The sequence below is a fragment of the Thalassobacillus sp. C254 genome, assembly GCF_001310615.1.
The window spans coordinates 57,672-115,342 of record NZ_BAXQ01000011.1 but is presented as its reverse complement, the minus strand read 5'-3'; the positions used below and the strand labels follow the sequence as shown (position 1 = coordinate 115,342).

General features: G+C 42.0%; 45 protein-coding genes, 1 tRNA gene and 20 pseudogenes (2 of these 66 cut by a window edge). 57 read left to right on the top strand and 9 right to left on the bottom strand.

Features of this window, described 5'->3' with window-relative positions; all coding sequences use genetic code 11:
- Positions 1-823 (top strand): annotated as a pseudogene (gene gcvPA / locus JCM19033_RS12060) (aminomethyl-transferring glycine dehydrogenase subunit GcvPA) (it extends 529 nt beyond the left edge of the window).
- Positions 820-2,279 (top strand): annotated as a pseudogene (gene gcvPB, locus JCM19033_RS12055) (aminomethyl-transferring glycine dehydrogenase subunit GcvPB). Before gcvPA ends, gcvPB begins: the two co-directional pseudogenes overlap by 4 nt.
- A gap of 137 nt (positions 2,280-2,416) precedes the next feature.
- Here gcvPB and JCM19033_RS12050 read toward each other — a convergent pair.
- The gene (locus JCM19033_RS12050) at positions 2,417-2,800 is read right to left on the bottom strand and encodes a rhodanese-like domain-containing protein (protein ID WP_054636479.1); all 384 of its coding nucleotides are present in this window, start codon (positions 2,798-2,800) and stop codon (positions 2,417-2,419) included.
- Between the two features lie 170 nt (positions 2,801-2,970).
- Here JCM19033_RS12050 and JCM19033_RS12045 point away from each other — a divergent pair, with 170 nt between their 5' ends.
- On the top strand, positions 2,971-3,804 hold the full coding sequence (locus tag JCM19033_RS12045; RefSeq protein WP_054636478.1) for a biotin/lipoate A/B protein ligase family protein: 834 nt from the start codon (positions 2,971-2,973) through the stop codon (positions 3,802-3,804).
- Positions 3,805-3,848: 44 nt separating this feature from the next.
- On the opposite strand, the gene JCM19033_RS12040 is transcribed toward JCM19033_RS12045, so the two are convergent.
- Both JCM19033_RS12040 and JCM19033_RS27495 read right to left on the bottom strand, forming a co-directional pair.
- Entirely contained in the window at positions 3,849-4,502 is a 654-nt protein-coding gene (locus JCM19033_RS12040) for an aminotransferase class IV (RefSeq protein ID WP_306301333.1), read from the bottom strand.
- Positions 4,503-4,546: 44 nt separating this feature from the next.
- A complete protein-coding gene (locus tag JCM19033_RS27495; protein ID WP_306301332.1) occupies positions 4,547-4,681 on the bottom strand; it encodes a hypothetical protein in 135 nt (44 codons plus the stop codon).
- A 482-nt stretch (positions 4,682-5,163) separates the two neighbouring features.
- Here JCM19033_RS27495 and JCM19033_RS12035 point away from each other — a divergent pair, with 482 nt between their 5' ends.
- The 3 genes from JCM19033_RS12035 to JCM19033_RS12025 all read left to right on the top strand — a co-directional run bounded on the left by JCM19033_RS12035 (position 5,164) and on the right by JCM19033_RS12025 (position 9,399).
- On the top strand, positions 5,164-7,722 hold the full coding sequence (locus JCM19033_RS12035) for a vitamin B12-dependent ribonucleotide reductase (protein ID WP_054636477.1): 2,559 nt from the start codon (positions 5,164-5,166) through the stop codon (positions 7,720-7,722).
- A 177-nt stretch (positions 7,723-7,899) separates the two neighbouring features.
- Positions 7,900-8,334 (top strand): transcriptional regulator MntR, encoded by a 435-nt coding sequence (mntR, locus tag JCM19033_RS12030; RefSeq protein ID WP_054636476.1) that lies wholly within the window; start codon positions 7,900-7,902, stop codon positions 8,332-8,334.
- A 177-nt stretch (positions 8,335-8,511) separates the two neighbouring features.
- The gene (locus JCM19033_RS12025; protein WP_054636475.1) at positions 8,512-9,399 is read left to right on the top strand and encodes a patatin-like phospholipase family protein; all 888 of its coding nucleotides are present in this window, start codon (positions 8,512-8,514) and stop codon (positions 9,397-9,399) included.
- A 70-nt stretch (positions 9,400-9,469) separates the two neighbouring features.
- Here the strand turns inward: JCM19033_RS12025 and JCM19033_RS12020 are convergent, their stop codons facing one another.
- On the bottom strand, positions 9,470-10,288 hold the full coding sequence (locus JCM19033_RS12020) for a phosphatase PAP2 family protein (protein ID WP_054636474.1): 819 nt from the start codon (positions 10,286-10,288) through the stop codon (positions 9,470-9,472).
- 113 nt (positions 10,289-10,401) lie between these two features.
- Positions 10,402-10,797, bottom strand: coding sequence for an SA1362 family protein (locus tag JCM19033_RS12015; protein WP_054636473.1), 396 nt, complete (start codon positions 10,795-10,797; stop codon positions 10,402-10,404).
- Positions 10,798-11,292: 495 nt separating this feature from the next.
- Here JCM19033_RS12015 and JCM19033_RS12010 point away from each other — a divergent pair, with 495 nt between their 5' ends.
- The 27 genes and pseudogenes from JCM19033_RS12010 (at position 11,293) to JCM19033_RS11880 (ending at position 35,518) form a co-directional block, all read left to right on the top strand.
- A complete protein-coding gene (locus JCM19033_RS12010) occupies positions 11,293-11,781 on the top strand; it encodes a YqhR family membrane protein (protein WP_054636472.1) in 489 nt (162 codons plus the stop codon).
- A 226-nt stretch (positions 11,782-12,007) separates the two neighbouring features.
- Positions 12,008-13,075 (top strand): Xaa-Pro peptidase family protein, encoded by a 1,068-nt coding sequence (locus tag JCM19033_RS12005; protein ID WP_054636471.1) that lies wholly within the window; start codon positions 12,008-12,010, stop codon positions 13,073-13,075.
- Positions 13,076-13,134: 59 nt separating this feature from the next.
- A complete protein-coding gene (gene efp / locus JCM19033_RS12000) occupies positions 13,135-13,692 on the top strand; it encodes an elongation factor P (RefSeq protein ID WP_054636470.1) in 558 nt (185 codons plus the stop codon).
- Between the two features lie 331 nt (positions 13,693-14,023).
- Complete coding sequence (locus tag JCM19033_RS28210; RefSeq protein WP_374701237.1) at positions 14,024-14,167, top strand: DUF2619 domain-containing protein; 144 nt, start codon at positions 14,024-14,026, stop codon at positions 14,165-14,167.
- Between the two features lie 26 nt (positions 14,168-14,193).
- Positions 14,194-15,119 (top strand): annotated as a pseudogene (spoIIIAA, locus tag JCM19033_RS11995) (stage III sporulation protein AA).
- Positions 15,116-15,627 (top strand): annotated as a pseudogene (gene spoIIIAB / locus JCM19033_RS11990) (stage III sporulation protein SpoIIIAB). The pseudogenes spoIIIAA and spoIIIAB overlap by 4 nt, the downstream one beginning before the upstream one ends.
- A gap of 19 nt (positions 15,628-15,646) precedes the next feature.
- On the top strand, positions 15,647-15,853 hold the full coding sequence (spoIIIAC, locus tag JCM19033_RS11985) for a stage III sporulation protein AC (RefSeq protein ID WP_054636469.1): 207 nt from the start codon (positions 15,647-15,649) through the stop codon (positions 15,851-15,853).
- Between the two features lie 16 nt (positions 15,854-15,869).
- A complete protein-coding gene (spoIIIAD, locus tag JCM19033_RS11980) occupies positions 15,870-16,259 on the top strand; it encodes a stage III sporulation protein AD (protein ID WP_083465415.1) in 390 nt (129 codons plus the stop codon).
- Between the two features lie 43 nt (positions 16,260-16,302).
- A pseudogene (gene spoIIIAE / locus JCM19033_RS11975) lies at positions 16,303-17,462 on the top strand (stage III sporulation protein AE).
- A 13-nt stretch (positions 17,463-17,475) separates the two neighbouring features.
- A complete protein-coding gene (gene spoIIIAF / locus JCM19033_RS11970; protein ID WP_054636466.1) occupies positions 17,476-17,916 on the top strand; it encodes a stage III sporulation protein AF in 441 nt (146 codons plus the stop codon).
- 266 nt (positions 17,917-18,182) lie between these two features.
- On the top strand, positions 18,183-18,755 hold the full coding sequence (gene spoIIIAG / locus JCM19033_RS11960) for a stage III sporulation protein AG (RefSeq protein WP_083465414.1): 573 nt from the start codon (positions 18,183-18,185) through the stop codon (positions 18,753-18,755).
- A 26-nt stretch (positions 18,756-18,781) separates the two neighbouring features.
- A complete protein-coding gene (locus tag JCM19033_RS11955; protein WP_269758165.1) occupies positions 18,782-19,492 on the top strand; it encodes a SpoIIIAH-like family protein in 711 nt (236 codons plus the stop codon).
- A gap of 241 nt (positions 19,493-19,733) precedes the next feature.
- On the top strand, positions 19,734-20,078 hold the full coding sequence (locus JCM19033_RS11950; protein ID WP_054636462.1) for a hypothetical protein: 345 nt from the start codon (positions 19,734-19,736) through the stop codon (positions 20,076-20,078).
- Positions 20,079-20,134: 56 nt separating this feature from the next.
- Positions 20,135-20,538, top strand: a pseudogene (locus JCM19033_RS11945) (Asp23/Gls24 family envelope stress response protein).
- A gap of 206 nt (positions 20,539-20,744) precedes the next feature.
- Positions 20,745-21,142 (top strand): annotated as a pseudogene (gene nusB, locus JCM19033_RS11940) (transcription antitermination factor NusB).
- 15 nt (positions 21,143-21,157) lie between these two features.
- Positions 21,158-22,021: a bifunctional methylenetetrahydrofolate dehydrogenase/methenyltetrahydrofolate cyclohydrolase FolD gene (gene folD / locus JCM19033_RS11935; RefSeq protein WP_054636461.1), complete on the top strand. Its 864-nt coding sequence runs from the start codon at positions 21,158-21,160 to the stop codon at positions 22,019-22,021.
- Positions 22,021-23,417, top strand: a pseudogene (gene xseA, locus JCM19033_RS11930) (exodeoxyribonuclease VII large subunit). Before folD ends, xseA begins: the two are co-directional and overlap by 1 nt.
- Positions 23,410-23,652, top strand: a complete 243-nt coding sequence (gene xseB / locus JCM19033_RS11925) for an exodeoxyribonuclease VII small subunit (RefSeq protein ID WP_054636460.1) — start codon at positions 23,410-23,412, stop codon at positions 23,650-23,652. Before xseA ends, xseB begins: the two are co-directional and overlap by 8 nt.
- A gap of 107 nt (positions 23,653-23,759) precedes the next feature.
- Positions 23,760-24,538 (top strand): annotated as a pseudogene (locus tag JCM19033_RS11920) (polyprenyl synthetase family protein).
- Between the two features lie 720 nt (positions 24,539-25,258).
- A complete protein-coding gene (locus JCM19033_RS11915; protein WP_054636459.1) occupies positions 25,259-25,867 on the top strand; it encodes a hypothetical protein in 609 nt (202 codons plus the stop codon).
- A 32-nt stretch (positions 25,868-25,899) separates the two neighbouring features.
- Positions 25,900-27,785, top strand: a pseudogene (gene dxs / locus JCM19033_RS11910) (1-deoxy-D-xylulose-5-phosphate synthase).
- A gap of 4 nt (positions 27,786-27,789) precedes the next feature.
- Positions 27,790-28,602, top strand: coding sequence for a TlyA family RNA methyltransferase (locus tag JCM19033_RS11905; RefSeq protein ID WP_054636458.1), 813 nt, complete (start codon positions 27,790-27,792; stop codon positions 28,600-28,602).
- A gap of 366 nt (positions 28,603-28,968) precedes the next feature.
- On the top strand, positions 28,969-29,418 hold the full coding sequence (ahrC, locus tag JCM19033_RS11900) for a transcriptional regulator AhrC/ArgR (protein WP_054636457.1): 450 nt from the start codon (positions 28,969-28,971) through the stop codon (positions 29,416-29,418).
- Between the two features lie 29 nt (positions 29,419-29,447).
- A pseudogene (gene recN, locus JCM19033_RS11895) lies at positions 29,448-31,167 on the top strand (DNA repair protein RecN).
- Positions 31,168-31,288: 121 nt separating this feature from the next.
- Positions 31,289-32,569 (top strand): SpoIVB peptidase, encoded by a 1,281-nt coding sequence (spoIVB, locus tag JCM19033_RS11890; RefSeq protein ID WP_054636456.1) that lies wholly within the window; start codon positions 31,289-31,291, stop codon positions 32,567-32,569.
- 298 nt (positions 32,570-32,867) lie between these two features.
- Positions 32,868-33,651, top strand: a pseudogene (gene spo0A / locus JCM19033_RS24280) (sporulation transcription factor Spo0A).
- 121 nt (positions 33,652-33,772) lie between these two features.
- A complete protein-coding gene (locus tag JCM19033_RS11880) occupies positions 33,773-35,518 on the top strand; it encodes an ATP-binding protein (protein WP_054636455.1) in 1,746 nt (581 codons plus the stop codon).
- Between the two features lie 239 nt (positions 35,519-35,757).
- Here JCM19033_RS11880 and JCM19033_RS11875 read toward each other — a convergent pair whose 3' ends face one another.
- Positions 35,758-35,946 (bottom strand): hypothetical protein, encoded by a 189-nt coding sequence (locus tag JCM19033_RS11875; protein ID WP_054636454.1) that lies wholly within the window; start codon positions 35,944-35,946, stop codon positions 35,758-35,760.
- A gap of 113 nt (positions 35,947-36,059) precedes the next feature.
- Between JCM19033_RS11875 and JCM19033_RS11870 the strand changes: the two genes are divergently transcribed.
- The 5 genes from JCM19033_RS11870 to JCM19033_RS11850 are packed head-to-tail and all read left to right on the top strand — an operon-like array spanning position 36,060 to position 38,628.
- Positions 36,060-36,665, top strand: coding sequence for a hypothetical protein (locus JCM19033_RS11870; protein ID WP_054636453.1), 606 nt, complete (start codon positions 36,060-36,062; stop codon positions 36,663-36,665).
- Complete coding sequence (locus JCM19033_RS11865) at positions 36,635-37,180, top strand: hypothetical protein (protein ID WP_054636452.1); 546 nt, start codon at positions 36,635-36,637, stop codon at positions 37,178-37,180. Before JCM19033_RS11870 ends, JCM19033_RS11865 begins: the two co-directional genes overlap by 31 nt.
- A gap of 46 nt (positions 37,181-37,226) precedes the next feature.
- The gene (locus tag JCM19033_RS11860) at positions 37,227-37,850 is read left to right on the top strand and encodes a glycosyltransferase family 2 protein (protein WP_083465410.1); all 624 of its coding nucleotides are present in this window, start codon (positions 37,227-37,229) and stop codon (positions 37,848-37,850) included.
- The gene (locus tag JCM19033_RS11855; protein WP_054636450.1) at positions 37,826-38,032 is read left to right on the top strand and encodes a hypothetical protein; all 207 of its coding nucleotides are present in this window, start codon (positions 37,826-37,828) and stop codon (positions 38,030-38,032) included. Before JCM19033_RS11860 ends, JCM19033_RS11855 begins: the two co-directional genes overlap by 25 nt.
- A gap of 8 nt (positions 38,033-38,040) precedes the next feature.
- The gene (locus JCM19033_RS11850; RefSeq protein ID WP_157049851.1) at positions 38,041-38,628 is read left to right on the top strand and encodes a hypothetical protein; all 588 of its coding nucleotides are present in this window, start codon (positions 38,041-38,043) and stop codon (positions 38,626-38,628) included.
- Between the two features lie 7 nt (positions 38,629-38,635).
- Here JCM19033_RS11850 and JCM19033_RS22245 read toward each other — a convergent pair.
- Positions 38,636-38,891 (bottom strand): annotated as a pseudogene (locus tag JCM19033_RS22245) (DUF2627 domain-containing protein).
- 191 nt (positions 38,892-39,082) lie between these two features.
- Between JCM19033_RS22245 and JCM19033_RS11845 the strand changes: the two are divergent.
- The 14 genes and pseudogenes from JCM19033_RS11845 (at position 39,083) to JCM19033_RS11785 (ending at position 52,267) form a co-directional block, all read left to right on the top strand.
- A complete protein-coding gene (locus JCM19033_RS11845; protein ID WP_054636448.1) occupies positions 39,083-41,158 on the top strand; it encodes a sigma-54-dependent Fis family transcriptional regulator in 2,076 nt (691 codons plus the stop codon).
- Between the two features lie 131 nt (positions 41,159-41,289).
- A complete protein-coding gene (yqiS, locus tag JCM19033_RS11840; protein ID WP_054636447.1) occupies positions 41,290-42,204 on the top strand; it encodes a phosphate butyryltransferase in 915 nt (304 codons plus the stop codon).
- A gap of 12 nt (positions 42,205-42,216) precedes the next feature.
- Positions 42,217-43,313, top strand: a pseudogene (gene bcd, locus JCM19033_RS11835) (branched-chain amino acid dehydrogenase).
- 44 nt (positions 43,314-43,357) lie between these two features.
- A pseudogene (gene buk, locus JCM19033_RS11830) lies at positions 43,358-44,442 on the top strand (butyrate kinase).
- 2 nt (positions 44,443-44,444) lie between these two features.
- Positions 44,445-45,866, top strand: coding sequence for a dihydrolipoyl dehydrogenase (gene lpdA, locus JCM19033_RS11825; RefSeq protein ID WP_054636446.1), 1,422 nt, complete (start codon positions 44,445-44,447; stop codon positions 45,864-45,866).
- Positions 45,867-45,883: 17 nt separating this feature from the next.
- A complete protein-coding gene (locus JCM19033_RS11820; protein WP_054636445.1) occupies positions 45,884-46,879 on the top strand; it encodes a thiamine pyrophosphate-dependent dehydrogenase E1 component subunit alpha in 996 nt (331 codons plus the stop codon).
- A 16-nt stretch (positions 46,880-46,895) separates the two neighbouring features.
- Positions 46,896-47,878: pseudogene (locus tag JCM19033_RS11815) on the top strand (alpha-ketoacid dehydrogenase subunit beta).
- A gap of 15 nt (positions 47,879-47,893) precedes the next feature.
- A pseudogene (locus JCM19033_RS28205) lies at positions 47,894-48,332 on the top strand (biotin/lipoyl-containing protein); the annotation flags it as partial.
- Between the two features lie 179 nt (positions 48,333-48,511).
- Positions 48,512-49,160: pseudogene (locus JCM19033_RS28200) on the top strand (dihydrolipoamide acetyltransferase family protein).
- 190 nt (positions 49,161-49,350) lie between these two features.
- Positions 49,351-49,772, top strand: a pseudogene (locus JCM19033_RS11805) (BrxA/BrxB family bacilliredoxin).
- Positions 49,773-49,816: 44 nt separating this feature from the next.
- Complete coding sequence (locus JCM19033_RS11800) at positions 49,817-50,185, top strand: hypothetical protein (protein ID WP_054636444.1); 369 nt, start codon at positions 49,817-49,819, stop codon at positions 50,183-50,185.
- A gap of 101 nt (positions 50,186-50,286) precedes the next feature.
- Positions 50,287-50,361, top strand: a tRNA-Arg gene (locus JCM19033_RS11795).
- A gap of 354 nt (positions 50,362-50,715) precedes the next feature.
- Positions 50,716-51,738 carry an aromatic acid exporter family protein gene (locus tag JCM19033_RS11790; protein ID WP_054636443.1) on the top strand — a complete coding sequence of 341 codons (1,023 nt, stop codon included), beginning with the start codon at positions 50,716-50,718 and terminating at the stop codon, positions 51,736-51,738.
- Between the two features lie 12 nt (positions 51,739-51,750).
- Positions 51,751-52,267 (top strand): annotated as a pseudogene (locus JCM19033_RS11785) (L,D-transpeptidase).
- Here the strand turns inward: JCM19033_RS11785 and prli42 are convergent.
- Complete coding sequence (gene prli42 / locus JCM19033_RS28195; RefSeq protein WP_054636442.1) at positions 52,257-52,448, bottom strand: stressosome-associated protein Prli42; 192 nt, start codon at positions 52,446-52,448, stop codon at positions 52,257-52,259. The pseudogene JCM19033_RS11785 and the gene prli42 overlap by 11 nt on opposite strands.
- Positions 52,449-52,607: 159 nt before the next feature.
- On the opposite strand from prli42, the gene mce reads away from it, so the two are divergent.
- Together mce and JCM19033_RS11770 are read left to right on the top strand one after the other, a co-directional pair.
- The gene (gene mce, locus JCM19033_RS11775; protein WP_157049850.1) at positions 52,608-53,018 is read left to right on the top strand and encodes a methylmalonyl-CoA epimerase; all 411 of its coding nucleotides are present in this window, start codon (positions 52,608-52,610) and stop codon (positions 53,016-53,018) included.
- Positions 53,019-53,052: 34 nt separating this feature from the next.
- The gene (locus tag JCM19033_RS11770; protein ID WP_054636441.1) at positions 53,053-54,171 is read left to right on the top strand and encodes a M20/M25/M40 family metallo-hydrolase; all 1,119 of its coding nucleotides are present in this window, start codon (positions 53,053-53,055) and stop codon (positions 54,169-54,171) included.
- 43 nt (positions 54,172-54,214) lie between these two features.
- Here JCM19033_RS11770 and JCM19033_RS11765 read toward each other — a convergent pair whose 3' ends face one another.
- Positions 54,215-54,397 carry a hypothetical protein gene (locus JCM19033_RS11765; RefSeq protein WP_054636440.1) on the bottom strand — a complete coding sequence of 61 codons (183 nt, stop codon included), beginning with the start codon at positions 54,395-54,397 and terminating at the stop codon, positions 54,215-54,217.
- A 127-nt stretch (positions 54,398-54,524) separates the two neighbouring features.
- Between JCM19033_RS11765 and JCM19033_RS11760 the strand changes: the two genes are divergently transcribed.
- From JCM19033_RS11760 to JCM19033_RS11750, 3 genes are all read left to right on the top strand, one after another.
- A complete protein-coding gene (locus tag JCM19033_RS11760; protein ID WP_269758160.1) occupies positions 54,525-55,748 on the top strand; it encodes a DNA polymerase IV in 1,224 nt (407 codons plus the stop codon).
- Between the two features lie 172 nt (positions 55,749-55,920).
- Positions 55,921-56,979 (top strand): hypothetical protein, encoded by a 1,059-nt coding sequence (locus JCM19033_RS11755; RefSeq protein ID WP_054636439.1) that lies wholly within the window; start codon positions 55,921-55,923, stop codon positions 56,977-56,979.
- Between the two features lie 41 nt (positions 56,980-57,020).
- Positions 57,021-57,671, top strand: partial view of a hypothetical protein gene (locus JCM19033_RS11750; protein WP_054636438.1) — the 5' portion only. It continues 393 nt past the right edge of the window; 651 of the gene's 1,044 nt are visible here — the first part of the coding sequence; its start codon is at positions 57,021-57,023; its stop codon lies off the right edge, out of view.

Here is a 57,671-nt window from a genome sequence, read left to right as displayed (position 1 = left end):
ATGTCAGCGGTCCGGGTCTTGAAGTAAAAGAGATTGACCTAAAAGAAGGGCGCACGGATGGAGCTGCCTTAAAAGAAGCAGTAGATGAGGAAACAGCTTGTGTCATTGTCCAGTATCCTAACTTCTACGGGAACATAGAAGATCTTAAAGAAATAGAAAGCATCGCTCACTCAAAGAAAGCCATGTTTGTTGTTTCCAGTAATCCTCTTTCTTTAGGAGTTCTTACTCCTCCTGGGGATTTTGGCGCAGATATCGTAGTCGGGGATGCTCAGCCTTTCGGTATCCCAGCCAGATGGGTGGGCCTCATTGCGGATATTTTGCTACAACAAAGAAATTGATGAGGAAGGTGCCTGGTCGCCTTGTCGGGCAGACGGTTGATGAAGATGGAAAACGAGGATTTGTCCTGACGCTCCAGGCTCGTGAGCAGCACATTCGCCGTGATAAAGCTACGTCAAATATTTGCTCAAACCAGGCATTAAACGCTCTGGCAGCTTCTGTTGCGATGAGTGCAATTGGCAAACACGGAGTAAAGGAAATGGCCGTACAAAATCTCCGTAAAGCTCATTATGCCAAGCAGAAATTAAAAAAATCAGGTATCGAACTTATGGATGAACAGCCTGTCTTTAATGAATTTGTTATCCGAATAAATAAGCCTGTGGCAGAAATAAATAAAAAGCTTCTGCAAAAAGGATTTATCGGGGGCTATGATTTAGGTCTGGTCAGCGAGGAAAGAAAGGGACAGATGCTCCTATGTGTTACAGAGGAGAGAACGAAAGAGGAAATTGATCAATTTGTTAAAGAGTTGGAGGCGTTTGTATCATGAGACAGCCCGAACAAAAGCTAATCTTCGAACTGAGTCAGGACGGAAGAATAGGACATGCACTGCCAGAGCTTGATATCCCAGAGGTTCCTGTGGAGGATATTTTAGCTGATGAATGTATTCGTAAAGAAGAACCAGGCTTCCAGAGGTTTCTGAACTTCAGCTCATGAGACACTATACCGCATTGTCTACAAGAAATCATGGCGTGGATTCAGGGTTTTATCCCTTAGGATCATGTACGATGAAATATAACCCGAAAATTAACGAGGACGTGGCCCGTTATCCTGGCTTTGCTCACATTCATCCATATCAGCCAGTAGAACAGGTGCAGGGAGCTATGGAGCTCATGTATAACCTTCAAACATCATTAGCTGAAATTACCGGAATGGATGAAGTGACCCTGCAGCCAGCTGCCGGTGCTCACGGGGAATGGACGGGCTTAATGATGATCAGGGCTTATCATGAAGCAAAGGGAGAAGCTCATCGTAATAAAGTGATAGTGCCAGATTCAGCCCATGGAACAAACCCGGCATCAGCGACAGTAGCAGGATTTGAAGCTGTCACAGTAAAGACGGATGAAAGAGGTCTTGTTGACCTTGACCATCTTCGAGAAGTGACGGGTGAAGATACAGCTGCTCTTATGCTGACGAATCCAAACACCTGGCCTATTTGAAGAAAATATTGAAGAAATGGCAAGAGTAGTTCACGAAGCCGGCGGGAAGCTGTATTATGACGGAGCAAATTCAAATGCCATTTTGGGAATTGCCAGACCTGGAGACATGGGATTTGATGTGGTGCATTTGAATCTCCACAAGACATTTACCGGCCTCATGGCGGAGGCGGTCCTGGAAGCGGACCGGTAGGTGTAAAAGAAGACCTGGTGCCATACCTCCCTAAGCCTCTTCTCATAAAAGAAGAAGATCATTACACCTGGGAGTATAACCGACCGGATGCGATTGGAAGAGTTAAACCTTATTACGGGAATTTCGGGATCAACGTACGAGCTTATGCTTATATTCGCACGATGGGGGCAGAGGGGCTAAGGAAGGTTTCTGAATATGCGGTATTAAATGCAAACTACTTAATGAGAAAGCTTGAGCCTCATTTTGACCTTCCTTATAATCGCCACTGCATGCATGAATTTGTTTTGTCGGGAAGGTCTCAAAAAAAGCTGGGAGTGCGTACACTGGATATAGCCAAGCGTCTTCTGGATTTCGGCTATCACCCGCCGACGATTTATTTTCCAATCAATGTGGAAGAATGCATGATGATAGAACCGACGGAAACAGAAGCGAAAGAAACGTTAGATGAATTTGCAGAAGCCATGATTCAAATCGCAAATGAAGTAAAAGAGGAACCAGAAAAAGTTCAGGAAGCACCGTTTAATACTGTGGTCAACCGTTTAGATGAAACGAGGGCTGCAAGAACACCTATCCTTCGGTACGAGAAAAACATGTAGGGTTATTGAGTTATCAAATTGAAAAAGAGGCTGGTTTCATTCAACGAGTAAAGAGCCAGGCGCATGTAAAGAAACCCTATTGTCAAAGGAAGACTGACAATAGGTTTTTTACACTGACTGTATATACTCTTTATTTATTAATTTTTCTTTTTGATCTTTCCTGTCCATTTTCTGAAGCCTTTTTTCAAGTGGTAAAGGTCCTTCATGTCTCTTTGCTTGCGAATTGTCCGTGCTGCTTGTCTGCTGCGGCTTCCAGACTGACAATACAGATAAACAGGCTGGTCTGTACGAATTTCTGTAATACGGTGCTTTAACTGAGAGAGAGGTATATTTCTAGCCCCAAGAATATGGCCACCGTTATATTCTTTCGGTTCCCGCACGTCAATCAGCTGAGCTTTACGGTAACCGCTGCGGAATTCTTCCTGATCGAGCTCCGTTAAATATTTAGGGCTGACTAAGCGGCGTCCCAGCATAAAAGCAAGGATACCTAGTAAAACCCCCCATAAAATCCACGTAATCATTTTTCACCCCTTTTGCCCTAGACAAGGTTACATGATGTATTATAATAAGGATTGTTCCTTTACGCAAAACAAAATTTGCAATTTGTACCACTGATTAAACATTCTTTTGTTTTTTTGGCGCTTTTGATAGACTATGTTTTGCAGGTTAATTGAAAGGAAGAGGGTATATAATGGAAAAAGAAACATGGTACTTTATAGATTCTGGCAAGCAATCCCCTTCTTATAATATGGCTCTGGACGAAAAGCTTCTTCAATGGCACAGCAGTGGCAAGATTCCTCCGGTTGTCCGTTTTTATGAATGGGATCCTCCAACGCTATCTGTTGGCTATTTTCAAAAGGTACATAAAGAAATTAACCTGGAAGCAGTAAGACATCATAACCTGGGATTGGTTCGCCGTCCTACGGGCGGACGTGGTGTGCTTCATGATAAAGAATTAACATACAGTGTAATTGTTTCAGAGGAGCATCCTGAAATGCCTGCTACGGTAACTGAAGCCTATCGCGTGATTTCAGAAGGCATTCTTCAAGGATTTAAAAGACTTGGGCTAGAAGCTTATTTTGCAGTGCCCCGCACAAAAGCAGAAGAAGAGGAATTAAAAAGTCCTCGTTCAGCTGTTTGTTTTGACGCCCCTTCCTGGTACGAGCTGGTGGTGGAAGGAAGAAAGATTGCCGGAAGCGCCCAAACAAGGCAAAAAGGTGTCATCTTACAGCACGGCTCCATTATTCTGGACTATGATGAAGATATGCTTTTCGATGTATTCAATTATCCTAGCGAGCGTGTAAGAGAGCGGATGCAAAAGGCGTTTAAGAAAAAGGCAGTAGCAATCAACGAACTAAAAGATGAACCTGTTACCCTGGAGGAAGTTAGCAAGGCCTTTAAATATGGCTTTGAAAAAGGCTTACAAATCAACCTCGAGCCTTATAAATTAAGCAGTGAAGAGGATCAGGAAGTATTAGAGCTTGCAGAGAAATATAAATCAGATGATTGGACATTTCGTAAATAAAAAGAAATGGAGGCTTCTTTTTAAGCCTCTCTTTCTTTTCCCATTTATAAGTTTGTTGTCCGGTAAAATGCTTCTTGAAGCGTTTTGGCGACCGGGCCGACAAGGTAGGAACTTTCAATCGTTCCCTGAATTTTACTGACCGGTGTAACTTCGGCACTTGTGCTAGTGATAAATACCTCATCAGCCTGTTCGATATCATCAAGGGAAAAAGCTTCTTCAATAACATTATATTTAAGGTCTCCAGCCAGGCTGATGACAACCTGGCGTGTGATGCCATTTAAAATAAAGTTATTTGCTGGATGAGTGTAAATATTTTTGTTTTTTACCATAAAGATATTGCTCGAAGAGCCTTCAGTCACGACATCACCGCGGTGCTGCAGTGCTTCCTCACAGTTGTGATCAGCAGCTTTTCTTTTGGCCATGATATTGCCCAGGAGATTGAGGGTTTTGATATCGCAGCGCAGCCAGCGGATGTCTTCGGTTGCATATAAAGAGATGCCGTTGTGCTTGTCCCTTGGAAAGGTCATTTCTTTAGTAAAACCCGTAAGAAACGACGTCAGATCACGCTCATATAAATGGTTGCGTTCCGCTACACCTCGCGTCATTTGTATGTAGACATACCCATTGTCCAGATTGTTTTGTTCAATCAGAGAACAAGCCAGGCTTTTAATTTTATCGACAGGAGCAGCCAGGGGCATGTCGATCTTTTGAGCACTTTCTAAAAAACGTTGAAAGTGTTCATTTAACGCAAAGGGCCGGCATTATAAACAGGGATGACTTCGTAGATCCCATCGCCAAAATAGTAGCCCCGGTCGTCAAAAGAGATAGTCGCATCTTGTCGATGGACAAGTTCATCTTGTATGATTACATAGGTCATATGAAAACCTCCTTTACAACTTATAGTTTACCATTTTTTTAATAAACAAAAACAATGGATTCATTTAAAAAAAATGTGATAGAGCCGGTTTGAATGATGCATACAAGGCTTTGTAAGGACAGCGATTGAATGATGATGTCAGCTTGGCAGCAAACAGCCCGTATTTACAGGGCGAAGCTGAAAGAACAGTACTGTAATCATAAATAAAACTTAAAATAAAAAAAATGAAATTCCGCGGATTTTGACAATTTCCTCTATGATTCCTCTTTTTTGCTTTGTTTTTCTCTTTCTTCCCTAGTTGACAAAGGCTTCTTTTTTTTGTTTATTTACCATATATAGTGGGGAATAAGAAAAACTGTACACAATATATTGGAATTCGGCTGTTTGTATGGTAAAGTAGGAAAACAGAATTCAATTCCTGAACGAGAGAAAGTAATGGGGAGATTTTGTCGAATCCTTAGAAGGGAAGAGGAGGACTGCACATGGCAACAACAATGCAGGATGTAAGGAAAATTGATGTAAAGAAATTAAATGAAGACATCGAACAGTTTCCACAAGTACACAAGATAACTAATGACATGACGATGACAAAAAAGGGAGTTTCCCGCCTTGTCATGCTAGACAGATATACATTTAAAGATACAGAGAAAAAAACGCTCAAGACAGGGGACTTTGTTGTCTTAACCGTGAAAGAAGATCCTAAGTTTCCGGCCAGAGGGTTTGGATTTGTTGAAGAGCTTGATTGGGAAGCCCATAAAGCGAAGATACAGGTAGACAAAGAATTCCTTGGGGTACTGGACGGGGAAGAGGCGGAGACAGGAATAGTCAGCAGGTCTCTGGATTCTATTGAAAAGCCTTTAGAAATATTCTACGAACAAATTGCTAAACGTAATGCTACAGGCCTTGCTTCAGTAGAAACAACAGAAGAAAAGAAAAAGAAATCATTCGAAGACTTTTATAAACAGTTAGTTCATATGAATTTTATTCCGGCTGGACGGGTCCTGTATGGAGCTGGGGCAGAAACGGATGTTACTTATTTTAATTGCTATGTTATGCCATTTATGGAGGACTCTCGTGAAGGGATATCAGAGCATCGTAAGCAAGTAATGGAGATCATGAGCCGCGGCGGCGGAGTTGGAACGAATGGTTCTACCCTTCGTCCAAGAAATACACTCGCCCGGGGAGTAAATGGAAAGTCTTCCGGATCTGTATCATGGCTTGATGATATCGCTAAGCTCACTCACTTAGTAGAGCAGGGAGGATCAAGACGAGGCGCTCAGATGATCATGCTTTCAGATTGGCATCCTGATATTTTGGAATTCATTATTTCAAAAATGCAAAATCCTCGTATTTTACGTTTCTTGCTTGAACATACAGAGGATGAGCAGATACAGAGCCTGGTAAAAGAAAAGCTTAAATTTACCCCGCTTACAGAAGTTGAAGATGCGATGTACCAAAGTATTCTCAATTATAAAAGTATTCCTGGCCAAGGCGGGTTCGATAATAAGGTTATCCAGGAAGCAGAAGAAAAGCTGCATACTGGGGGAACATACAGTGTAAATAACCCAGAATTTCTTACGGGTGCAAACATTTCAGTATGCTTGACAAAGGAGTTTATGGAAGCTGTTGAAAGTGACAGCACCTATACCCTGCGCTTTCCTGACGTTGAAAACTATAACGAGGAAGAAATGGCGGCTTACAATGAGAACTGGCAAAGCATCGGTGATGTAAGAGAATGGGAAAAAATGGGTCACAACGTAAAGTCCTACCGCACCATCAAAGCCAGAGAATTATGGAAGCTGATTAACATTTGTGCGACTTACTCAGCTGAGCCGGGAATTTTCTTTATCGATAATGCAAATGAACAGACAAACGCCCAAAGCTATGGACAGAAAGTTGTGGCGACAAATCCTTGCGGAGAACAGCCCCTTGCCCCTTACTCTGTCTGTAACTTGGCAGCTGTTAATCTTGCGGAAATGGCAGATAAAGAAAACAGCAAAGTTGACTTTGCCAAGCTTAAAGAAACGGTGGAAACCGGTGTACGAATGCAGGATAACGTCATAGATGCCACACCTTACTTTCTTGAAGAGAATACCAGGCAGGCAAAGGGAGAAAGACGAATCGGGCTTGGTGTCATGGGTCTTCATGACCTCTTGATCTATGCGGAGACCGTTTATGGATCAGAAGAAGGAAACCAGCTGATTGATCAGATTTTTGAAACCATTGCTACCACCGCCTATCGTACAAGCATCGAATTAGCAAAGGAAAAAGGCAGCTTTCCTTACCTTGTTGGCGAAACAGAAGAGCAGACAAAACAATTGCGCACAGCCTTTATTAATACAGGGTACATGAAGAATATGCCTGAAGATATCAGGCAGGGCGTTCTGGAGCATGGTATACGAAACTCACACCTTCTCACTGTAGCTCCTACAGGAAGCACAGGTACGATGGTAGGAGTAAGCACAGGATTAGAGCCTTATTTCTCTTTTAAATATTACCGCAGCGGGCGTCTTGGCAAGTTTATAGAGGTGAATGCGGAGATAGTGCAAGAGTACTTGGATCGTAATCCTGATGCTGATTCAACTGACCTGCCGGATTTCTTCGTGTCAGCAATGGAGCTTGAACCTGAAGCTCATGCGGATGTTCAGTGTGTGATCCAAAGGTGGGTGGACAGTTCTCTTTCTAAAACGGTTAACGCGCCAAGAGGTTACACTGTCGAACAGGTTCAAAAAGTGTATGAAAGACTTTACAAAGGCGGAGCAAAAGGCGGCACAGTCTATGTAGACGGCAGCCGTGATGCTCAAGTTCTTTCCTTGAAAGCAGAAGAGAATACATTTGACAAAGAGAATGAAAACGAGAAAAAAGAAAATGAAGGCAAAGTCGTTCTTGTGGATACCATCAAGGACGTGCGTTCAACTACAGTGAACATCGGAAATGAAATAGGAGATACTTGTCCTGTATGCCGGGAAGGTACCGTTGAGGATGTAGGGGGATGCAACACGTGCACCAACTGTGGAGCGCAACTGAAATGTGGATTGTAAGGAAGCTGGGGTGATCCCCGGCTTCTTTTTTTGAAAAAATGTTTCCCTTAGGAAACAATAGAACTGCTTCTATTTTCAAGGCTCTGCTTGTATTGTGAAAGAAAAGTAGATGGTGTACAATAATCATAGTGCAATTTTTTTTCGCATAACGCCAGGTCGAGCATTGGAGGATATTTTATGCCTACACCAAGTATGGAAGATTACTTAGAAAGAATATACCAGCTGATCGAGGAAAAAGGATATGCCCGGGTTTCTGATATAGCCGATAACCTGGAAGTACACCCTTCTTCGGTAACGAAAATGGTACAAAAGCTTGATAAAAAAGAATATTTAATTTATGAAAAGTATAGAGGACTTGTATTAACCCCAAAAGGAAAAAAAGTAGGCAAGCGTCTGGTGTACCGTCACGAGTTATTGGAAGATTTTCTCAGGATTATAGGGGTAGAAGGGGAAAATATTTATACTGATGTAGAAGGCATTGAACATCATTTAAGCTGGGATGCTATTGACCGCATCGGTGACTTGGTTCAGTATTTTCAAGAGCAGCAGACAAGGATAGAAGCATTAAGGGAAGTCCAGCGCAAGAACGAAATAAATGAAGAAAACGAGTAATCTAAAGTGAGCAGCTATATAACCAGGCTGCTCATTTTTTTGTTCTGTCAGGGGAGGCTCTAGAGGAAAGCAGGGAATTTTAAAGAGACAAGAAAGGACAAACAGGTAAGAAAAACGATGAATTTCGTACTTCTTCCCCTTACCTTTGCATAGGATTGTTGAGAGGAGGGGGGAAGAATGAATATCGACGGTGTCTTTGCAGGCGGAGGAGCAAAAGCCTTTGCTTTTATTGGAGCGATCCAGGTTGTTGAAGAACGGGGATATTGTTTTCAGCGGCTTGCCGGCACAAGTGCAGGCGCTATTACAGCCAGCTTCATTAAAGCAGGTTATACAAGCGAAGAAATTTTACAGCTTCTAAATAGCGTGGACTTGAAGACGTTTTTGGATGAAACCTGGTTACAAAATAAGGTACCCTTATGGAAGTGGATATCAGTTTACTGGAAACTCGGCCTATATAAAGGAGACGAATTGGAGAAGTGGATTGATAGATGCTTAGAAGCAAAAGGCATAAAAACGTTTGGAGACCTGCCGGATGGCAGCTTAAAAATCATTGCCTCTGATCTGACAAAAGGACGCCTGCTGGTTCTGCCGGATGACCTCCCACTTTATGGAGTTATTCCTGAAACATTTTCAGTAGCTCGTGCAGTGAGGATGAGCTGCAGTCTCCCATACTTTTTTAAACCGGTTAAGCTTTACGGAAAGGGCAGAGAACCCAGTATAGTAGTGGACGGAGGGTTACTTAGTAATTTCCCTATCTGGATATTTATAAAAAAAGCAGGAGACAAACCCGTTCGCCCGGTAATAGGGTTTCAGCTGACACCAAGTCTGGAAGAAATTCGGGAGAAAAAAATCCGCAATGCCTTTGATATGTACCAGTCTCTTTTTGAAACAATGAGAAATGCTCACGACATGCGGTATATCACGAAAACTCATGCAAAAAATATTGTTTTCATTCCGGTTCATCAAATAAAGGCTACTGACTTTCACATTGATGAAATTATGAAAAAGAAATTAATGGAGGCAGGAAAGATGAAAACGAAATTGTTTCTCAAGGAATGGATATAGCCCCCTCATCAGTGAGGGGGCTGGCTGCGTTACTCCATTTCAGGAATCCATATAAATCTTTCCATCCTGTTCAAATAGGCGGAGACGCACAAAAAAGATACGGTGCTATTAAAGTGATCCAAAGCCCTAAAAAAGTAAAATGAAGAAAGTGGATAAGCACAGTTGGTGAGAGGAAAGTGCCAATGTACACGATTAGAAACAAACCAGTCAATCCAACTATGGCTGCTAGAAACTTCCTGGACCAGTGAGGAGAAATCAGCATTCTCACTTTAACCTGTTCAAATGAAAAACCAATGCCTGTTCCAAGCAATAGCCCCGCATAGTGAGCAGATTCAGGAAATAAAAGCAAGAGAGCACATGGCAATACAAGAGAAAAAGAAAAACGGAAAGGATCAGGCATTCCCCCAACCCAATCAAGAGACCGATAAGCGGCGTAGACAATAAAGGAACCAATCAAGACAGCACCGAGTACGTCAAAAAGCAGGTGTGCTCCCGTGTATAAGGTGACAAAAGAGATGATCCCTATCATAAGGACTGCCAGCAGAGAAAACGAGCGCCTGGCGACTTCTGGAATAAGATACCCCCAAAATGTCGTAGCAGCCTGAACCGGCCCGCTTGGAAACGTGGAAAGCCCGTTCCCTTGAATTCCAGCGGCAGGACGGTCGATTATAACAATCTGGTTAAGAAACACATGCAAGTACATGGAAAAAGAATACACGTAAAGCAGCCGAAACCCCAGGTGTTTATCAAACATCCAGAATATAAGCGGTATGATTAATACGTAAAACCATTCACTGGCCAGTAAAGATATTACAGATGTCAACCAGTCAAAGACTGGATTTTGCAATTGCTGAAACCATTCTGATACCGTTGCTTCTGCCTGTAGCATGCCGACTCCTCCTCCCCGACATAAGTACAATTCTTACTTTTTCTAAGACCGCTTTGGATATATTAACTATTTTGCAAAACCATAAACATAAGAAAAAAGAATCGGGCACTTTGTTAAAAGAGTGCCCGATTCTTTTTTCTGTTCTTTTTCCCCTCAATCACCTTTAAGTTATGGTCATTTCGCCGTTTGTTTACCGCACGGGCAGGTCGTTTTTTTTGCGATTTTTGTTTAATGGGTGTAGGGCGGTTATTAGGAGCCCCTTTGCCTTTTGCACCAGCTGCTGATTTACCGCCGTACGCGCTGGGTCGGGCTTGAGCTTGATATTGATTCATGCTCATCCGTTTAAGGATGACTCTGGTAAATAGGAAGTAGATACCCACTGCTACGGCTGCACCAACGAGGAGGTAGGTAAGTAAGCCTAAAGGATTAGTGATAAGTTGATAACCAAGACCCAGGGCAGCGAGACCAAAGATAACAATTAAGACAGGATGGGCAGTAAGTCTGGACACCTTTCATCACCTCCGGAAATATTAATACTGCTAGCGGTAATTTTTGGAAGTAGGAAACCTCTTGTATTTATATAATGGAGACAGTGTAAGGAAAATATTCACATGTTATAAAGAACATCAAAGTTTACATTTCTATTCTTAAACTGATTCTTACATTTCACTTCCCGTTTTGCCTGAAAATTAAAAGAAGAACTTATGAAAAATAGTGGGTTAAAGGAAATAAATCAACATTAAGTACATATACAACTGGAAAAAAGTTTGAAGGGAAGTTCTTATAGTTTATATTCTACATCATTAATTCTGATTCCTCTATATTAATAAGCGGCATTACCTATGTTTCTATTGCGTTGATATACAGGGAGCAAAATATAATGAACCTTACAAATTATCTTTCCCTATTCTCATGAAAATACACCATTAATTCCTTTTACATTCCTGCTCTTTTTAGAATGAAAGAATGAACTGTAAGCAATACTACAGGGAGAGGTGATAGAAATGGCTAATGCGCAGAAAACAAGAAACAATGACACAGATGAGTCTCTATCTTACATGAGTAAAGTAGCTCTTATCGGGATATGCGGTGGGATCATATGGAGCATCATAGGCTACATAGCCTTCTTTTTAAATTTCTCCCGTGTAGGCCCTGCGCTTGTTTTAATGCCATGGGCATTAGGGGATTGGAAAAATGGGTATCTTGGTCAGTGGATTGGTATTCTCGTGATCGGATTACTCTCTATACTAAGTGCTTACCTTTATAAGGTGATCTTTCAAAAATGGGATTCTCTCATACCAGGCATGATATATGGTTTTGTATTATGGCTTTTAGTTTTTTATATTTTAAATCCTCTGTTTCCTGGTCTAAAGCCGCTTCCCTTATTAGATTTTAATACGATAGCCACCAATATATGCCTGTACATTCTGTATGGAGTGTTTATCGGTTATTCAATCTCTTATGAATATACAACGATGAAGGAGAGCTCCTGACATCTATTCAAATAATAAACCCTGTGATAGAATAAAGGGTGTTCACTGAGCACTGGCAGGGCGTGAGTTCTGCCTACAAATCATACGCAGTGGATACCCTTAGCTGAATTAACGGCTTCCTAATTCTATTTATTAATTCATAAGATTTGTTTCCTTATTATAACTGCAGCTACATCATATTCTTCACGGTCGGCTGGCATGGCGGCTATAGCAGAGGAGGACAATAATGAAAAGATTGGAAAAGGTAAGAAAAGGCCTGCAGGCACAAGAAATCGATGGCTTGTTAGTAACGAGTGCTGTAAACAGACGTTATCTAACAGGATTTACAGGAACAGCCGGAGCAGTGTTGATTTCTGAAAAGGGCGCTGTCTTTATTACTGACTTCAGGTACACTGAACAGGCCCAGGCTCAAGTGAAAGGGTATGATATAGTCGAGCATAAGGCTTCCATGCCTGAAATGATCGGAGAAAAGGCAAACGAATTAGGTATTAAAAAGCTAGGTTTCGAAAAACATCAAACCACATATCAAGAATATGAGCTGTATAAAAGCAAAGTAAGCAGCACGTTAGTCCCGGTTTCAGGTATCATAGAAGAACTTCGCTTAAATAAAAACGAAGAAGAGCTGAACATTTTAGCAGAAGCAGCTAACATTGCCGATGCTGCTTTTGATCATATTACTACTTACATAAGGCCTGGAGTTACAGAGATAGAGGTAAGCAACGAATTAGAATTCTTTATGCGGAAAAAAGGGGCCGATTCCTCTTCTTTTGACATCATTGTTGCTTCAGGTGAAAGAAGTGCTCTGCCCCACGGTGTAGCAAGCGAAAAGGAAATTCAAAGTGGAGAGCTTGTTACATTAGACTTTGGTGCTTATTACAAAGGCTATTGTTCAGATATCACCAGAACAGTTGCTGTCGGTGAGCCTGATGAGGAGTTAAAGAAAATATATCAGACAGTCTATGAAGCCCAGCTGAAGGCAATGGAAGAGATCAAACCGGGCATGACAGGTGTCGAAGCCGATTCTGTTGCACGAGAGCATATAAAGAAAAATGGGTTTGGAGACAAATTTGGTCATGGGCTCGGCCATGGACTAGGGATGGAGGTTCACGAAGAGCCCAGACTATCTCCTAAAGGCAATAAGGAATTAACACCAGGTATGGTTGTCACAGTGGAGCCTGGTATATATGTGGCTGGTCTTGGGGGCACACGCATTGAAGATGATATAGTAATCACGGAGAATGGAAACCGTTCTCTTACCCATTCCCCAAAAGAACTGATTATATTAGGAGAGTAACAAAGGTTATGTAGTATATTATGCAATAAGCGAATATTTAAACATGGAGGAATTCATAGATGATTTCAGTTAATGATTTTAAAACAGGACTAACAATTGAAGTGGATAATGGAATATGGCAGGTTGTTGATTTTCAGCATGTCAAGCCTGGAAAAGGTGCGGCTTTCGTTCGTTCTAAGCTGCGTAACCTTCGCACAGGAGCGATACAGGAGAAGACGTTCAGAGCTGGTGAGAAAGTAGAAAAAGCGCACATTGAAAAAAGACGGATGCAATATTTATACGCAAGCGGGAACGTACATACTTTCATGGATAATGAAACTTTTGATCAGCTTGAATTAGATGGAAAGCAAATTGAATATGAACTTAACTTTCTTAAAGAAAACATGGAAGTTCAAATCATGACTTACGGAAGTGAAACTCTCGGTGTTGAGGTGCCGAATACAGTAGAATTGGAAGTTACCGAAACTGAACCTGGAATTAAAGGGGACACTGCTTCCGGAGGTTCGAAGCCGGCTACCCTTGAAACAGGATTAACCGTGCAAGTTCCGTTTTTCGTTAATGAAGGGGAAAGGTTAATTATTGATACTCGTAAGGGAGAGTATGTATCCCGGGCGTAATAGAAAAGTTATGAGAGAGTGTGCTAAAAGCTTAGGTGCACCTCTTTTTTTAAGGATATGTGACCTGAAAAAACCTCTTTAAATGATTTTCCCTGTTAAAATTCTACCCTCTATAAGAGATAGGTATTTTAAGAAAGAATGACCTCTGGCTGCGTGCCAGAGGTTTTTTTGCGTCAAGAACGCGGAAGCTTTTGTCCCCCTTAGTTCTAAACTTCCTGCTGGTGAATAAGGTTGTACAAACAAGTATCAATGGATGGTGCTATGAAGAAATGCTATAGCCCTGCTCATGGCAAAAGTGCAAAAGATGGGGCAAATACTTATCTAAAACGTTATTCCCTCAGTTGCAGGGCCAGTCGTGTCACTCATAACCATGAGCATTGGACTTGTTTCTATCTCTGATCGTTTATCCTTTTGTCAGCTTGTATGTCTTCTTGGCGGCATTTGCCTTATGAACTATGGCTTTAATAAGGGATAAAGCTTGAAAAAAAGGGGGACACTGCCTTGCCTGTATTTTCGATACTTCCCCAGCCCCTTCAATCAATCGTCCGATCTTTCCTTGACACAAAAAACGACCTTGAAGAAATCCGGCTGCGGGTGGGGATGCCCGTTGAATTGCTATTTCGTGCAGGACCGCTGTTTCTTACAAAAAAAACTGGAGAAGCAGTTGAATTTACGAAAGAGGATGCTCGTTACGTATTGAATCAACTAAGCCATTATTCCATTTATGCATTTGAAGAAGAACTGCGTCAAGGGTTTATCACATTAGAAGGTGGACACCGTGTCGGGGTGGGAGGCAAGGTCCTTGTAGAAAACGGAAAAGTAAGGACGATAACCGGAGTAAGCTTCTTCAACGTTCGAATAGCTTCGGCAAAACAGGGAGTAGCTCGTCCATACGTAAAGTACCTATATGACAGGCGTTGGCTTACCACCTTAATTATCGGGCCGCCACAAGCGGGCAAAACCACTTTTTTGCGTGATCTAGCTAGAATTGCAAGCTCTGGGGAACCAGAGGAAAATATACCTTCTTCCAAAGTGGGGATTATTGATGAAAGATCAGAAATTGCTGCCTGCCGGTCAGGCATTCCACGTCATGAAGTAGGAGTAAGGACAGACGTTCTTGATAGCTGCCCGAAAGCAGAGGGATGATGATGATGATTCGTTCTATGAGTCCTGAAGTTCTTGTAGTGGATGAAATTGGTCGAAAGGAAGACGCAGAAGCGATTTTTGAAGCAATTCATGCGGGGGTTACTGTGTTTGCAACTGCCCATGGAAGGAGCAAAGAAGAGGTACTGAAGAGACCGATGATTACACAGCTTGTCAGTGAGGGAATCTTCGAATGCATTTTGGAAATCAGTTCTGAAGGCAGGGGCGGTCGGAAAGGAAAAGTTAGTTACTTAACTGACCGGTTTCGGGTGAAAGAACGATGAAGTGGCTTGGGGCAATATTGATTCTTTCTGCTTGTACTTGGGCAGGTTTCGCTTTTGCCCGCCGTTTAAGTGACAGGCCCCGCCAGCTTCGAATGCTCGTTTCAGCTCTTCAGTCATTCGAGGCTGAAATGATGTATGGGCTGACTCCACTGATGGAAGCGAGCTTGAAATTAAGCAGGCAAATTCCAAAGCCATATCTTATATGTTTGCTCAATTTGCCTATTATTTACAAAAAGGGGAAGAGAGCGCAGAAAAGGCCTGGGATGCTTGTTTATCAGATACGTGGCCTCTTACCGCTCTTCAGCAAAATGAACTTGAAGTAATGAAACAATTTGGCGCTACGCTGGGACAGCATGACCGGATTCAACAGCAAAAGCAGATAAGACTGGCCCTTTCTCACCTTGCAAGAGAGGAGCAGGATGCAAAGGAAAGTCAAAAACGGTTTGAAAGCATGGCAAAATCTCTTGGGTTTTTAACAGGTATGCTTGTCATCGTGCTCATGATCTAAACGTAAAGGGGGGTGAGTAATGGGCTATGATGTTAACACGATTTTTCAAATTGCTGGTATAGGTATTATTGTCGCAATGATTCATACCGTTTTAAAACAAATGGGGAAAGAAGACTGGGCCCATTGGGTAACATTGATAGGATTTGTCGTGGTTTTATATATGGTCGCAACGATAGTGGACGACCTCTTTCAAAAAATAAGAAGCGTGTTCCTGTTTCAAGGATGAAAGGAGGCGATGAATTATCGAAATCGTCCAAATCGTCGGTTTCGGACTCATCGCCACATTTCTTGCGCTTGTGGTGAAAGAGCAGAAACCGGTCTTTGCTTTTTTACTGACATTGTTCGTAGGAGCCGTCATTTTTCTTTTTTTACTTGAACATATTCGTACAGCCATCCAGTTAATTGAAAATTTAGCCAGTCAGGCAAGTATTAATATGATATACCTGCATACTATTTTAAAAATTATCGGGATTGCTTATATTGCTGAATTTGGATCACAGATTGCAAAGGATGCCGGACAGGGAGCGATGGCTTCAAAAATAGAGCTTGCCGGAAAAGTGCTGATTGTAGTAATGGCCATTCCTATATTTAACGTGCTAGTGGAAACAGTGTTGTCCCTCATACCAGGGTGAAAAGAGGTGATGGGCTATTAAAAAAGGACAAGCCGCGGCAGCTATATGTTTGATTATCCTTGCCTTCCTCTGGGCAGCACAGCCAGTACTTGCGGAAGAAGAACCTGGATTAGAACAGCGTGAGATAGCTGAATATCAACTGGATAAATTAGGACTCGAGGATATACATCAGTTTTGGGAGGAGATTTCGCAGGACTATGGAGCGTTTTGCCGGAAAGTCAAAAAGGATCCTTGCTTGAGTTTGTAAAAGGAGAAAAAACATTTTCTCCTAAAGAATGGGGATATGCTTTTCTAAATTTTTTATTTCACGAACTCATTGCAAACGGAAAGCTCCTCGGAACTTTAATTCTCCTTTCTATTTTCAGCACGATGTTAAGAGCCTTGCAAAACGCTTTTGAACATGATGCGGTCAGCCGGGTTGCCTATAGTATTACATTTATCGTTCTTATAGTGATTGCACTTAACAGTTTTTACGTTGCGATGATCTATGTGCAGGAATCCGTCTCAAATATGGTTCATTTTATGATTGCCCTTTTTCCTTTGCTTATGGCCCTCCTTGCATCTATGGGAGCCGTTACTACCGTTGCCTTATTTCATCCGCTGATCATGTTTCTTGTAAATACGAGCGGACTGATGATTCAGTATTTTGTTCTCCCTCTTCTTTTCTTTTCAGCCCTGTTAAGCATCGTAAGTTCTCTAAGTGAGTACATCCAGGTAACGAAGCTGGCTACTCTTCTTCGCTCCATTGCGCTATGGGCACTCGGGGTATTTCTTACAATATTTTTAGGAGTGATCTCTGTTCAGGGAGCGACTGCGGCCGTAACTGATGGAGTAGCTGTAAAAACGGCAAAGTTCATTGCGGGTAACTTTGTCCCAGTTGTGGGACGAGTATTTACAGATGCAGCGGATACAGTGATGGGGGCTTCTTTACTATTAAAAAATACAGTAGGTATGGCAGGAGTGGCGGTATTGTTTATGATATGTGCTTTTCCGGCTATTAAAGTTCTCTCTATTGCTCTTATATTTCATGCAGCAGCTGCTGTCTTGCAGCCTTTAGGTGCTGGTGAACTTCTGGAGGCATTATCCACTCTTGGACGTACAGTTTTATATATGTTCGCAGCCCTGGCAATTGTAGGATTAATGTTTTTCTTAGCTATAACGATGGTAGTTGCGTCTGGAAATTTATCACTAATGGTCAGGTAAGGAGGGAGCAATTATGGAGTATTTGACCGACTGGGTTACCACATTGATTGTTTTTATCCTGGTAGCTGTTCTTATAGAGATGCTGATGCCTTCCTCAAAATTTCAGCGGTATATCCGTCTTTGTCTGTCCCTTACATTAATGGTAATTATTCTCCAGCCTTTATTCTATTTATTTCAAAGAGACATTCATTCTTTTCTCCCTGAATATTACGAAGGAGAGATTGTCTCAGCTGAATGGATGGAAGAAAAAATGATTCAAAAGAAAACAGAAATACAAGCCGGACAAGATGCATATATTTCAGAACAGATGGCTGAACAAATGGAACTGCAAGTAGCAGAGGAAGTAGAGAAGAAATGGAATATGGAATTGAGCAGAGTGGAGGTGGAATTTTGGAAGACGTTAACGCAGACACTATTGATCCTAGTCAGGCTTTTTTTGTACATGTCACATTAAATGAAAAAAAGCAGGAGGGAGCCGTAGAAGCCATCGCCCCAGTTCATATACAAACAGAGTCCGAGAATGAACAATCATCCCTCCATCGAGCCTTCGTGAAATCGAAAGGTTCTTAGCCTCTAACTGGGAGGTTGAGGAACAAAACCTCTCCATAGAATTGGAAGGGGGGCGGTTCCCATAACAGAAAATAAAAAATGAAAGCTTAAAAGAAAGCTTTAAAAAAATGGCTGCGTAAGAATGAAACAAAAGACAAGAAAAAAATCTCCATGGTGTATGTGGGAGGAGTTCTGATAGTTGGTGTTTCCCTTATGTTTTTAGGCACGGCAGGAAACGAAAAGGAGGACGCTTCTCAGCCTGCTTATAGTGAAAGTCAGCCTGCAGAGGAGGCATTTAAAGGTGAAGACAAAAAAGAACCAGGAAGCATTTCTAAGTATGAGGAACTTTACGAAAACCAGCTGCGCGAGTCTCTTGAAGCCATCACGGGGGTTTCTGACGTAACAATAATGGTCAACCTTGACGCGACAGAGAACAAGGTTATTGAAAAGAATAGAACCATTCGCCAGCAGATTACCGATGAAACTGATCGCGAGGGCGGAAAGCGAAAGGTTGAGGATGGAAGCAGTGAGGAGCAAGTGGTTATTATCCGTCAGGGAGATCAAGAAGAGCCATTAATCGTGAAAACAGAAAAGCCTGAAGTGCGAGGAGTCCTGGTAGTTGCTCAAGGAGTGGAAAATATGAAGGTTAAGGAATGGGTGGTAGAGGCTGTGACAAGAGTACTTGATGTGCCTCCACACCGTGTTTCTGTCCTTCCCAAGAAAATGAAGGAGGAAGATGAGTAGATGGTGCTGAAAAACAAACCGTTTGGCTGGTAACGATGGTAAGTTTAATAGTGGTACTTGGAGTGTACTATATGACTGCACCTCCGGCAGTGGAACAGGCCTCTCAAGAAGAAGAGGTTCCAGGTACAGAACTCACCGATGAGGAATGGGTGGAATGGCTTGAGGACGGACAAGTTGACATTTTAATTGACGAACAGGAGCCGGGCGAAGAAGTGCCGTCGGCTGAAGAGGAAACACCAGGGAAAGAAGAGGGAGAAGAAGGTGGAGAAGAAGCTGAGGAAGGGCAAGAGGGAGAGGAAGAGCAAGAGCAAGAGGAAGCCCCAGCTCCAGCTGAAATGCAGGAAACAGAAGCGGAAGAAGCTTCTACTATTGCTGCCCCTGCAGCAGCCGAAGGTATGTTCAGCGCCCTCAGGCTGGAAAGAGAAGAAACAAGAAGCCGCTTAAGAGAGGACTATACGAATACTATAGCTTCAGAAGACATGTCAGCTGCTGAAAAAAATGATGCACATGAAAAAAAGGAAAATCTTCAAAAAACAGCACAGCAAGAAAGTATGCTTGAAACATTAATTCAGTCTCAAGGGTACGAAGACGCGTTAGTCATTACAGAAGAAGACCAGGTAAAGATTATTGTCCAGGCTGAAAATTTAAGTGAGCAAGAAGTTGTAGAAATAAATAAGCTGGCAGCAGAACACTTAGGAAAGAAAGACATAGCTGTTGGTTATCATGTAGCACCTTAAAGCAAATGATTTTTCATTTGCTTTTTTTATTTTTTAGGATCGCAGAGTTTTTTGAAGCTTTATCTATATTCTTCTTTCGTTTGGTAAATGATAAGCTAGATGAAGAAAATCATGGGAAAGTTACCGTATTTATCACAGGAACATGAGATCGTAATGAAAAATAAAGGCACTCATGTATAATCAACAAGTATCTAAAGCATTTTTCGTATGCTGGAATGCACGGAATAAGGAGTTGTCATACATGGAATGGAATGATCTGACAGAAGGGGCCAAGGCGGTCCTGGAACAAACAAGAAATTTAAAAAACGACCAAATTCAAATTGTTGAATTTGAGGTTGGCTATGAACAGAGATTCGGAGATGAAGAAAGCGGCTATACGGTGTCCATTCAGGAGGAGGATTACCAAAACCTCAAGAAGTTTACACAGCACAATGAATACGGTGAACGATATCATATGGCTCGCAACAAAAACATCGTAAAGATTATCCTTCTGGAAAATGGCAAGATACCGGATAATCTTTCTGAGTTTCCTGTTTTTCGTCAATACAAAAATGATTATGTCCCTAAAGAAGAGAATGAAGGATAAGAGAAATTAACAAGGAATAGTCATAGATATGAATAGTTAACTCGGAGGTGGAGTAAATGAACGAAAACCAAGTATTAGATATTGAAGAACAAAAGAATGAATTGGGGCGTATTGAGATCTCTCCTGAAGTGATTGAAGTGATAGCGGGAATTGCCACTTCTGAGGTGGAAGGGGTAGCAATCTTCGAGGGAATTTTGCTTCAGGCGTAGGGGAATTTCTAGGAAGGAAAAACCACGGAAAAGGCGTCAAGGTGGAACTTAGTGAAGATGGGGTTACCATTGAAATTTCCATTGTTATTCTTTATGGAGCCTCAGTGATTGAAACTGCTAAACAGGTGCAGACGAATATTCAGCAGACGCTTCAGACAATGACATCGATTGATCTTGAAGCAATTAATGTCCATGTGGTAGGTATTCAATTTGAAAACATGGAAGAAGCAGAAAGAGAAGAAATAGAATAAAAGACCATGCTTGGGGTAGTCCTCAAGCATCTTTTATTTTTTATTACTAAAAGCAATAGAAACCCCCAATAATAGTTGTAAGTTACCAATAAAGAGGAAAGACTGTTTGTATCGTTTAATGTTAGCAAGAGCACGAGGATCATACTGTTTTAAGCAATTTATATATGCTATGATCAGTGATAGATTGAAACAAAGGAGAAAAGACCATGAATCGGAGACTAGCGAGACTAAGGGCAGTACAGGCTCTATACCAGGTGGATCTGACAGACGCTGGATGGAAAGAAGCGATAGAAAACACCCTGGATGAAGGGGAAGAGGCAGATGCCTTTTTAACAGAAACGGTCAAAGGGACACTTGACCACAAAGACGAGATCGATTCCCATCTAAAAACCATTTGCAAAACTGGACGTTAGAAAGGGTAGGTAATGTAGACCGTGCTATTATGCGTGAGTCTGTGTATGAAATGCTGTTCGTGGAAGAAATTCCTCTTCATGTAAGTGTGAACGAAGCTATCGAACTGGCTAAATCATTTGGCGGCCAGGAGGCCGGGAAGTTTGTCAACGGAGTATTATCAAAAGTACTGGAAGACTGTAAAAGACTGTAAAGGGGAGGATTTCATATGACAGCCAAAGTTATCAGCGGGAAGGAAGTCGCTGCGCAAATTAGAGAAGAACTCAAAGGAGAAGTGAAAAATGTAAAGGAACAAGGAATTACTCCGGGTTTAGCTGTCCTTTTAGTAGGTGATGATCCAGCATCTCACTCCTATGTACGTGGAAAGGAAAAAGCATGTAATGAGACGGGCATCTTTTCCAGTGTTACAAGGCTCACAAGCGAAGTATCGGAAAGGGAACTTCTTCAAAGAATCGAGAATTTGAATAACGATCCGACCATTCATGGTATCCTTGTTCAGCTTCCTCTCCCTGACCATATATCAGAGACAAAAGTGATTGAAACCATCTCACCAGAAAAAGATGTAGATGGCTTCCATCCGGTAAACATTGGACGAATGATGACCGGCCAGAAAGCCTTTCTTCCATGTACGCCCCATGGAATTATCAAAATGATTCAATCCCAGGGAATATCTCTATCAGGCAAACATGCTGTCATTGTAGGAAGAAGCAATATTGTCGGGAAGCCGGTAGGGCAGCTTTTACTTAATGAAAATGCGACAGTTACATATTGCCATTCCAAAACGGCAAATATGCAAGAGATCACCACGCAGGGGGACATATTGATTGTAGCAGTTGGAAGAGCCGGATTTATTGGGAAAGATTACATAAAAGAAGATGCAGTAGTGATTGATGTCGGTGTAAACAGAAAGGAAGACGGAAAATTATACGGAGACGTCTTATTTGAGGAAGCAGCTGAAAAGGCTTCTTACATTACCCCGGTTCCTGGCGGTGTTGGACCAATGACGATTACAATGCTTCTATATAATACAGTAGAATCAGCTAAACGGACGCTAGAAGGAGCATCATCCTAATGAACGGGCTCGAAAGCCGGTGGATTTCCGTATCACAGTTAACCAGGCAGATAAAAGCTGCACTGGAAATGGATGACGGCCTGCAGCATGTTTGGCTGCGGGGAGAAATATCAAATTTTAAGAAGCATTCCCGGGGTCACATGTATTTCACCTTAAAGGATGATAAATCAAGAATATCAGCTGTCATGTTTGCGGGTAATAACAGACAGTTATCTTTTGAGCCTGAAAACGGAATGAAGGTCCTGATTAAAGGGCAGGTTTCTGTTTATGAACCCTTTGGCCAATACCAGCTGTACGTGAGGGAAATGGAACCAGATGGTATTGGGCAGTTATACTTAAGGTTTGAACAATTAAAGAAACAGCTTGAAACAGAAGGCTCTTTAGACCAGAGATTAAAAAACAGCTGCCTAAAATGCCCAGAGAAATCGGCGTTGTCACTTCACCAACCGGAGCGGCGATCAGAGATATCCTTACTACTTTAAAAAGACGCTTCCCCCTTGCTCGTGTCACACTTTTTCCTGTGCTTGTTCAAGGCAGGGACGCAGCACCTAGTATAGCAAACGCGATAAAACAAGCGGATGAAACGTCAATGTTTGATGTCTTAATCGTAGGGCGCGGCGGAGGATCAATTGAAGACCTGTGGGCGTTTAATGAAGAGATTGTTGCTAGAGCTCTGTTTGAACTCAGCGTGCCGGTTGTTTCTGCAGTTGGTCATGAAACTGACTTTACCATTGCCGATTTTGTAGCAGATGTCAGAGCAGCCACCCCTACTGCGGCGGCAGAACTAATTGTTCCAGATATCGTGGAAGTGGAAGGACGCTTAAGGCGGGCTAGTGACCGTCTTATTAAAGCAGCCGGAGGAAGAGTTGCTTCTGAAAGAGAAAGGCTTGAGCGATTAAAGAAATCCTATGCGTTTAAATATCCGGAGCAGCTTCTCAGACAAAAGGAACAAGAACTAGACAGGCTGATAGAACGACTTTCTAAAGGATCGACAAGATCGCTGCATAAATCTGCTGAACAAGCTGAGAGACTGTATGCACGCCTTCTTAGGTCCCACCCTTCTCAACTGGCGGAAAGAAGCCGTACACGCCTGGAGCAAGGGGATGCAGCCCTTAAGAAAGAGATCTTAAGAATCCTGGCCAAAAAGCAGGAAGAACTCCAAAACAATATCTCTAAGCTTAATTTATTAAATCCACTTCAAGTAATGAACAGAGGATATAATGTGACGTATGATGAGAATCAAAAGCTCGTTCAGCGAGTGGAAGACGTTGAAGCTGGAGACCGGGTATCTATACAGGTGAAAAACGGCAGCATCAACTGCCAGGTTGAAAGTACCGGTCCTTCATTGGTGAAAACAGAAAGTGTGCAAAGTAAAGGAGGAGAAGCTGATGGCTGAAGAGCAGGACAGACAGATAACGTTTGAAAAGGCAATGGAAGAGCTGGAGGGCATTGTAGAAAAACTTGAAGAGGGCGACGTGCCATTGGAAAAGGCTATTGAGATGTATCAAGAAGGCATGAATTTGTCCAAGGTTTGCCATGACAAGCTTGTAAGAGTTGAAAAACAAATGGATCAAATGATGAGCGAGGATGGGGAAATAGAACTTTTAAAAGTTAAGGAGGAAGAAGAGTGACCGAAGAATCATTGCAAGCTTTTATTCAGAAATACAAAGACATCATTGATAAGCGCCTGCCAGAGCTTATTGATTCATTAGAGACACCTCCTAACTTAAAAGAATCTATGATTTATTCCTTAAACGCCGGCGGTAAAAGGATAAGGCCCCTTCTTATGCTTGCTGTGTTAAAAGCGTATGACTCGTTGTTTGACGATGCTTATGATATTGCATGCGCTGCTGAATGGTGCATACATATTCTCTTATCCATGATGACCTTCCTGCTATGGATGATGATGATGTTCGCAGAGGGAAGCCGACCAATCACAAAGTATTTGGAGAGGCCATAGCGATCCTTGCAGGAGATGCTTTATTTACAAGAAGCATTGAAATAATGGCTTCTGAAACAAACAGCCTCTCTCCCGAGGTGAAAATTCGTTTAATATCAGAATTCGTAAAAGCATCAGGTCCCGAAGGTATGGTGGGAGGCCAGGCTGCTGATTTAAACGGAGAAGGAAAGAGCTTGTCCCTGGAGGAATTGGAGTACATTCATCATCATAAAACAGGGGACTTGCTTACTTATTCCATAGTAGCTGGAGCAATTATGGCAAATGCCCCTGAGCAGGACATCGAAAAGCTTCGAAGCTTTGCAAAAGCTTTGGGACTGGTCTTTCAAATTAAAGATGATATTCTTGACGTCGAGGGAGATGCTTCTTTAATTGGGAAGCCGGTTGGCAGCGATGATGACAAAGACAAGAGCACTTATCCAAGCCTCTTAACATTAGAGGGAGCAAAGAAGAAACTTGCCTATCATGCTCAAGAAGCAAAGGAAACCTTGTCGAAAGTAAGCGGCAATATGGCACTGTTAAATGAGCTTACTGATTACATTGTCGAACGTGACCATTAGAGGTTGAAATTAGTAGTTAACCCAAAGTGTTAATATTGCTGATCTTGAATTCTCTATGATATAATAAGCTTACATTACCGAGTGGTGCAGTATTCTAGTCGGTTCTCCATTCTCGAGGGCGGGCCTAAAAATCCGCTGAAGGGCACATCGATGAAGTTCCTGGTTTTGGCTCGAGGCGCCCAGCCTGGGTCAAAGCTGGGAGTTAAGGCGGTGGGGGCGATCCACAATGGCATGTGGGCGTTGACCCTCCCGCCGCGGAGGCCTGTTCTTTCCTTGCCGGCGACGTACGGCAAGAGAGAGACAGGGTAAGACCTGCACGACAAGCCTAAGGGATCTTGTCTGCAGCGTAGCCTGCCTTGAGTGGAGCAGCGGGGAAGATGATTTCTGGAGAATGAGCGTCGGCCAACGGCAATTCTTATCCATCTGAAACCTGCTCTGCAAAAGAGGCTAAGAGAATGGCAAGGGACCGCTGAGGAAAACTCCTAGACTGTTCCTCGTTTGGACATTTAAAGGGGATTACGGTGTGCGCTAAGTGGTAATCCAGTCTAGCGTCCGGTGACGGCGCTAAGCCGGCTTTAAAGGGAAACCGCCAGGGCGGCGACGCTCTGGCAGCCGGCTGGGAAATCCTACTGGACCTATGCCACAATGTTTACTCTTTAAATGACCACTCGACTTACATATGAGTGGACGGAATGAAAAACAAGGTGTCGATGATAATAGATGAGGAATTCTTGGAAGAAATCAATAAATTTCAGCTTAACAATTGCCGTTATCACCTTGGTGTTAGCGGCTATTTTTTCAATTATATCAACGTGGATCCTGGCTGGTGTTGGTTGGGCCATAGGGATGCTTATTGTTTTTATTATTGTGTTCATGGGGATATTTTTTGACACAATCGGGGTCGCTGCTACCGCTGCTGACGAAACACCCTTCCATTCCATGTCTGCCAAGAAGCTCCCTGGGGCAAGGCATGCGATGTTGATTACAAGAAACGCTGACCGGTTTGCCAGCTTTTGTAATGATGTAATTGGTGATATTTCCGGGATAATAAGTGGAACCGCTTCCGCGTTTGTTGTCCTTCAATTAGCGTTATCCTTTGGACATGGAGAAGGAAGCCTAGTACAATTTGTCGTATCGGTTGTATTTACCAGTGTGATAGCAGCATTAACAGTCGGGGGTAAATCCATCGGGAAAACGTTAGCTATTCACTTTTCCACACCGATCATTTACCATGTCGGTAGAATTTTGTATGTTTTAGAAGTAAAATTAAAAATAAAGGTGTTTCCTGACAACGGAAAAACGAAAAAGCAAGAAAAAAACGAAAAGTAAAAATCACCAGTGAGAAAGTGAGGGCACTTTAGATGGATTTGGAAACGATAAAGGACCCCGGGTTTCTTCAAAGCTGTTCCCGTGAAGAAATGGAAAAGCTGGCAGAGGATATCCGCCATTTTTTAATCCAGCGATTATCAGTTACAGGAGGACACCTGGGTCCCAATCTAGGTGTTGTGGAACTGACATTAATTCTTCATAGCTTGTATGAAAGCCCTAAGGATAAAATTATTTGGGATGTGGGACACCAGGCCTACGTGCATAAAATAGTAACAGGACGTGCTGGCCAATTTGACCAGCTCCGCAAATACCAGGGGTTGTGCGGGTTCCTAAACGGAGTGAGAGCGACCACGATGTATGGGAAACTGGCCACAGCTCAACATCTCTTTCTGCTGCGATGGGGATGGCACTGGCTCGCGACTTAAAAAAGACGGATGAGAGCGTTGTGGCGGTAATCGGGATGGTGCCTTAACAGGCGGTATGGCTCTTGAGGCTCTTAACCATATTGGACATGAGCAAACGGATTTGACGATTATTTTAAATGATAATGAAATGTCGATTGCCCCCAATGTCGGAGCCTTCACAGCATGCTGGGCAGAATGAGGACTGCCGGGAAATATCAGAAGGCCAAGGAAGAACTTGAGTATCTAATCAAAAAAATTCCTGCCTTTGGTGGAAGGCTTGCAACAACCGCTGAACGTGTGAAAGACAGTCTCAAGTATCTGCTTGTTTCCGGCATGTTTTTTGAGGAAATGGGCTTTACGTATTTAGGCCCGGTAGATGGCCATGATTATGATGACTTAATTGAAAACATCAACTATGCCAAGAAAACAAAAGGCCCGATGCTGGTTCATGTTATTACCAAAAAAGGAAAAGGGTATGCCCCTGCTGAGAATGATGCAAAGGGGACATGGCATGGGCTTGGGCCATATAAGATCGAATCTGGTGAAGTTGTAAAAAAACCAGGACCTCCCAGCTACAGCGGTGTCTTTAGTAATACCTTGCGCAGAATTGCCCGGGACGATCAAAGGGTGGTGGGTATTACTGCAGCTATGCCTGGAGGAACGAAACTTGATCAATTTGCAGCTGAATTTCCTGACCGAATGTTTGATGTGGGGATTGCAGAGCAACATGCAACAACTATGGCTGGCGGACTTGCAACCCAAGGGATGAAGCCTGTGTTTGCGGTGTATTCCACATTCTTGCAGCGGGGCTACGATCAGCTGGTTCATGACGTATGCCGTCAGAATTTAAATGTTATCTTTGCAATTGACAGAGCAGGCCTGGTAGGGCTGATGGAGAAACCCACCAAGGTGTATTTGATATTGCTTATTTGCGCCACCTGCCAAATATGAAAATATTAATGCCGAAAGACGAAAATGAGCTTCAGCATATGATTTTTACAGCAGTACAGCATGATGATGGGCCAGTAGCAGTCCGTTATCCTAGAGGAAACGGTTATGGTATTAAGATGGATAAAGAGTTAAAAGAACTTACGATTGGAAAGTGGGAAGTTCTGCGTGACGGCGGTGAATTAACCATCCTCACTTTTGGGACGATGATTCCAGTAGCCATGGAAGCAGCCGAATCACTTGAAAGCCAAGGGGTCTCTGTTCGAGTGGTAAATGCAACCTCTGCCAAGCCTCTTGATGAATCGCTTCTCGAGGAATTAAAGGAAGAAGGAAAACCAATACTGACTTTGGAGGAAGCTGCTCTTCAAGGGAGCTTCGGAAGCGCAGTGCTCGAGTATTATCATGACCATGACAGCCATGGAATGATCATTGAGAGAATGGGAATTCCTGATCGTTATATTGAGCATGGAAGCGTGCCTGAATTGTACGAAGAAATCGGGCTGACACCTGCAAGAGTCAGGGATAAGGTACTAACAATGGTTCCAAGAAAGAGACAAAGGGCGTAAACGTATGAAAAAAGAGAGATTAGATGTTTTATTAGTGGAGCAGGGCTTTTTCGAATCCCGGGAAAGAGCCAAGCGTTCCATTATGGCCGGGCTTGTTTACGTAAATGATGAACGGGTGGACAAACCTGGCATGAAAGTGGATGTACAAGCTCCCCTTCGAGTTAAAGGGGAGCTTCTCCCTTATGTAAGCAGAGGAGGCTTAAAGCTCGAGAAGGCTTTGAGTTCATTTAATCTTGATGTAAAAGATAAAGTGATGCTGGATATTGGTTCATCTACAGGAGGCTTTACAGACTGTGCTCTTCAAAATGGAGCCAAGCTTGTGTATGCTTTAGATGTAGGCTATAATCAGCTGGCCTGGAAGCTGAGAAACGACGAGCGTGTTGTCGTTATGGAAAGAACTAATTTCCGTTACGTCACAAAGGAAGATTTTTCACAAGGAGCCCCTGATTTTGCAACGGCAGACGTTTCATTTATTTCTCTTCGTCTTATCCTCCCGGTTTTAAAGGAGATTCTACAGCCGGAAAGCAATGTATGTGTGTTAATTAAACCCCAATTTGAAGCGGGACGGGATGAAGTTGGGAAAAAGGGGATTGTGAGAGAGCCATCCATTCACAAGAAGGTGATTCAAGACATTGTTGAGTTTGCTGAAGGGATCGGGTATCATCCTTCTGGCCTTGATTACTCACCAGTTAAAGGAGGAGAAGGGAACATTGAGTTTTTACTTCATCTTCTTTGGGATCAAGGGGCTGCCGCAAGCCGGGAGATAAATGAGGAGAAAATTGAACAAATCGTTTATAATGCACATCACCATATGTAGAACGTGTAGGGTCTCCAAAGACCGCCTGGTTCATTGCGAAGAGGAGACCGGTTTTTTACATAGCTAGAGATGACGTGAGGGTGTCACCAAAAACAGACTTTTTTGGGACACCCTTTTTTCGTTAGGAAGCTGAATAAACTAAGGGATTTTTATTCAAAAAAAGTGAAGGTGAAAGTGAAGACAAGTCATAAACACTTAAATTCACAAGGGTTTCTCATTATTAATTTATAAATACGTTTGTATGAATATTGAAAATCAGTTATGATATTTGTAGAAATTTGTTTAACAATAGATAACAAAACATGCCAGCTCTGTGTATCTTTTTTAGTGCCAGAGAATGTTTACTGTGTTTTTAGGAGGATCAAAATGACCAAAGGACAACGTCATATAAAAATACGAGAAATTATTACGAATAATGAAATTGAAACGCAGGATGAATTAGTTGACCGCTTGAAGAATGCTGGCTTTAATGTAACTCAGGCAACCGTTTCAAGAGATATCAAAGAACTTCATCTTGTAAAAGTACCAACGGCAGATGGAAGGTACAAATACAGCCTGCCTGCTGACCAGCGCTTTAACCCGCTCCAGAAGCTGAGAAGAGCTCTGGTTGACTCTTTTGTGAGCATTGATCATGCTGAAAACATGATTGTTATGAAAACGCTCCCGGGTAACGCAGATGCGATTGGAATTCTGATTGATAATTTAGATTGGCCGGAAGTTATGGGAACCATTTGCGGGGACGATACGATCCTCCTTATTTGCCGTGAGAAAGAACAAACTTCACACATTTCTGACCGATTTCTTGATATGCTGTAATTACATTTTCATGGCAGGAAGGTGTTTTCATGCTTGCAGAACTTTCAATTACAAACTTTGCTATCATAGAACAATTATCAGTGTCTTTTGAAAGCGGATTAACTGTGCTGACTGGAGAGACTGGTGCCGGGAAATCCATAATCATTGATGCCATTGGTTTATTAATTGGCGGACGCGGCTCTGTTGAATATGTAAGGCATGGAGCAAAACGGGCAGAAATTGAAGGGTTGTTTCATATAGACGCTGGACAAATTGCAAAAGAAAAGGTCGAATCGGCTGGCATTGATATCGAAGAAGGGATGATTGTTCTTCGAAGAGAAATTACGAAGCAGGGCAAGAGCATCTGTCGTATAAACGGCAAGCTTGTCACTCTGGCAATTCTCCGTGAGGTTGGCCAAAGTCTCGTTGATATACAAGGACAGCATGATAACCAGGAACTAATGCAAGCTGAAAAACATGCGGGTATGCTGGATCGATTTGCAGGAAAAAAACTCCAGGAGGCTTCGGGAATATCAAACCATTTATACTACTTTTCGAAGTGTTGAAAAAAAGGTCAAGCAGCTCCGAGAAAACGATCAGGAGGTTGCTCATCGTCTGGATTTTATTGAATATCAGCTAAAAGAAATAGAAGAAGCGCAGCTACAGCCAGGAGAAGACGAAGAGCTTGAAAAGGAAAAGTATAAATTGGCTAATAGTGAAAAGCTTTTCCGATCTTTAAAAGAAGCATATGAAAGTCTGCATGGGGAAGGCAGGGGACTGGATTGGGCAGGACTTGCCATGAATCATGGAGAAGAAGCTGCCTCGATTGACCCTGACTTGCAAAGCTTATCAGAGACGATAAATAACTGTTACTTTATGCTCGAAGAAGCATCCTACTCACTACGTGATCATGTTGATTCCCTGGAATTTGATCCGGACCGGTTAAACGTTATAGAAGGAAGACTGGACGAAATTCAGCAATTAAAACGGAAATATGGAAACAGCGTCACGGAAATTCTGGAATATGCTTCACGTATTGAGGAAGAAAAAGATTCTCTTGAAAATAAAGATGAAAGAATTCAGCAATATGAGAAGCAGCTTGAAGATCTTTCTCTTGACTTGCTTGCTGAAGCTGAAACATTAACCGACCTTCGTAAGCAGGCGGCAGAAAAGCTTGCTTATGAGGTGAAACAAGAACTTAAAGCCTTATATATGGAAAAGGCAGAACTGTTTGTGGAAATTGGAACCCCGCAAAAAGGAGAAAGGTATACGGTTAACAGCAAGGAAGTCATATTTACGGAGCAAGGGACGGACCGTGTTGAATTTATGTTATCACCAAATGCAGGTGAACCTCTAAAACCTTTGGCTAAAGTAGCCTCAGGAGGGGAGATCTCTCGTATCATGCTCGCTATGAAAACAATATTGTCTGGATTTCAACATATGACTTCCCTTATTTTTGATGAAGTGGATACAGGGGTAAGCGGAAGAGTAGCTCAGGCAATCGCAGAAAAAATTCATCATGTTTCCATCGATTCTCAAGTGTTGTGTATTACTCATCTTCCTCAGGTAGCCGCCATGGCTGATACTCATTTGTACATTAAAAAAGGAGAATCAGAAGGGAGAGTCACTACTTCAGTTGCTCCATTGGCAGAAGAGGAGAAAGTGGATGAAATTGCCAGAATGATCTCAGGCGTTGAAGTGACGGAGCTCACAAAGGATCATGCTAAAGAATTAGTGACGATGGCCGGAAAAATGAAACCCAAAGTATGAAAAGCTGACCAAATTAGGTCAGCTTTTTTAGTTGTTGGTACTTATATTTGTTCTTCTCCAAGGCAACATTATAAGTAAGAAAGAGAGGTGCGAGGTGGGGCGAGGAGTGTGAAAACATTACATGAATTATCAATTAACCCGAAGAATGATTGGGATACTGCTTTTGATTTTGCTAATAGGCATAGGCGTAAATGAATCTGTTCAAAAGTATATCCAGCTCCCTGACAGTTTATTTATATATGAGAAAGAATTTTCTGAAGCAGGCGGCCCGGTCCAGGCAGCTTTAAAACAACTGGATTTAGAAGGTTTATCACTAGAAGTCACAGAAGATGATTTGACAACTGCTGGTGAAAGTGTCCCACTTACAATCACAGCAGCTTCCTTTCCAGTAAAGAAAGTGGATGTCCGAGTGATTCCTGATATTGAAGTGGTTCCAGGAGGTCAATCCATTGGGGTGAAATTAAATTCCGAGGGAGTGATGGTCGTTGGCCACCATCAAATTCCTACGGGAAAAGGCAAAATTTCTCCTGGGAAAGAGGCAGGCATTGAAGTCGGAGATGTTATTAAAAAAATTAACGATAAAACAGTCCAGCATATGGGAGAAGTAGCTGACGCTGTTCAGAAAGCAGCGGATGATAAACAAGAAATTTTCCTGACGATTAAAAGAGGCCAGGAAACAATTGAAAAGAAAATGAAGGTAGTAAAAGATGAGGAAGGCGAAGGATATCGTATGGGGTTATACGTACGCGATTCCGCGGCAGGAGTAGGGACCATGACCTTTTACGAACCGGAATCAGGGAAATATGGTGCCTTAGGTCATGTTATTTCTGATACTGACACGAAAAAGCCAATTGTTGTTCATGATGGAGAAATTGTTCGATCATCAGTCACTTCCATCGAAAAAGGAGCCAATGGCGATCCAGGTGAAAAATTAGCACGAATGACAGAAGATCGCAAAATATTAGGGAATATTAACAAAAATAGTTCATTCGGTATTTTTGGAGTGTTAAATAATGACCACCAATTAAAAAATAATGTTATGGATGAATCTCTACCGGTGGCTTTTGCAGAAGAAATCAAAGAAGGTCCAGCAGAAATTCTTACGGTAGTGGAAGGGGAGAAGGTGGAAAAGTTTGGTATTGAAGTCGTGAAATCTTTTCCCCAATCACATCCTGCCACAAAAGGAATGGTTATTAAAGTTACAGACCCAAAACTGCTTGAGAAAACGGGCGGAATTGTTCAAGGGATGAGCGGAAGCCCAATCATACAAAATGGAAAAATCATTGGTGCTGTCACGCATGTTTTTGTAAATGATGCCACGTCAGGATATGCATGTCACATTGAATGGATGCTTGAAGAAGCAGGTGTTGAGACACACATTGAAAAACGAAAGGCAAGTTAACGACTATGCCTTTCGTTATTTACATAATAATTGTTGTTTGTAGTCTTTTCCATTTTTGAAAATTATGATAAGCTCAAAATAAGAAAGGAATGTGACACGGGTTTTAACATAACGTGTTTCTTTTTTTAGTCAATATCCAATATTTTTCGACAAATCACAGATTGTAGTAGTTTGTCAAGTTCTAATGATACATGAGAAGTAATTGGGTCTTTGAGAGGAATATTTGGTTGTAGAACAGGACTCTCACTGAATGCGTCGAAATGATACCTTGGGAATAACTTAACGAGGGGGAACAGGTGTGGAAAATATTAAAGTGTGTGTGGCTGACGATAATCGTGAATTAGTTAATTTGCTTAATGAATACATTAGCTCTCAAGAGGACATGGAAGTCACCGGTTACGCTTTTAATGGACAAGAATGTTTATCTGTTGTGGAAGAAAAGGAGCCGGACGTTCTCGTTTTGGACATCATTATGCCTCACTTGGACGGGCTTGCTGTTTTGGAAAAAATCAATAATGGGGCGGTCACAAAGCGTCCGAAAATTATTATGCTTACTGCTTTTGGACAGGAAGATGTAACAAAAAAAGCTGTTAACCTGGGTGCTTCATACTATGTACTGAAACCTTTTGATATGGAAACGTTAATAGGAAATATAAGAGAAATCAGTGGAAGTCAGTCAGCGGTTCTCCAGTCCCAATGCCTTCCCGTGCTAAGAAAGAGCCTGAGCCTATTAACCTGAACCAGAGCATTACCAATATTATTCATGAGATTGGTGTTCCTGCCCACATAAAAGGCTACATGTACCTGCGGGAAGCGATATCGATGGTTTATAATGACATTGAGTTGTTAGGGTCGATCACCAAGTCCTTTATCCGGATATCGCCAAGAAATTTAATACAACATCAAGCCGTGTAGAGCGCGCCATCCGCCATGCGATTGAAGTAGCCTGGAGCCGTGGAAACATAGACTCTATTTCCAAAATGTTCGGCTATACCGTTAACATTTCAAAAGCCAAGCCGACAAATAGTGAATTTATCGCAATGGTTGCGGACAAGCTCCGTCTTGAACATAAAGTAAGCTGACCAACGTTATTACTAAAGGTATGACTTTTAAAGGTAGATGGACAGTCACAGATGGTACCTCCCCAATAAGCGTTAATTGGCTTATTGGGTTTTTTACTTTCAAGGCAAGGGGGAGTTGTAAGTGAAATTAGGAGAAAGGGCGTTTTCCCTCACCGATCTTACAAATAGTGAAGAAGTTAAAAAGGGAGCCCATATACTATATAGTTTCAATGAAGAAAGTAAATACATTGAAAATGCTTTTGCTTTTATTAAAGAAGGTCTGGACAAAAACCACCATGTTGTATTCATTGATGAAGACAAACTATTCAATAAACTGGTCAATAAGTTTTTGCAAAATGGCTACTCATCTCAGGAAATAAATAATATTTTCTTCATTAATAACACATCTCATTATATGCCTAACAATATATTTAATGCAGAAAGTAATTCAGCAAAGCTCGAAGACGTATTAGACCAGTTAGTGGAAAAAGACAAAGTGGTCCGCTTATGGGGTCATGTGATATGGCCGGAGGATAAAGCCGTTTTGCACCAGCTGAGAGTGTATGAATGTCAGTGTGACAAAAGAATTTTTGGAGAACGCCTCATTGTAGTTTGTGCCTATAACGGTCTTACAACATCCGCTTACATTCAAAGTGAAATGATGAGAACACATGAGTATTTAATGATGGATGATCGAGTTTCTTTTTCCCCTTTTTATGAAAAACAGCATGCGGAAAGTTTAACCTATACAGAGCAGCAGAGATTAATAAAGATTGAGATGGAAAATAAAATACTAAAAAGCCGAAACAAAGAGCTGGCGGTACAAAAGAAGTTAATTCATGAACAAAAGAAAACTATAGAAGAAAGAGAAAAAATATACCGAACTCTTTTAAACGAAATTCCTACGGCGATGGTTATTACAATAGATAATACAATAGTTTATGCAAACAAACAGGCTTTCATTAATTTCAAAGTGAATAGTGGCCATTCTTTTCAGGGAAGGTGTTTTCTCGATTTTGCACCGCCCGAAGCCCGGTCAAAACTAGAAGATCATACAAAAAAGGTAAATGAAAATCGTTTAATAAGAAAAATAGAAATGGAGTTAATGTTGGAAAGTGAAGAGATCACTCCTTTTGAAATTAAAAGCATTCCGATTTGGTTTCAAGGAGACCAGGCAAAACTTCATGTTTTAGTTGACTTAACACAGCAAAAAATAAATGAAAGGTTAATGGTACGTTCGGAAAAGCTGACGATTGCAGGCCAGCTGGCTGCAGGAATCGCACATGAGATTAGGAACCCTTTAACAGCAATTAAAGGTTTTTTTCAATTGTTAAGACACCATGAGGCAGAAGAGGCCTACTATAAAATAATCGAAGATGAACTGACTAAAATTGAACAAATATCAGGAGAACTTCTGATTCTGGCCAAGCCTCACTCTGATGCTCTGAAAAAACATAATATCACGACCATCATTGACAGTATTATTAAACTGCTTCAACCCCAAGCTTCATTAATTGGTGTAGAAATTCTATCTGAGTTCAAAGAGGAAGAGATGCATATTATTTGTGAGGATTCAAAAATTAAACAAGTTTTTATTAACCTCATAAAAAACTCAATGGAAACAATGGATAAAGGCAGGATCACCATTAAAGCGGCCAGACATTTATCACAGACGATCATACAAGTTGTAGATGAAGGAAAAGGGATGAGTCCTGCCATTGTAGAAAAAATAGGAACGCCATTTTTTACTACAAAAGAAAAGGGAACAGGCTTAGGTCTTTTCATTTGTCATAAAATTGTAGAAGAGCATCATGGATCCATTAAAGTAGACAGTGCCGAAGGGATAGGTACGACCTTTACTATCACTTTACCCTTATGTAAAACATAAAAATGGCATCTCAAAAACAAGCCCTGGAAAGGAGGGCTTGTTTTTTGTTACTTATGGAGATCCCATGAGCTGAAGATCCTAAAGCATGGGTTTCCTAAGAAATCGAGGCATCGAAGACATTGTGAACGCGAAATGTAGTGAAGGGTGAATGGATGTCCCAATTGCACCTTTAGGTGCAAGCGATCTGTAATCAAAATCAGTAACAAAATGTAAAAAAGCCTTTGTATTAAACCTTCTCTCTACTCTTCAGGAAGGCTGGAGAGGTAGGATTGGAATAAGTGGCTGACTATTCCGCTTCCTCCATCTACAGCAGGTCTCATTTGTTCAATGCGATTTAAACGAGGATTAAATTGAATGACGTAATGGCGGCCATTATAATTTGCTTGATAGACGTCATATCCATGTCTGGATTCAATAAAGCGAAACATGCTGATTCCTCCTTCCAAGTTACCTATACTATCTCTCTTACTTTCTTCAGTTATTCGAAGAGGGTATTATTTTTTCTTGGTGGGCATACTACCAGGAAAAGGGAGGGATGTTTATGATACATCCAAAAATAGAAGGCATGGCCAGGTATCATGCCAAAACTAAACATTTAATCCCCCAATTAAAACCCGGTGATATTGCTTTTTTATCTCATCAGGATATAGACCCTCTTGCTGCTGAAAGTTTAGCGGAACGGAAAATACAAGCGGTAGTGAATGTGGAGCCTTCCATGAGTGGGAAATTTCAACATGATGGAGTAAGAGTTTTGTTAAACAGAAACATTCCCGTGTTTGATATTGAATGGAAAAGAAAAGCTGTCGAAGACTTCTTTCCAATTAAGATAGAAAATAATCAGTGCTTGACCTTTGGTGACGGCCAATGGAACTTTGGAGGGGAAGCTCGTTATTATGACGAGGATCGATTGGCACAATTGAAACGGAAAGCTTTGTGCCGGCATGAAAATGAATTCCGGCGCTTCGCAAAAAACTCCTTGTACCATGCTGATAAAGATCTCTCTCCTATGCTTGATTCTTTGTTCGATTGGAAGAGTCAGGGTGAAATAAGGGGGAAAGAAGTTCTTTTAGTAATAAGGGGAACTGATTACGAAAAAGACCTCCAGGCTATTAAAAGATGGGTGAAGAAAAAAAGCTATATAAAATAGCTGTTGATGGAGCAGCGGATGGAATGTTCAAACATAGTCTTCGTCCTGACTTGTTAATAGGAGACATGGATTCTGTGAGTGAACAAGCTTGTAGAAAGGTATCCCGAATATTGGTGCATTGCAGAGTAAACGGGGAGTCACCTGGAAAGAAAAGACTCGATGAAATGAAAGTTGCTTATGAAAGTCTTCCTTTTATCGGTATGAGTGAAGATGCCGCGATCGCATGGGCTTGCAAAGAAGAAGCAGCCAGGTTATATATCGTAGGCGGACATCGAGGGATGGAAGAATACCTTTGCAAGGGAAGAAAAGGAATGGGGTCCTCACTTTTACTAAGAATGTGGGCTGGCTGTCAAGTCACAGACTTGAAAGGTATACATTACTTAAAAGAAAGTCCTTTACCGGCTTACAATATTGAAAAAATTGTTAATCATATAAGGCCGCTTGTACACCGGGCTAAGAGGAGAATAAAGTGGAAAGCAGACGGGGACATGCTCCAGGAAGAAAAAGGTGGGTGAAAATGAAAACAAGCGTAATTATCCCGGCATTTAATGAAGGGAGAGCATTGAAAAGACGCTTCAGGCCCTGTATGAAGAAGACTGGATCGAAGAAATCATTGGGGTAAACGATGGAAGTAAAGATGAAACGGGAAAGGTAATGGAAAAATACTGCGACCAAGTGATTCATTTTAAAAAGAATACCGGAAAATCAGCAGCTCTCCAGGCAGGATGGGAAAATAGCAAAGGAGATATTATCATGTGCCTGGATGGAGATCTTAGAGGGAGCGCTGTTTTTAGTCAAAGGCTTTATACCTCACTTGTGGAAAATGATTCAGATATGGTGATTGCAAATGTTCCTGCCGGAAGGCAAAGCGGCCGGGGGATTTTCAAAAAAAGGGTTCAAGCTCAAATTTATAAGAAAACAGGGAGACATATACAATATCCTCTTTCAGGCCAAAGAGCCTTTAAAAGAGCACACCTTCCTTTGTTTCAATCTATGAGGTCCACTGGTTTTGGCATAGAAACGGTCATGACTCTCCAGGCTTTAAACAATGGCCTGCAGATTCTTGAGATAGAGCTTCCATTCACTCATAAGGAATATGGAAAAGCCGTCAAGGGGTCATGGCACCGGGGAAAGCAGTGGCTGGAAGTGGAGCGGTGCTTATGGAATTATGGAAAGCAGCACTAATTCTCTTTTTTTTATATGGACTATGGAAAGGTATCTTTTATTTTTCATTTTATAAAGGATGGACGGTATCCAATTTTAAAGGAAAGCAGACTCCATATACAGCAGGGATGTGGCTGGTGCTTAGCTTCCTTGTTTTTATCTGGGTCCCGGGTGAAGTAACCCTGCCTTTATCAGCGGGATGATTTACCTGGTGGCTGTTTGGATTGCAGGCTGGCTGGATGATCGTTATGGCAAGCCGTTTCCCAAAGGAATCAAGGGCCATATACAACATTTTTTAAAATCAGGTGAAATGACTACCGGGCTTTTAAAGCTTGCCGTTACTGTTGCTGCTGCTTTCTTTGCTGCCATGGCATATCCTTTTGAACACCCACTGGCGCTCTTTTTTACGTTTAGCTTATTGGTTCTAGGCCCCCATATGTTTAATCTACTTGATACCAGGCCTCTTCGTGTTTGGAAAGTATTTTTTGTTTATGGGATTCTTTTGTTGTATGTAATAAGGGAGGAAGTAACGGTTACCACTTCTCTTCTCTTGATTATGGTGGTCTGGTTTTATATTGAGGCTGCTGAAGAAGGGATGCTTGGGGATAATGGAGCAGCTGCATCAGGGGGTCTTTTGTTTTATTTAACCGCTGTCTATGCTCCCCTGGCTCTACAAGCGGTTGTTTCTGGATTACTGCTTTTTTTTACCATTTATGCAGAAAGACATTCCTTGACGTCGGCAATAGCGGCTTCTCCTTTCCTCTCCAGAATAGACAGTTGGGGAATAGCAAAAAAATAAGCCCCTGCTACTCCGCGGGGACTTCTTTTTTCTGTTTCTTTTGAAAACGGGGCCCTACTTTATTATTCTTTCTGTCTCTATGAAGGACAAATCCGGCGATAAAGGCAATTCCCATTACAAAGATAATAAGGCCAACAAGAAACTGCACCCATAAAAAAGGAAATGGGGGTGTAGAATATTAAAAATAAGTCTCTCATTAATTTTATCCCAAGGCCGGCAATCACACCGGGGATGACAAGCATCATCAAAGCAACTGTGCGCATGTTCTGCACCTCTCTTTTGAACAAGCTGATGTGAATAAAAGTGATACTATGGAACGATATATTTACTAACAGATATGGTTTTCTTCCAAGTTACATTGTACTTTATTTTTTGTAAGATTTCCAAAGGTTCTGGTTGAATGTCACGAGTTTTTCATAGATAGTGTAAGGAGAGAGTAACGGGAGGGGAAAAAATGAAAAAAGCTGTCATTGTTGGTGGAGGCAAGGGCGGAGTTTCATTGTTAAGAATGCTCGTGGAAAACGAGAGAATGAAGGTTGCCGGACTGGCTGATATAAATAAAGAAGCTCCCGGTATGAAGCTTGCCTTGGAGCATGGCATACAGACAGCAGCTGATTGGAGAACGCTGCTCTCCACTGAACCTGATATCATTATAGAGGTTACAGGGAAAAAAGAGGTTTATCATGAAATACAGACATTTGCCAAGGCAGATACAGCAGTTGTTCCTGGACAGGCAGCTGGTATTCTTAATGAGCTGCTCGTGGATAAAGAGCAGCTGATTGAGGAAGTGAAAGCCCATGACCAGTTTCAAAGTATGATATTAAATGCCACACATGATGGAATGATTGCAATTGATGATGAAGAAAAAATTATCTTATTTAACCGGTCTGCAGAAGAGATGACGGATCTAAAAGAACAAATGGTGTTAGGGCGGTACATAAAAGATGTAATTCCAGGAAGTGAGCTGCCAAGGGTTCTTTATAAAGGAGAAGCGGAAGAAAACCAGCCGCTGACTTTTGCTAACGGACGCTCAATACTCAGTACCAGAATTCCATTATGGCTCGAAAACATTCGTGTAGGTGCGTTTGCTGTTTTCAGGGATGTTACTGAGATTGAACGGATGGCTGAGGAAGTCACAAACTTAAAAAGCATTCAAAAAATGCTGGAAGCGATTATTCACTCTTCCGAGGAAGCAATTTCTGTGGTGGATGAAAACGGCAGAGGAATGATGATTAATCCCGCCTACACAAAAATTACGGGATTACGACAGGAAAATGTAATTGGAGAGCCTGCTACAGCAGACATTTCTGAAGGAGAGAGCATGCATTTGAAAGTCCTCAGAACACGAAAAGCCGTTCGAGGGGTGAGGCTGAAGGTTGGCCCTAATAAAAGAGATGTGATCGTAAATGTGGCGCCTGTTATTGTGGATGGAAAGCTTAAAGGAAGCGTAGGGGTTATCCACGATATGTCTGAAATTAAAACGTTAACCGAGGAGTTAAAAAGAGCAAGGCAGATCATGCGTACCCTTGAAGCAAAATATACGTTTGACGATATTGCCGGACATTCTAAAGAGTTTCTTCTGGCCATTCAACAAGCGAAAGTAAGTGCGGCTGCTCCGATGTCAGTTCTTCTGCGAGGTGAATCAGGCACAGGAAAGGAGTTGTTTGCACACGCCATTCACAATGAAAGCGACAGAAAGTTCAATAAATTTATTCGTGTTAATTGCGCTGCATTATCTGAATCTCTCTTAGAAAGTGAATTATTTGGCTATGAAGAGGGCGCTTTTTCCGGAGCGAAACGAGGAGGGAAAAAGGGGCTTTTTGAAGAAGCTGACAAAGGAAGCATATTTCTAGATGAAATTGGAGAAATGACATTATCTACACAGGCGAAGCTTCTTCGTGTGCTTCAGGAGGGAGAGATCGTAAGAGTAGGCGGAACAAGAGCTGTTCAGGTTGATGTAAGAGTGATTGCTGCCACAAATGTCAATCTTGAAAAAGCGATTCACAAAAAAGTGTTTCGAGAAGATCTTTATTACCGGATTAATAAACTCCCTATCTTTATTCCTCCGTTAAGGGAAAGAAGAGAAGATATAGCAGTTCTTAGCAACAGAATGATTGAAAAAATAAACCAGGATTTTGGAAGAACAGTAGAAGGCATTACAGAAGAGGCCATAGCAATGCTTAAAGCTTATTCCTGGCCAGGAAATGTAAGAGAGCTTGAAAATGTTTTGGGAAGAGCGGTAATAACAATGCCCCTTTCCCAAACACTTATTGACAGTAAGGATCTTCCACCTTTGGAAGTTGCCAAAACCGCTCCTAACAGCCAGTTACCTTCTTTTGCAGCTGACCTGCATCAACAGACTCTAACGTTGCAAGAGCAGGTAGAGAACTTTGAAAAACGGGTGTTGTTGAACGCATTGAAGGAGCACGAAGGAAACAAAACAAAAACAGCCAAACAACTGGGGGTTTCCATTCGGAATTTGTATTACAAGTTAAAAAAACATGGTATTGAAGAAAATAGCATGCAATAAATTGCACACCGTGAAAAATATTTCACGGTGTTTCGTTATGAAAGTAGAGAAAAACCTTTCGCAGGGTAGTTTGAAATTGGCATGATATTTGCATTAAAGTATAAGTAGTCCGTCACGAAGGAGTCATTGTAATGAACTTACAAGAAATAATGGAAAATGCATCTGCTTATAAGAAGAAAACAATAGCGATTGCGGCGGCAGATGACGAACGAGTAATTGATATGGTCAAGGAAGCAATAAACAATCAGCTAGGTGAATTCAGGTTATATGGAAATGAGGAAGTCATTCGTTCCTTCCTTACATCTAAAGGATTAAATGAAATAAGCTCTATCAAAGTCATTCCGGCAAGGGATGTGAAAGAATCTGCAAGATTGTCTGTCATGTCTGTCCGTGAGGGCAAAGCTGATTTATTAATGAAGGGTATGATTCCCACCAGTGTATTGATGAAAGCGGTATTAAACAGGGAGTACGGTTTGCGGAAAGGGAAGGTTTTATCTCATGTAGCAGCCTTTGAGGTGCCAGGTTTTAAGCGTTTGTTTTTTGTCTCTGATTCCGCCATGAATATAGCCCCTGATTTACAGCAGAAGGTGGAAATCACAAATAACTCTGTTGAAGTGGCAAGATCGATGGGGGTAATAAATCCAAAAGTTGCCCCTATTTCAGCGGTGGAAGTAGTTAACCCTGATATGTCTGCTACCATTGATGCCGCTGCTCTCAGCCAAATGAATAAAAGGGGGCAGATTAATCATTGTGTAATAGATGGGCCACTAGCACTGGATAATGCAATATCTGTTGATGCTGCTAACTATAAAGGGGTAGGAGGAGAAGTGGCTGGCAGAGCTGACATTCTTCTAGTTCCAACTGTGGAGACAGGAAACATTTTATATAAATCACTCGTCTACTTTGCAGGAGCGAAAGTAGGAGGAATTATAGCCGGGGCCAAGGCTCCAATCATTTTAACATCAAGAGCTGACACTGCAGCGAGTAAGCTCTACTCAATTGCGATCGCTTGTCATGTCAGCGAATATCAGAGCACCTTAGCTTAAGGAGGTAAGGTTATGGAATTATTCAAATATATGGAAAGATACGATTACGAGCAAGTGGTGGTCTGTCAGGATGCTGAATCAGGCCTAAAAGCTATCATTGCTATTCATGATACAACACTTGGCCTGCATTAGGGGGGACAAGAATGTGGAAGTATGAGTCTGAGGAAGCGGCCTTTGAAGATGCTCTCCGCCTGGCTAAAGGAATGACTTACAAAAATGCTGCAGCCGGCTTGAACCTTGGGGGAGGCAAAACAGTAATTATCGGTGACCCACGCAAAGACAAAAACGAAGAAATGTTCCGGGCATTTGGAAGGTATATTCAGGGCTTGAACGGACGCTACATTACAGCTGAAGATGTAGGTACAACGGTTGAAGATATGGATATTATTTATGAAGAAACCGACTTTGTCACGGGAATCTCACCTGCTTTTGGATCGAGTGGCAATCCTTCGCCTGTCACAGCTTATGGTGTCTATGTAGGGATGAAAGCAGCAGCAAAAGAAGCCTTTGGATCAGATGAGCTTGCCGGGAAAAAAGTGGCGGTGCAAGGAGTCGGGAACGTTTCTTATAATCTTTGCAAGCACCTGTATGAAGAGGGAGCTACTTTGATTGTAACCGATATCAATAAAGATGCAGTCTACAGAGCCGTAAGCGATTTCAATGCAAAAGCAGTGGATCCAAGGGACATTTATAAAACAGAATGTGATATTTTCAGCCCGTGTGCTCTTGGAGCTGGGTTAAATGACGAAACCATTCCTTCTATTAAAGCAAAAGTGATAGCCGGCGCTGCAAACAATCAATTAAAAGAAAACAAGCACGGGGATATGCTCCATGAAAGAGAAATCGTCTACGCACCCGATTATGTGATCAACGCTGGCGGAGTGATTAACGTGGCTGATGAGCTGAACGGCTATAACAGCGAGCGTGCTTTAAAGAAGGTGGAAGGGGTTTACCAAAACATAGAGAAAGTAATCAGCATTTCTAAAAGAGATAATATCCCGACTTATGCAGCTGCTGACCGCATGGCGGAGGAACGGATCAGAAAAATGAAGAATTCAAGAAAGCAGTTTTTGCGTAATGAACATCATATTTTAAGCCGTAGAAGATAGTTTATCTTCCGCGGCAGGAATAGGAGGCAGAGCCCTTGAAGCAAATATCAAGCCACCGGATTCTTGTGTTAAACCCAGGATCAACCTCTACAAAGGTTGGCGTATTTGAAAATAAAGCATCCTTATTTTCAAAGGTCGTCCGTCATCGTCAAGAAGACATTCAGGCGTATTCAAACATAGTTGACCAATATCAATTTAGAAAACAGGCAATACTGGAGTCACTGGATGTGGAAGGGATCAGTTTGTCAAAAATTGACGCTGTTGTCGGCAGAGGCGGGCTCCTTCGCCCGATTGAAAGCGGTACTTATGAAATATCGGAAGCGATGATTAAGGATTTGAGAGAAGGGAAATATGGAGAGCATGCTTCAAACTTAGGTGCATTGATAGCCTTTGAGATCTCAACGCAGTTAAATATTCCTTCTTATATCGTTGACCCTGTGGTAGTGGATGAATTAATGCCTGAAGCCAGACTGACCGGTTTAAAAGAAATAAAAAGAAAAAGTATTTTTCATGCACTGAATCAAAAGTCTGCCGCAAGGAAGGCTGCAGATGAAATCGGAAAACCTTATGAAGAAGCCAATTTGATTGTTGTACACTTAGGAGGCGGAATTACTGTCGGTGCCATAAAGATGGGAAAGTTGCAGATGTAAACAATGGCTTAAATGGAGACGGTCCCTTTTCTCCTGAAAGGTCGGGTACGCTTCCTGTTGCTGATGTCATTAGCATGTGTTTTTCCGGGCGTTACACCATATCAGAGATGATGAAAAAGGCCGCTGGACAAGGAGGGCTGGTAAGCTATTTTGGCACCAATAATGCTGAGGAAGTTGAAGCTCAAATAGTACAAGGCAATCATGAAGCTGAGGAAGTAATGAGGGCTATGGCTTACCAGATCGGAAAAGAAATTGGAGCCCGAAGTGTTTGTTTAAGTGGAAAAGTAGATGCTATTATTTTGACCGGAGGCCTGGCTCATAGTGAATGGCTGACTGGAGAAATTATTAAGATGGTAAGCTGGATCTCAGATGTGATCGTGTATCCGGGCGAAGATGAGCTTCGTTCCCTTGCCGAAGGGGCTCTTCGTGTCTTAAAGAAGGAAGAAGAACCGAAGATTTACGGTTATAAGGAGGGATAGAAATGGCAGAAGAATATGATTTAGTGATCCTTGGCGGGGGAACAGGCGGGTACGTGGCAGCTATTCGTGCAGCGCAATTAGGATTGAAAGTGGCCGTAGTTGAAAAGGAGAAGCTTGGAGGCACGTGTTTACATAAAGGCTGTATACCAAGCAAAGCTTTTTTGCGCAGTGCAGAAGTGTATCATACAGCAAAAACGAGCGAAGATTTCGGGGTGAATACAGAAGGGGTATCTCTTGATTTCAATAAGGTGCAGTCACGTAAGGATAATATAGTAAACCAGTTGTACAAAGGTGTTCAGTACTTGTTGAACAAAGGGGATATTCATGTCTATAAAGGACATGGGCGAATACTGGGTCCTTCTATTTTTTCCCCAAGTCCGGGTACGATCTCTGTAGAAATGGACAGCGGAGAAGAAAATGAAATGCTTATACCAAAAAACGTTATTATTGCTACAGGGTCCAGGCCCAATACTCTTCCTGGGATGGAGCCAGATGGGAAACAAATTCTCACCTCTGACGAAGCGTTGGAGTTAGAAAACCTGCCTTCTTCCATTATTATCATTGGAGGAGGCGTCATTGGGATTGAATGGGCTTCAATGCTCTCTGACTTTGGAGTGGAAGTAACAGTGTTGGAATACAGCAGGCGAATTCTTCCTGGTGAGGATGAAGAGGTATCCAAAGAAATAGCTAGTCAGCTGAAAAAAAGGGGCGTCAAGATCGTTACAAATGCTAAAGTGCTCCCTGAGAAAACAAAAAGGGAAACAGACGTAACAATATACGCTCTGGAAGGTGAGAAAGAGCAGGCTTACCAGGCCAAATCTGTTCTCCTCTCTGTAGGGCGCAAAGCAAATACGGAAGACATTGGACTTCAAAATACGGATATTGTGGTGGAAAAAGGTTTTGTCCAAACAAATAAGTGGCAGCAGACGAAAGAGTCTCACATTTATGCGATCGGTGATGTTATCGGAGGAATGCAGCTTGCTCATGTTGCTTCTCACGAAGGAATCATAGCCGTTGAGCATATGACAGAAAACCACCCTCACCCATTAGATTTTTCTCTTGTTGCCCGCTGCACCTACAGTCGTCCCGAAGTGGCCAGTATCGGCTTGACAGAAGAGCAGGCCAGAGAAGAAGGCTATGATACCAAAATAGGTACATTCCCATTTAAGGCAATAGGAAAAGCCTTAGTGAATGGAGACGCATCAGGGTTCGTTAAATTTATTGCTGACAAAGAAACTGATGATCTACTAGGTGTTCATATGGTCGGGTCGCATGTAACAGACCTTATCTCAGAGGCAGCCGTTGCCAAGCTCCTGGATGCAGCAAGCTTTGAAGTGGCTGAGGCGATTCACCCGCATCCAACATTATCTGAGATCATTGGTGAAGCTGCTCTGGCAGTGGATGGAAAAGCGATACATTCATAATAACTAGGGGGATATGTATGGCCGTACTACGACATGAAGAATTAGGGCTCTCAAAAGAGCAGGTAATTGAAATGTATGAACAAATGCTTATGGCCCGTAAGATCGATGAGCGAATGTGGCTCTTAAATCGTGCTGGAAAGATACCTTTTGTGATCTCTTGTCAAGGACAGGAGGCCGCTCAAGTCGGAGCAGCCATGGCGTTAGACCGAGAAAAGGATTATGCGCTCCCGTATTACCGTGATATGGGAGTGGTCCTTGCCTTTGGGATGACGGCAAAGGATTTAATGATGTCAGGATTTGCTAAAGCAGAGGATCCAAATTCAGGCGGACGACAAATGCCAGGGCATTTTGGACAGAAGAAAAATCGGATTGTAACTGGTTCATCCCCTGTAACAACCCAGGTGCCGCATGCCGTTGGGATTGCTTTGGCAGCCAAAATGGAAAAGAAAGATTTCGTTACCTTCACGACCTTTGGAGAAGGCTCTTCCAACCAGGGCGATTTTCATGAAGGAGCAAACTTTGCCGGTGTTCATAAGCTTCCTGTCATTTTAATGTGCGAAAATAACAAATATGCTATTTCCGTTCCTATAGAAAAACAGCTAGCGTGTGAAAAGGTTTCCGATCGGGCGGTAGGGTACGGGATGCCTGGCTTTACGGTAGATGGAAATGATCCCCTTGCTGTTTATGAAGCAGTGAAAAATGCAGCGGATCGTGCAAGGAAGGGTGAGGGGCCTACCTTGATAGAAACAGTGTCCTACAGACTCACCCCTCATTCAAGTGATGATGATGACCGTTCTTACAGATCAAGAGAGGAGGTAGAGGAAGCAAAAAAGCGGGACTCTATCTTTACTTTCAGCACTTATTTAAAAGAAAATAACGTAATGACAGAGGAAGAAGAAAATGTGCTCCTTGAAAAAATCAAACGCATAGTAGATGAAGCTACTGATGCTGCTGAAGAAGCGGCTTATGCTGATCCGGATGATCTTTTTAAACATGTATATAAAGAACAATAGAAAGGGGTGAAGAACATTGACAATGATGTCCTATATACAAGCAGTAACACGTGCGCTGAGAGAAGAAATGCAGCGGGATGAAAAAGTGTTTATTTTAGGAGAAGATGTGGGGCAAGAGGTGGAGTATTCCGAGCTACCGAAGGACTCTATGAGGAGTTCGGTGAAGAGAGGGTTCTTGACACGCCTCTTGCAGAATCAGCTATTGCCGGTGTGGGGATTGGAGCAGCGATGTATGGCATGAGGCCTGTTGCCGAAATGCAGTTTGCTGACTTTATTATGCCGGCAGTCAATCAAATTGTTTCTGAAGCCGCAAAAATCCGCTACCGCTCAAATAACGATTGGAGCTGCCCGATAACGATTCGTGCGCCTTACGGCGGAGGTGTTCACGGTGCATTGTATCATTCTCAGTCCGTAGAAGCTCTATTTGCAAACGTACCTGGCTTGAAAATTGTAATGCCATCAACTCCTTATGATGTAAAAGGGCTATTAAAAGCGGCGATCCGTGATGAAGACCCAGTCTTGTTTTTTGAACATAAACGAGCATACCGCCTCATTAAAGGTGAGGTTCCCGAAGAAGACTACACCCTTCCAATTGGGAAAGCAGATATAAAAAGAGAAGGGGAAGATGTGACCGTCATTACCTATGGCCTTTGTGTTCATTTTGCTCTGCAAGCCGCTGAAAAACTTGCCGGAGAAGGGATTTCTGCTCATATACTTGATTTGAGGACGGTGTATCCCCTTGATAAAGAAGCAATAATTGAAGCAGCCAGCAAAACAGGTAAGGTTCTCTTAATAACTGAGGCCAACAAAGAAGGAAGCATCATGAGTGAAGTGTCTGCAATCATCAGCGAGAATTGTTTATTTGACCTTGATGCTCCTGTTCAAAGATTGGCAGGTCCAGATGTTCCAGCCATGCCTTACGCCCCTACAATGGAAAAGCACTTTATGGTTAACCCGGAAAAAGTAGAGGCTGCGATAAAAGATTTAGCAGAATTTTAAAGGAGGTGTTTGCTCATGGCTGAAAAAATTACAATGCCCCAGCTCGGAGAAAGTGTAACAGAAGGGACGATCAGTAAATGGCTTGTAAAGCCTGGCGACAAGGTAAATAAATATGATCCTATTGCCGAGGTAATGACAGATAAAGTGAATGCAGAAGTCCCCTCTTCTTTTACAGGGACAATAACCGAATTAGTAGCAGGGGAAGATGAGACAATCCAGGTAGGCGATCTAATATGCTATATGGAGGTTGAAGGAAAAGGCAGCACTGATCAACGCAGTAATGAAAATGTTCAACCTCCAAAAGAAGAAGAAAAGCAAAGTACAGACTCTTCGGCCCAGTCGATGAAAACGCGCTATTCGCCAGCCGTTCTCCGCCTTGCTCAGGAAAATGACATTGATCTATCCACTGTGCAAGGAAGCGGGAGAGGAGGCCGAATTACCCGGAAAGATGTACTTTCTCTTGTAAACAAAGGTGCAAAACCTGCAAGGGAAGAAAAGCATGATACTTATGAAGAACCAAAGAAGAGAGCTCCCTCCATTGAACAGAAGCAACAGATCGAAGAGAAGCAGAAAAGTGAGTCTGGTGATCAAGAAATTCCTGTGAGCGGAGTTAGAAAAGCGATAGCCGATAACATGGTAAGAAGCAAACATGAAATCCCTCATGCCTGGACGATGGTTGAAGTGGATGTTACAAACATTGCAAAGTTCAGGGAAGCAAACAAAAAGAAATTTAAAGAAAAAGAAGGCATCAGTCTTACCTTCTTCCCATTTTTTATGAAAGCTGTTGTGGAGGCATTAAAAGAATATCCAGAGCTTAATTCTACGTGGGCAGGAGATAAGATCATCCGCAAGAAAGACATCAATTTGTCTATTGCAGTTGCCACGGAGGATGCTCTGTTTGTTCCTGTGGTAAAGCATGCTGATGAAAAAGCATAAAAGGACTTGCCAGGTCTGTTCAGGACTTGGCGGGTAAAGTGAGAAATGGCACGTTGAAAGGTGAAGAAATGCAAGGAGGAACCTTTACGATAAACAACACAGGTCCTTTGGCTCAGTTCAGTCGATGCCTATTATTAACCACCCTCAGGCAGCTATCCTTTCCGTAGAATCCATTGTGAAAAAGCCTGTGGTGATGGAAGGTGACATGATTGCGATACGCCACATGGTCAACTTGTGCCTGTCTTTAGATCATCGGGTGCTGGATGGATTAGTATGCGGACGTTTTCTTTCAAGTATTAAAACGCGCCTGGAGTCTTTTGATCCGGAGAGCGAGTCCTTGTACTAACAAAGCCAGAGCTATCCACTTGTTTTCAAAGTAATAAGTGGATAGAAAAAGGTGTTCACTCAGGCTCCTTGTAGATAAAGTTGTTGGCTCTTTTAAAAATAAAAAGAAGCTGGTTTACTTGTGAATACACTCTGGTATTGTTTACAATAGAAGTAGTACATGGGTTTAGGAAAAGAAAGGATGGTTAGAGATGGATTTTAATTTTATGATAAATGATGTAGTTCAGGCAGCGAGAAAGGATATGGATGAGGCAGGTTATGAACAATTAACATCTGCTGAAGAAGTAGAGGAGACTTTATCAAAGCAAGGCAGCACACTTGTTATGGTAAACTCTGTTTGCGGTTGTGCCGGAGGCATTGCTCGTCCTGCAGCAGCTATATGAGAAATTACGAAAAGCAGCCTGATCGTTATGTAACAGTTTTCGCTGGCCAGGATAAGGAAGCGACTGAAAAAGCCCGTTCTTTCTTTACTGGTTATGCTCCTTCTTCCCCTTCTTTTGCTTTAATTAAGGACGGAGAAATCAAAACCATGGTTGAGCGCCATGAAATCGAAGGACATGAACCTATTCATGTTGTTCAAAAGCTGGAAAAAGCTTTCGATGAGAACTTGTAATCGCCAAAAAACGTATAAGGACTGTTAACAAAGGATGAAATTTGATGGATAAATTTTACGCACAAGTTCAAGAATACCTTAATATGGAAGAAGAAATTGACTTTAAAGAGTTTAATGAATATTATCAGCAGGTACTCGAATATTTGGATAAAGAATCTGCAGATTTATCTGAGGAAGATGTCTGGAAAGCTCTATTTGTTGTTGAAAGTATTATGTCCAACGCCCAAAATAGAGCCAAACATGCTGATACGACAAAGGAACAAAAGAAATACAAGCGTATGGCCAAACGTACTAAGCTATATGCCCAGCATTTCACAAAGCGTCTTCATGATGCTGGTTATAATGATGAGGAAATTGGGGCAAGGTTTAAAGAAATGTTAGAAGAAGACACTGCGACAGCAGAAAAAGAATGACCGGAAAAGGGCTGGTATAGGTGCCAGTCCTTTTCACCTTAAAAACAATGATTGACACAACAAAGAGAATTAGATACAATTGTCATTGTCTTAAAAAATCTGCGCCTATGGTGAAAGGGATATCACGCGAGATTCCGGTTCTCGTATTCCAGGTTCGAATCCTGGTAGGCGCGCCAATTATAATGATGATTTAATTACATAATCGCAAAGACAGTGATGAGCATCACTGTCTTTTTTATTTCCTATTTATAAGTAAACAGGTTTCTTACTATGATTTTTTGCTAGAATAAAAGCATACAAAAATCCGAAGTTCAAATTGTAAACAATTCCAAAGGAATATTTCTTTCTTGTCAGGAAAGAGTGAGGAATATATTAGGGTAACCTACTTGTAATAAGGAAGGATGTTAGTGGGATGGTATCCCTTAAACATTCTTTCATTTCTGTTTTGAGTTAAAAAAAGCAATGTGGCTATAAACGAGCAGTGAATACACGTACACAAAGAACCTATCAGGCAGGGAGAGGTTTAACGAATGTTTAAAATTGGATACCGCACGCTCAAAACCGCTATTGGAGCCGGCTTAGCAATATTAATAGCCCAAACTTTACAATTAGACTTTTATGCCTCGGCAGGTATTATAGCGATCTTGTGTATAACGGTTACCAGAAGAGACTCATTGCGTTCCTCGTGGGAGCGTATTTTAGCAAGTCTCATTGGTCTGCTTTATGCTACTGTTATTTTTGAACTGGCTGGGTACCACTTTCTATCAATAACCATTCTCCTTTTACTATTCATTCCTACCGTGGTAGCTGTAAAGGCAAAAAAAGGAGTGGCGACCAGCGCGGTAATCATGTTTCACCTCTATACATTGGGCGAGGTTTCAGCCGGTATCCTGATAAATGAAGTACTTTTGATAGTCATAGGGGTAGGTGTGGCATTACTCATGAATTGGTACATGCCTAGTGCGGAAAATGAACTGGTGTGGGATCAAGTTTACATAGAGGAAGCTTTTCAGACGATTTGGAAAGAGTTTGCACGCTATCTTAAAGAGGGCGATACAGGGTGGACCGGAAAAGAATTTACAGAGGCATCCAACACTATTTCACACGGAAAAGGGAAGGCATTAATCAATATTGATAATCATTTTTTGCGGGAAGATGACTACTTTTATCATTACTTCAAGATGAGAGAAAAGCAGCTTGAAATCCTCGAGAGGATCCTTCCGTTCATTTCTACTCTGGATGACACGGTGATTCAAGGAGAGAAAATAGCAGATTTTATGAATGAATTAAGCGGGGCCGTGTATGCAGGGAATACAGCAAATTATTTTCTTACGCAATTAGATGACCTGCGGGAAGAACTCCAGGCAATGGATCTTCCAGAAACGAGGCAGGAGTTTGAAATTCGGTCTTCCTTATTTTATATCCTCCATGAACTAGAGCAGTATTTGCTTTTGAAGAAGATGTTTAAAGCTGATCTTAGAAGAACTCAAACGGTATCTGTTAAAAAACGGTATAAGGTAAAAAGGCGAGGAGAAAATAAGAAAGAGGAATAAGTAAAGGCGGAGATGATAATGGTTTTCTTTTCCTTCTTTTTTAAAGTGATTGTGGCAGCATCTCTTCTTTGGCCCCTTGCTTCAGAGCCTGATGTTGGAGATCCTTATATTATTATAAATACCTCTGTGAATGAACTGGCTTACTTTCATGCAGGCGAAAAACAAGTGGAATACCGGATCGCTTCAGGAAAAGAGCCTGGTCTGACACCAGAGGGGGAATTTACGGTTGTAGTAAAAGCTGAGAATCCTTATTTTCGCAAGCTTGATATTCCCGGAGTCACCGGATAATCCATTAGGAACCAAATGGATAGGCTTTGATGCTCATGCGACTGATGGCAGAATCTATGGAATTCACGGCACAAACCAGCCTCATTTAATTGGTGAATATGTTTCTAATGGGTGTGTCCGCCTCATGAATGATGATGTTGACCATCTGTTTACCAAGGTTCCCGTAGGCACGAAAATCTGGATAGGGCAAAGTTCAAAGACCCTGGAGGAAATAGCGAAAGAAATAGGAGTTATTTTATAAAAAAATCAAAGTGAGTAAAAAAAAGAATGAAATGTGGGGGAAAATAAAAAAGGACCGAAGCGGAAGCTTCGGTCCGAGTTATGATTCTTTTATAAAAGGTAGCCGCGCCTGTTAACAAACTTCCTACGACGAGAGTTATGATCATAATATATATAATGACTTTCTGAAACTTTCTTGGCATTTCAATTCCTCCATCATTATTCAATCTATGTCTTATTTTACGAGGAATTAAAGAAAGTCTCAAGCCTGCATGCCAAAAAAAGAGGGATTTTTTTATGGAAAGAAGAAGAGAAAGTGTATAAGCCATATTGTTATGGGTATAGCCAAAGGGGTGTGTAAAATGAAAGAAAAACCAACAAAAATCGACCATATTGGAATTGCAGTTATGTCTATTGAAGATCACCTGCCGTTTTATACGGAGACCCTCCGTCTTCCCTTATTAAAAATAGAGGAAGTATCTTCACAGAAAGTAAAGGTAGCTTTCCTGGAAATAGGAGAGTCTAAGATAGAGCTGCTTGAGCCTTTATCAAATGATAGTCCGGTAGCTGGATTTATTAATAAAAAAGGGGAAGGGATTCATCATGTTGCTCTAGGTGTCAAGGATATCGAAACGAGGCTCCAAGAAATAAAGGAAGATGGAGTTAAAGCTATAAATAACACTCCTGTACCTGGAGCCGGAGGGGCTGAGGTAGCTTTTCTACACCCTAAGTCGACCGGCAGTGTTCTTTATGAGCTATGTGAAAAGAAATAAGGCTGCTGCATTTGTTGTTAGGAGGACACAGTAAATGATTAACGAAAAACGCTTATTAAATGAATTTCTAGAATTAGTAAAAGTGGACTCAGAAACCAAGCATGAAAGAGCGATTTGCGATATATTAAAAGGTAAATTTATAGCTCTGGGCCTTGATGTGGTAGAAGACAATGCGGCCGAAACCACTGAGCATGAAGCCGGCAATTTAATATGTACCATGCAAGGGAATAAGGAAGGAGCGGACCCAATTTTCTTTACGTCCCATATGGATACTGTGATCCCCGGAAAAGGTATTAAGCCCAGTGTGGAAGACGGTCACGTCGTCACTGACGGGACGACAATCCTGGGAGCTGACGATAAAGCAGGGATAGCTGCCATGCTAGAAGGCATTCGGACCATTCAGGAGCAAAAAATTGAGCATGGACCTTTGCAGTTTGTGATTACTGTTGGAGAAGAATCCGGCCTCATTGGAGCCAAAGCGTTAAATCCTGAAATGCTTAATGCTAAGTACGGATTTGCCATGGATAGCGGAGGGGATGTAGGCAACATTATTATATCTGCACCCAACCAGGCAACCTTGGAAGTAACAGTGAATGGAAAGACGGCTCATGCAGGGGTAGCACCTGAAAAAGGAATTTCAGCCATTACTGTAGCTGCAAAATCAGTGGCAAAAATGCCTCTTGGGAGAATAGATGAAGAAACGACGGCCAATATTGGTCGATTTGAAGGCGGCCAAAAAACAAATATAGTGACTGACAAGGCATATATATTAGCTGAAGCACGCTCCTTAGATAGAAAAAAACTTGACGTCCAAGTAGAAAAAATGAAAAAAGCTTTTGAAGATACGGCAAGAGAGATGGGAGCTTCTGCAGATGTAAATGTAAGGTACGCCTATCCTGGTTATAAGTTTGATATAGGGGACAGCGTGGTTCAAGTGGCCATGAATGCAGTGCGGAGGTCAGGGCTTACACCGTCTTTAAAGACAAGCGGCGGGGGAAGCGATGCCAATATCTTTTCAGGGTACGGAATACCAACGGTCAATTTTGCCGTAGGTTATCTGGACATTCATACTCCCCAAGAAAGGATGCCAATCTCTGAATTGAATAAAATTACCCAGCTTATGGTTTCTGTGGTGGAAGAAGTATCTTCTTAAGAAAGGGCTTTGTTAAAGAAGAAGGTTGATTTTTATAAGTAACTTAATGAATGTGCTGTTCAGCGTTGCCATATTCCATCGATTCAATTTCTGAAAAACCAACAATTTCCGATAATTCCGGGATTGTTGGTTTTTTCTCGTGCAGATCCTTGTAAAGGGTGTTACATCTCACAATTTGTGTCAAAATATCCTTATAAGTGATTGATAGGATTAGATCTTCGCTCATAATGCACCCTCCTGTTCATTTCATTACTTATATGATATCATAATGTGTTTATTATGATTCCGTATTATATTTTCTTATTGTGGGTGTCATACATACCTATGGGAACCTTGGTAAAGGAGGTTTTCTTATGAAAGCAAGAAAAGGAAGAGTGGTTTTTCATATAGACATGAACAGTTTTTATGCTTCAGTTGAGGCTGTACATGATCCTTCTCTCAGAGGAAAGCCTCTTGCTATTGCAGGAAATCCAGAGGAAAGAAAAGGTATTGTCGTAACCTCCAGCTATGAGGCTAGAGCTAAGGGGGTAAAAACAACAATGCAAGTATGGGAAGCATTAAGAAAGTGTCCAGAATTAATTATTCGTCCTCCTAACTTCCAGCGTTACCGGGCAGCCTCTTTAGAAATGTTCAGGCTGCTTGAAGAATACTCTCCTCTCGTTGAACCTGTGTCTATAGATGAAGGGTATATGGATATGACAGATGTATTCAGGAATGGGGCAGGGGCAGAGATTGCCGGAGAGCTTCAGGAAAAGATGAAGAGAGACCTGGGACTTCCTTGCAGTATTGGGATCGCTCCCAATAAATTTTTAGCAAAAATGGCCAGCGATATGAAAAAGCCTATGGGAATTACAATATTACGTAAAAGAGAGCTTGATACCAAGCTATGGCCACTTGCCATTGGAGAAATGCACGGAGTAGGGGAAAAAACAGCAGAAAAGATGAAATCACTTTCCATTGAAACCATTGGAGATTTGGCCGGCAGTGATATGCAGATGATTGAAGGCGTCTTTGGGGTACGTGGAAGAAAGCTTCATGAAAGAGCAAACGGTTATGATCTACGTGAAGTAGACCCTGAATCAGTCAATGTTTTTAAAAGCATTGGGAATTCCGTTACACTTCCTTCTGATACTAGAAACGATGAGAAGATAGCTTCTACTTTAAAGTCATTGTCTGCTTCTGTAGCCAGACGAATGAAGAAAAAGGAAGTTTGTTCTTCAAATATCCAAATAACGATCCGCTACAAAAACCGCAAAACGATTACTCGGAGCAGGCAACTGACGAATCCTCTTACAGAAGAAGAGGAGATCTTTAAGGAAGCCTATTTTCTTTTCAATAAATATTGGAACGAAGAGCCTGTCCGCCTACTTGGCATTACCTCTTTAGATGTTACGCCGCTCAAAGAAGCGTACAAACAACTGGATTTGTTTACTTATAAGGAAGAGGAAAAACAAGCAAAGCTTTCTGAAACAATGGAGAAGCTAAAAGGTCAGTTCGGGGAAGAAATTTTTAATATAAAAAAGACAAAAACTCAAAAAGAAGAAAAGAAAAGATGTCCGAAAAGGAACAAGCCTTGATAAAGATTTTTTATTTGAATATTGGGGACAAAAAAGGAAGCATAGTCAGGATCACGACTAAGCTTCTTTTTTATGCTGCAAATTGCTTCTTATCATACGTATAATTCCCCGTTAAGAATACAGCAGTAAATGCCGATAAAGAGTATAAGAAGATTGAATCGGAGTGATGAAAATGGATGTAGGCCATATTTCCGGAGCTCATGTCTCGACCCAGAGAGAAGCAGCACATTCTGTTCAAAAAGGCGAGGTGCACCGCGCGGTTGTTACAGAAAGGCTCTCCCATAACGAAGCTGTTGTTCACATGAAGGGACAGGAAGTACGAGTACAATTTGAAGGCACTCTCCCTAAGCATGATCGTGTCACAGTAGAAGTGGCAGGACGAGCGGATGAAGGACAAGGCAAAGTTCTCGTGAAAGCTCTCCCTGATGAAACGGGCAGACAAAGCCAAAGAGATACTGGAACAAGAGCAGATGAAGTGTTAAAACGACTAGGTGCCGGGCAGCCTGTATCAAAAGAAGTACGGCAAAGTGCACAATTGCTTTTAGATAAAGGAGTGCCCCTGACTAAAGAGACTGTCAAGGCCCTCAGGCAGTTTTTTGATGAGGGGGCAGGAAGCAGTCTTAAGAGGATTCAGACTGTGAAGGCTCTCGCAGGTAAACATTTAGAAGTAACAAGGCCGCAACTGCAGGCTGTACATGAAGCCCTTCACGGAAGGCCTTTGCAAGAAACCTTACAGCAGATTTCGGCGAAAAGCAAAAGGATCAATGAGATGGGTCAGCGATTAACAGTACAGGAAGAACAAGCAGTGACACGAGCCTTACAAAGGTGGATAAGTCAACAAAATCAGCAAGCAACGGCTCAAACTTCCTTGAATGAAACGCTTCAGGAAGTACGAAACAGAACAGCTCAGCTGTCAAACGTGCAAGAAACGATAGATATAGTCAGAAATCAGCTTCTTACCCACCCGGAAATTAGTGAAACGAGTGCAAAACAGCTTGAAAAGGTGTTAAAGCAAGCTGACTATCTCCAACAGACAGGAAGAGAGCGGTTACTACAAGCTTTTAGTCAGACCGAAGAGGGGGAGTCAGGCAGCACCCGCCAGTTTACAGAACTTCTAAAAAAAGGTACTGACCTGACGAGTATGAGAAACGAGGCAGTGAGCATTTTACACTCGGGAACAAGAGGCAGGCACTTGCGGTTGAACGGGGCATCAATCAGGCGATTCAATTAGAAAATGCCGGAAGTCAAAGAATTGGTCAAGTACTTCAAAGCATGGTAAGCGCAGGGCCGATAGAGGAAGTATTACAACAGGCTCACAAGCAGCTTGGAAAAGAACCTGATTTTAGAAAAGCTGCAGATTATATCAGGCATGAGGCAGGGAATCACCCTGAGCTTTCAGATAAGCAGCAAACCCAATTGACAGATGGGGTTCAACGAGCCATTAACAAAGCCGATAATGGCATGGAAATGGCAGCAAGGCAGGAGGTAGCAGATCTTCTTCTGCAAATGAAAGAACAGGTTCTTGAGCACAGAACAAACGACACTACCGGTCTTTTAGGCCAAAGTCAAAGCAGACTTCTGTTGGAGACGAAAATAACAGAGAAATTAGCCGCATTAACAGGAGAGTTTCAAGGAATCAAAAGAGACGTTACAAAGAAACTGGACCAGGCCCATCACCTAATGGAGGAAAGAAGGACTGCTCCACAGGCCAGGCAGCTTCTTGAAACGACCATAAAAAGCCTGGACAAAACTATCTTAAGAAGTGAGATGACGCTATTTACGGATATGAAAACAGAAAGAAGCCTGCTGCAAGCAAGCAGTCAGCTGGCAGAAGCTTCTAAATTTCTTCAAAAAAATATGCTTTCTGAAGCAAGACAGATTGTCCGACAGGTTCAGTCATTAATTGAAAGACTTCAATTTCAT

What these genes read in the sequence shown, in the direction of transcription:
- JCM19033_RS12050 (WP_054636479.1), bottom strand. Translation starts at nt 2,800, where the DNA reads ATGATTACGTGGATTTTATGGGGGGTTTTACTAGGTATCCTTGCTTTT.
- JCM19033_RS12045 (WP_054636478.1), top strand. Translation starts at nt 2,971, where the DNA reads ATGGAAAAAGAAACATGGTACTTTATAGATTCTGGCAAGCAATCCCCT.
- JCM19033_RS12040 (WP_306301333.1), bottom strand. Translation starts at nt 4,502, where the DNA reads ATGCCCCTGGCTGCTCCTGTCGATAAAATTAAAAGCCTGGCTTGTTCT.
- JCM19033_RS27495 (WP_306301332.1), bottom strand. Translation starts at nt 4,681, where the DNA reads ATGACCTATGTAATCATACAAGATGAACTTGTCCATCGACAAGATGCG.
- JCM19033_RS12035 (WP_054636477.1), top strand. Translation starts at nt 5,164, where the DNA reads ATGGCAACAACAATGCAGGATGTAAGGAAAATTGATGTAAAGAAATTA.
- mntR (WP_054636476.1), top strand. Translation starts at nt 7,900, where the DNA reads ATGCCTACACCAAGTATGGAAGATTACTTAGAAAGAATATACCAGCTG.
- JCM19033_RS12025 (WP_054636475.1), top strand. Translation starts at nt 8,512, where the DNA reads ATGAATATCGACGGTGTCTTTGCAGGCGGAGGAGCAAAAGCCTTTGCT.
- JCM19033_RS12020 (WP_054636474.1), bottom strand. Translation starts at nt 10,288, where the DNA reads ATGCTACAGGCAGAAGCAACGGTATCAGAATGGTTTCAGCAATTGCAA.
- JCM19033_RS12010 (WP_054636472.1), top strand. Translation starts at nt 11,293, where the DNA reads ATGGCTAATGCGCAGAAAACAAGAAACAATGACACAGATGAGTCTCTA.
- JCM19033_RS12005 (WP_054636471.1), top strand. Translation starts at nt 12,008, where the DNA reads ATGAAAAGATTGGAAAAGGTAAGAAAAGGCCTGCAGGCACAAGAAATC.
- efp (WP_054636470.1), top strand. Translation starts at nt 13,135, where the DNA reads ATGATTTCAGTTAATGATTTTAAAACAGGACTAACAATTGAAGTGGAT.
- spoIIIAC (WP_054636469.1), top strand. Translation starts at nt 15,647, where the DNA reads ATGGGCTATGATGTTAACACGATTTTTCAAATTGCTGGTATAGGTATT.
- spoIIIAF (WP_054636466.1), top strand. Translation starts at nt 17,476, where the DNA reads ATGGAGTATTTGACCGACTGGGTTACCACATTGATTGTTTTTATCCTG.
- spoIIIAG (WP_083465414.1), top strand. Translation starts at nt 18,183, where the DNA reads ATGGTGTATGTGGGAGGAGTTCTGATAGTTGGTGTTTCCCTTATGTTT.
- JCM19033_RS11950 (WP_054636462.1), top strand. Translation starts at nt 19,734, where the DNA reads ATGGAATGGAATGATCTGACAGAAGGGGCCAAGGCGGTCCTGGAACAA.
- folD (WP_054636461.1), top strand. Translation starts at nt 21,158, where the DNA reads ATGACAGCCAAAGTTATCAGCGGGAAGGAAGTCGCTGCGCAAATTAGA.
- xseB (WP_054636460.1), top strand. Translation starts at nt 23,410, where the DNA reads ATGGCTGAAGAGCAGGACAGACAGATAACGTTTGAAAAGGCAATGGAA.
- JCM19033_RS11915 (WP_054636459.1), top strand. Translation starts at nt 25,259, where the DNA reads ATGAGGAATTCTTGGAAGAAATCAATAAATTTCAGCTTAACAATTGCC.
- JCM19033_RS11905 (WP_054636458.1), top strand. Translation starts at nt 27,790, where the DNA reads ATGAAAAAAGAGAGATTAGATGTTTTATTAGTGGAGCAGGGCTTTTTC.
- ahrC (WP_054636457.1), top strand. Translation starts at nt 28,969, where the DNA reads ATGACCAAAGGACAACGTCATATAAAAATACGAGAAATTATTACGAAT.
- spoIVB (WP_054636456.1), top strand. Translation starts at nt 31,289, where the DNA reads ATGAATTATCAATTAACCCGAAGAATGATTGGGATACTGCTTTTGATT.
- JCM19033_RS11875 (WP_054636454.1), bottom strand. Translation starts at nt 35,946, where the DNA reads ATGTTTCGCTTTATTGAATCCAGACATGGATATGACGTCTATCAAGCA.
- JCM19033_RS11870 (WP_054636453.1), top strand. Translation starts at nt 36,060, where the DNA reads ATGATACATCCAAAAATAGAAGGCATGGCCAGGTATCATGCCAAAACT.
- JCM19033_RS11865 (WP_054636452.1), top strand. Translation starts at nt 36,635, where the DNA reads ATGGGTGAAGAAAAAAAGCTATATAAAATAGCTGTTGATGGAGCAGCG.
- JCM19033_RS11855 (WP_054636450.1), top strand. Translation starts at nt 37,826, where the DNA reads ATGGAATTATGGAAAGCAGCACTAATTCTCTTTTTTTTATATGGACTA.
- JCM19033_RS11845 (WP_054636448.1), top strand. Translation starts at nt 39,083, where the DNA reads ATGAAAAAAGCTGTCATTGTTGGTGGAGGCAAGGGCGGAGTTTCATTG.
- yqiS (WP_054636447.1), top strand. Translation starts at nt 41,290, where the DNA reads ATGAACTTACAAGAAATAATGGAAAATGCATCTGCTTATAAGAAGAAA.
- lpdA (WP_054636446.1), top strand. Translation starts at nt 44,445, where the DNA reads ATGGCAGAAGAATATGATTTAGTGATCCTTGGCGGGGGAACAGGCGGG.
- JCM19033_RS11820 (WP_054636445.1), top strand. Translation starts at nt 45,884, where the DNA reads ATGGCCGTACTACGACATGAAGAATTAGGGCTCTCAAAAGAGCAGGTA.
- JCM19033_RS11800 (WP_054636444.1), top strand. Translation starts at nt 49,817, where the DNA reads ATGGATAAATTTTACGCACAAGTTCAAGAATACCTTAATATGGAAGAA.
- JCM19033_RS11790 (WP_054636443.1), top strand. Translation starts at nt 50,716, where the DNA reads ATGTTTAAAATTGGATACCGCACGCTCAAAACCGCTATTGGAGCCGGC.
- prli42 (WP_054636442.1), bottom strand. Translation starts at nt 52,448, where the DNA reads ATGCCAAGAAAGTTTCAGAAAGTCATTATATATATTATGATCATAACT.
- mce (WP_157049850.1), top strand. Translation starts at nt 52,608, where the DNA reads ATGAAAGAAAAACCAACAAAAATCGACCATATTGGAATTGCAGTTATG.
- JCM19033_RS11770 (WP_054636441.1), top strand. Translation starts at nt 53,053, where the DNA reads ATGATTAACGAAAAACGCTTATTAAATGAATTTCTAGAATTAGTAAAA.
- JCM19033_RS11765 (WP_054636440.1), bottom strand. Translation starts at nt 54,397, where the DNA reads ATGAGCGAAGATCTAATCCTATCAATCACTTATAAGGATATTTTGACA.
- JCM19033_RS11760 (WP_269758160.1), top strand. Translation starts at nt 54,525, where the DNA reads ATGAAAGCAAGAAAAGGAAGAGTGGTTTTTCATATAGACATGAACAGT.
- JCM19033_RS11755 (WP_054636439.1), top strand. Translation starts at nt 55,921, where the DNA reads ATGGATGTAGGCCATATTTCCGGAGCTCATGTCTCGACCCAGAGAGAA.